This window comes from Bacillus sp. 03113 (assembly GCF_006546985.1).
GTDB lineage: Bacteria > Bacillota > Bacilli > Bacillales > Cytobacillaceae > VATK01.
Genome location: NZ_VATK01000022.1, coordinates 1 through 57,671, shown reverse-complemented (window position 1 = coordinate 57,671; position 57,671 = coordinate 1). Strand labels below are relative to the sequence as shown.

Sequence of the window (57,671 nt, the reverse complement as noted above, 5' to 3'; positions counted from 1 at the left end):
GGGTGCCAATACTAAAACCACTTAGAATCGCATTCAATCCTTCCTCACTGTTTCCATCGCTGTCATAATTTTTTCCACATGTTTCCATAACTCGAAGCAATGTTTTTTCTGTATGATGCTGAGGAGGCTTCGTCACATGAGAGGTTATTTCATGTTTTACTATGTGTACACCCTCATTCACTTGAACAAGTGGTAAAATGGTATCTTTCGATTGGATACTCTCTACCTTTTTCCACCCTTCCACAAGTTGTACTTTTCCTTTGGATATAAATATTCCCTTAATATCTATGCCACTTATTTTTGTTTCAAGTCTTGTTTCTTCATACTCTGCAATTGGCATAAATTGCATAATGAATCGATTTTTTATAGCCATATATACTTTCTCTTCATCAGGAGTCAGTTTCTTTGGCTTTAAATATGTAGGAATAATCGCACTATGACTTTCTATCTTGGAGTTATCGAATATCCTTTTTGACTTAACAAATTTAATTTCATCTTTATACGGCAGATCATCCGTTAGTTTTTCTAATACCTTTGCCGTTTTACCGACGAGACTTTCTTCTAGGGCTACACTCGCCGTACGAGGATATGTGATAAATTTTTTCTCATATAGTGATTGAGCAACCTTTAATACTTTATCGGAAGTCCATCCCTTATATTTATTGGTAATATATCCTTGTAAATTGGATAGGTTAAATAAATAAGGAGGATATTCTTTTTTCTTTTGTACTTGCTTATCACTTACAATCGCATCTTTATTGAATAAGGCCTGTTGGATCTCTTCTAACGATTCTTTCGTTTTAAACTTTTCTTCTTTCCCTTCAAAATAAGTCCCATCATATAGCTGTTCATCTTTCGTTTTAAAGGTTGCTTGGAGCTTGTAATAATTTTCTGGAACAAAGTTTTCAATCTCTCTATCCCGATCATAAATAATTTTTAACGTTGGGAGTAAGACTCTGCCAACATTTAATGCCTTACCTTTTCCTTTTTGATATTTTAAGGTAGCCACAGATGTTAAGTTTATTCCGATCACCCAATCTGCCCATTGACGGCTGACTCCTGCATCCTGTAAAGGCTTTAGCTCTGAATTTAACTTTATGTTTTCTAATCCTTTTAACACCTCAACTGGAGTCCATTCGTTTAATAATAATCGGTAAACATTTTTATCGTTTTTGAGGTTATAGATGATACTGTCTCCTATAATTTGCCCTTCACGATCATAGTCACAAGCCGAAATAATCGCCTCAATGTCCCTTCTTCTCATTAAGCTTTGGATAATTTTCAGCTGTTTTTGAGCACCTTTATCTGGCTTGTCCTTATTCCTTGGGTCACCTTTTACCTTGTATTTAAAAACAGGAGGAATAAAAGGAAAGTTCTCCATTTTCCAAGTAGACATTTTGTCATCGTAATCCTTTGCATCGTAGAGTTGAAGCAAATGACCAAACGCCCAAGTTACTATATAGCCATTTCCTTCAAAATAACCGTCCTGCTTATTTTTTATTTTTAGTGCATCTGCGATATTTTTTGATACAGATGGTTTTTCTGCTAGTATTAATCGGACTCCCATTTTTGAGTCTATCTCCTTTATTCCATAATATTATTGATTTAAGTCTTGTTCATTTTTTACACTGTGTTAAATAATTCTGTTGATTTTTGACTCATTTTTCATGAAATGCAGAGAAAAAGATCGATTGCCTCCTGCGTTTCATGAAAACCACTATTATCAACCATATTCTTTAACAAAGCCTTCTTATAAAAAGTCTAACATATAGTTGTACTAATGAAGCAAGGTTGTTGAAAAAGGAATTTTTACAATAGTCATAGAAACCTAATAAGAAATTAGAAATATTTTTGGATGAAAACTTAATATAAATTGGATTAAAATGGGGTGAGGGAAACAAATGGACTTAATGAAAGCATCTTTGAGCTTTGGGAAATTCAATTGTTTAAATGAATGTAAATTAACAATTAAAGCTGAAACTTTAAAAAATGTTGATGAAGCAACACTCCATCCCGTAAAAAGATCATTTGTAAATTGTAGTGATTTTCAAGGAGATAACATATGCACAATCATCGCCACCAGGCTTCGGGCAGCCGGTTGTGTTTTCGCTGAAGATGAGACCAGATTGCTCATCTCCGCGGCAAGGACGCCGGCCATCCTTGACGATATGGTAAATCGGCGAGCAGCCGGTTTGCCTATCGAACACGTCATCGGCTGGGCGGAGTTCTGCGGTCTCCGGATAGCGGTAGACCCGGGAGTCTTCGTACCCCGCCGCCGCACCGAATTTCTCGTCCACAAGGCAACTCACATGACACGTCCAGGAGCCGTCGTGGTTGACCTGTGCTGTGGCTCGGGCGCTGTGGGCGCCGTAGTGGCCGCTTCCATAAAAGGGATCGAGTTGTACGCCACAGATATTGATCCCGCCGCGGTGAAGTGTGCTCGTCGCAACGTCAATGCCGCCGGTGGTCACGTATACGAAGGTGACCTCTTCGAGCCGCTACCCGCAACACTGCAAGGCCGTGTCGACGTTCTGGTAGCCAACGCACCCTATGTACCTACCGGAGCGATCGGGCGGCTACCTCCGGAGGCCCGCATTCATGAAGCACGAGTGGCACTCGATGGGGGTGTGGACGGACTTGATGTCCAGAGACGAGTGGCGACCGCGGCACCACTCTGGCTGGCACCGGGCGGTCACCTGCTTGTCGAAACAAGTAAGCGGCAGGCCCCACATACCGTTGAAATCTTTGCTTGCAATGGTCTTATACCGCAGGTGGCCTGTTCCGACGAGCTAGACGCCACCGTCGTTATTGGAACAAGACCCGCCCTCCCAAGTGGGTCGAACGTCTGCCCTGTCCACAAATAAAAGTAATACCTGCTAGACCGGGTGCTAATACAAAAACTCGACCCTATAAATCCAAAAATTCGCGTGTTTTCAATTCCTTTTATATTAATTGTCCTTTTATAAATTCATCAACATTTAACGAATTTATCCAGAACCGAATAAATGATATTCGTTCCTTATTCTATCAACATCAGTCGTATTAATACTATTAGCCGATTCAAGCTGCTAAGGATTCAGTTTAAAGGGCTATCTCTTTTATTAAACGATATTTCCCTTTCTCGACTTTTTATTTTAAAAAGGTTTATATAAATATAGTTATTCACTTTCCTAAACAAAGGATAAAAAAAACTTTTTCACCATTAGATTTTTTTGAACCTTATTATCCATATAAAATAATTAACTTCATTGAATTAATTACCTTACATTTAAAATTCTTTAAAGAAAATTGCTTAATTTTATTTTTTTAACATACAAACTTATAGTTATATAAATGTGTATAAGCATAAAAAATGAATTACCATATGAAATCATATAAAACCAAAGAAGAAAAGGAGCAATTACTTAACAAAACTGGATTTCATACCGTAAAATTTTATGAGCATTCAGATAAAAAATATAAAGTAAAGTCACTTCCACCTTATGAAGGCTAATGGGGACTTTAAAATGGTTATGTTAAAGGGCTATTGTTGATATTGAATAAAAATTTGGAAACTTCCAAACCAAAGAAGTTTCCATTCCTTATTCAATAAATCTTTATTTTCAACTTATTTGCTAGTTTCATTACTATTAACTGAGGAATTAAGTTTAAAAAACTAACTAATATTAATAATTGAAATGGTGTTAGTGTTTAAAATATCCTTCCCAACGTTCATTACCTGTCATCTTACTAATGAAACAAATTGAAATAATTACAGATGCTATATTCCCTATGATAAGAGCAAATGTGCTGTTAAAGAATTCACCTAAGAAAGCTAGAATTGATGTTAGTATTATCATCATTAAATATCCAATCATTGAACCGTTTTCGAAGTCTTTGTACATAGAGAAATATACAAATGGAAAACAGTATAAACAAATTAAATTATTAGAATATTAAATCCAATTTTATTCACCATTTCACCCTACTATTTGTCATTTAAAAATTATAATGATATTTTAAAATCCCAAGACAATGATAAGTTGCGTTTATTGAGAACAAGTAACTTTTTACAAACATCTTTCTCAATTGTCTCACTGTCACTTTGATTTTTGACAGAATCTAAGAAATAATCCAACCCAAATTATGATCAAGATATTTTGTTAGCACACCCTTTAATTATTGTTGTACCACCCTTTCAGATTCAGAAATAAATTCACTTACTATTAACTCTATTTAAATTATGTATTCTCTTTAACTATAAATACAACTTTCGTGATTTTCTTTTCTAAGTCTATTGCTCTCGTTTACATTTCATAACTTTTCTAATTGAACTCTTATTTTATAAAGACAATCAGAATCGGCAGCACAATAAAGGAAGCCAGTGTGGTCCAAAGAACGGATTTCGATACAAATTTTGAGGATGCATTGAATCGTTCTGCTAATATAGCAGCATTTACTGCAACTGGCATACATGCCAAAATAAAGAGAACAGAATATAATATCCCTTCTATATTTAAAACAAATAAACAAAATAATGCGACGAGTGGTGATAAAAATAATCTTATAAATAGACCAGCCCAAAAAGCCGACTTCACATTCTGCTCTAATATTTGCTTTTTTACATTCATCATTTGTGCTCCTAAAATAGTTAATACAATTGGAGAATACGCTTCTGCGATCATTGAAACCCCTTTTACGATCCCTAAAGGTAAGGGAATATGTAAAAAGCGAATTAGAATAGCAAACAATGCGGCATAAATGGCCGGGAGTGAAAAGACGGATTTAATCGCATTTTTTACAGAGAATTGAGAACGAGCTGCAAAATAGACACCTAATGTATTTACAATAATCATTTGGATCACTACATAAACAGATGCTTTATCCAAACCAAGATGTCCTAAAACAAGTAAAATAAGCGGCAGTCCATAGTTCACACTGTTTGTAAAAAGCGAAACTAACGTAAGACCTGCATTTTCAGAAGAAGGCAATTTAAGTATTTTCCCAATAATATTTGCAGTAGCCCATAATAACAATAGATTAAGAATAGAGAATGCAAGTGTCAAATATATATCATCAAAAGAAACTTTAGCTGTTCGCAATGTATTAAATATAATAGCTGGAGTTAAAAAGTATAAATATAAAGTCAACAAAGGTTTTATTTCTAGCTTCTTAAATCGAGCAAGCAGTGCCCCAGCAATAACTGGAATGGAAAGAGGCACCATTGCGTGAAATAGAATAGAGAAAACGGTTTGCATCACATGTAACATTCCTTTCTAAAAACTTATTCTTTTCTATAGCATAACGGATTTTCAATACTTTTTGTTCAAAATAATTAATTGAGGGGGCTAAGAATGAACACAAAAATGGCCCGGATAAAATCCGGGCTCAATAGTTATGAGTATAGAATAATAGCTAGATAATTATTAATTAAAATGATAAATACTCCAAATATCAGGTGATTCGGAACCAATATGCCAAGCAGCAGCTCCACCTAAATGATTCTGTTTTACGATATTAAGTCGTAGCTCTAATGACTTCTTGTCTTCAATCCAGATTTGATGTTTTTCTTCATTCGCAGTGAATTCAACATAATATTGAGATGCTTTTTCATCCCATACTTTTTGTAATCCATTTGCATTAATGATTTGGTTAACTTCCGCCATTGTACGGTCAATGCTTTTTACTTTATTAGTAGTTAAATTGGTAACCCATTCTCTTGTAAAAAATGGGACACCAAGAATGATTTTATGAGATGGTACATCATTCATCAACAGTTGAATTCCTTCTTCAACCCAAGGCAAGGTAGCTACTGAACCCGGTTGGGTTCCTCCTGCCCAATATTCATCATAACCCATCATAATAATGTAATCAGCTACCTTTCCGAGTTCCCTGCGGTCTAAACTCCCTGACCAGAAAGGATCGTTGTTCGTACGGGTAACAAATACAGAAACTAAGATTCCAGAGGGTTTAAGCGCAGCTTTCAGCTCACCTATGAAAATGACAAAATCTTGTTTGTTTTTTATAACTATGTTTTCAAAATCTACATTTATTCCATCACTATCGCTTTGGATTAAGGAATCACGTAGTGTCGTAACAAGCTTTTGGCGCTTTTGAGGATTGCTTATGATTGAATCAGTTAAAACAGGATCAAATCTATTCCCTAGTAAAGGCCAAACTTGTTTACCTGATGCATGCGCAGCCTGAACGTATTTACTATCGGTTGAAACAGTGACTACATTTTCTGAACTACTTAACGAGAACCAACGTGGTGATACAACATTTAGGTTTTTTTTATTTTGCAATTGTTGGATGTAGCTTTCTGTCGTTCCATTATAATTCCATCCCATCACGATACGGTTTTTCGTTGTCGCTTGAACAGGAGACTTTTTAATCCATCCTTTTTTGCCTCCAAGCAATTGAACCTGGTAATAATAATCAGGAATATTCATTTTTTGTCCAATATAAAGTTTAGTAGTTCTTAAATTGTTTACTTTTGTTAACTCATTTATCGTTACTCCGAATTTTTGAGAGACTTTCCATAACGTATCTCCTGAACCACTGTATAACTTATATATTTCTGTGGGATTTTTAATTTTTGCCCAATGGTAAGATTCGTCTTTGTTAATTTATTTACTTTTTGAAGTTCACTTACGGTTGTTCCATATTGATTTGCAATAATCCATAACGTATTGCCTGCTATAACAGTGTGAGTGATCGAACTTGCGGAATCCCCTACGACTGAAGTGATGATTGGATATTCCCCACCTTTTTTGAGTAAAGTTACAATCTGTGAACTTAGACTTGGTAAACTGTAAACATTAACATTATCTATTTTAACAGTGCCAATTGTTAGTGAATTGGTTATTGCCTCTCCCTTACTGGGAATAATGCTTAAAAATAGTAAAATAATAAAAAAGATAAATTGCTTTCTCATTTTTCCACTTTTCCCCTATATGTATAAAATTCATACTCGTTAATATTACTATCATTAAATACTAGTTTTATAGTGGAACATAGTGGGAATTAATTAGTTTGGCATACAAAAAGAGCAGCAGATGACTAGTAGTCACCCGCTGCTCTTTTGTGATGAATCAATAAAAAAGTGCATTTTTTAGACTAAGGAATTTTATTGGAATGTTAACTTTCTATTCAATTATTTCGAAACTCTTTGGACTATTTCTTTCTCTTTTCCAACCCCTTTTACAACTCCTTCTTCTCGTTCAAATCCATTCTCTGTATACGAGTGGCTGATTTTTCCAGTCAGATCTCGATTATTTAATAATGAATCAACAAAAGCAGTTGAATCTTCAGGATTCATTTCTTTGTACCAATTTCCAGATGGATAAGCGATAACGACGCACTTATCCTGGCATCTTCCATTACACCTAGTTCTTGTCGTATGGATGACATCGTCTAAATCTCGATCAGAAATTTCTTTTCTTATCGCAACAGTTAATTCTTCAGCACCACATTTATTACAGCTGCTGCCGTTGCAAATAAGCACATGATGTTTTGTTCTGCTTAAATCCCAAGTAGCCATTTTTTCATCTCCTCTTAAAAGGTTTTTAGCTTATTTTCTTCTAATTTCATTAGTTCCTTCTCTAACCAAGATCGATCTAGATTCTCTCCAATAAAGACGAGATTATTTTTAAAATGAACTGGTTCATATGTAAACAAAGGAACACCATACGCATATTGAACCATCATCGTCTGATTGGGACTCTCTTTAAATCGTAAGTACCCTTTTATCCGCAAAATGGAATTAGGCATATTAGCTAAAAAAGCTGCAAACCCTTCCTTCTCAACAGGGTTTTCAAACGTGTGCACATAAGATTTCAAATGCAGGTGGTCAAAAGCGTGTAATGGCTCTAATTTGTTTCTTTTTGAACTTTGCAACTTGACCTTTAGCTGAAATGCATCAAGTGATACGTCTGAAAATGTTGATTCAATCATTTTTCCATTCGGATTTAATGCTTTAACTTCATTGCATATATTTAGAAGGCTTTCAGCTGTAACTAAATCAATTTTATTAATAATGACCGTATCAGCATGTTTAACTTGCTCAGATAACAATTTTCGATGACGGAGGGATAGCCTCTCTTTTTGCTCCCAGCGATCAGCATCAAGGAGTGTAACAATGGATGGCAAGCTGATTTTTTCAGCAAACCGTGGTGAAAGGCATACGTCTAAAACCTCTAAAGGATGGGCGGCACCTGTTGTTTCTATAAAGATGGCATCGAAATGGTCAAACTCAAGAAGTTCCTGTAGATGGACTTCCAATTGTCCCGAAATACTGCAGCAAATACACCCGTTTAATAGCTCTTTCAGCGGGATATCGTCTTGTATAGCCATTGAATCGATGGACAAACGGCCTAATTCATTCATAATGACAGCTACTTTTCGATTGCTGGCCAATTCTTGTTCAAGTATTTTTTTTAACAGAGTCGTTTTCCCCGCGCCAAGAAATCCAGATAAAATGTATACTTCAGGCATTTTTCTCCTCACTTTATCCATTTGTTTCAAATCGGAATTATTACGATTTAACTTTTTTTAGTATAGCACATTTATCTGAAAAATAAACGCGCTTTTATATAAAAATATAAATTTAATGGTAGGTTTCAATTGTATGAAGAAAAATAGAGAGGTTTTAGACGATGATCATCGATTATATCCGCAATCTGTTTTACAATCATGTTGCGAACCTCATCCGTTTGGACTAATGCTGGTTTCAATAAGATACCCAAAACTGTACCGCTATGAGCGGCGACAAGCCCTCCTTCGTATTTCATAGCTAATCTTTTAAACTTACTGAAATACGGTTTAAGCAATCTTTTTTGGTTTATTTGCGCACTTAATGTTGCCGCTTTGCATATGAAAGATAAATTCTGAGATTTCATCCCCCGTCTTACTAAATGAAAAGCTTCTGCAAAAGCTGCTTGCTCCAAAGATGTGTAACTTTTCGGCAATCGATTAAATTCAATCGTATTAATGGTTCCACCTAAATCAATGCCTATTAACACAAAAGGCGGTAAAGAACCGAAGCGATCAATCAGCTGCCCACTCATATAATCGTACGCCACTGCCCCTTCATACATCACGCCATCAGTTGGCTCAATTTCACAGGCAATTTGAGAGATCATTTCTTCAGTCAAGAGCAAGGAATGGCTGTCTGCAGCCGCTCTTATAGCAGCTACGATATCTGCAGAACTGCTCGCCATCCCCTTGCCAAGTGGAATATTAGAACGAAACTGTAAATGTCCCCCACCTTTTACATCATACCGTTGAAACAATTTCTCACATGCTGTTATTGCCTTACTCTTTGAAACAGGCCCCGTAAATAAACCATTTGAGTCATTTGGAATAAAAATCGCTTCGCTTATGAGCTTTGGAATAGGGAGCGTTACTAAGAATGGACGCTCACCTAGAACCCCTTGAATCAGCTCTCCAAAGGTACCGTTGCAGCTTCCTTTTCCCACCCGCATTTTTATGATTCTCTTTACAGCCAAACCGTTTTTTCTTCAAATGGTGTCCTAGCAGGAGCTTTCATCTTTTTTAACGCTTGTTCATCTGGGTATCCAATAAAGATGGTTCCAACTATTTTCTTATTTTCAGGCGCACCAATAAACTGCTGCAAACGATCATCATGAACAAGACCGACTCCTCGAGTTCGCCAAACGAATCCAAGTCCAAGCTCCTTTGAAGCCAACCACATCGAATGAATCGCACAGCATACCGCATATTCATTGTCTTGAGATGCTTCATCGTCACCTGGAACAATGTCAGCTGTAACAACGATATGAACAGGTGTATTCTTTAATACTTTCAGCGAACTTTCCACTAAATTCGGCTTCGTTGGAAATCGCTCCTGCAAAAATTTCTCTGCTAATTCCTCATAGCGTTTTTTAGCCTCGTCCTTGATCACATAAAAACTCCAAGGCTCTCTCATTCGATCGTTTGGCGCCCATGTCGCTACTTCGAGCAATTGCCTAATTTTTTCGTCCTCTACATCACGTTCGCTATAGTCTCGTATCGCTCTCCGACTTTTTAATTCAGTTATGATTGACATTTTTCTTCCACCTTACATTCTAATTCCTCAAACCACTTTATTTTTTCACGGATTTGGATGACATCACCCACAAGAATAATGGCTGGATGCTTGATTTGTGCACGTTCTACCTCATTTTCAATCGTTGTTAATATCCCAGTAACTGTCCTTTGTTTTTCCGTTGTCCCCCATTGAATAACGGCAACTGGAGTATCTGGACGTTTTCCATGTTCCATTAATTTTTTGCAAATATTAGGTAAGTTTCCTACTCCCATGTAAAAAGCGATGGTATCAATTCCTTGCGCAAGTGCCGACCAATTTAAATGATCTGCCTGTTTATCAGCACGCCCATGACCAGTCACAATCGCAAAGGAAGAGGCATAATCCCGGTGTGTTACCGGAATTCCTGCGTAGGCAGGTGCAGCAATACCGGAAGTAATTCCTGGAATAATTTCATATTTTATATCATTTGCTGCCAGCACTTCTGCTTCTTCGCCAACACGGCCAAATACACAAGGATCGCCTCCTTTTAAACGGGTCACGATCTTCCCTTCCATTGCTTTATTGACTAGAAGCTCATGAATTTGCTCTTGAATCAATTCGTGTTTTCCAGGAAGCTTTCCGCAAAAAATAAGTTCAGCGTCTTTTTTGGCATATTGCAGCAGCTGTTCATTTACTAAACGGTCATACAGAATAACATCCGCTTTTTGGATACATTCTGCTCCATATACTGTTATTAGTTTCGGATCACCTGGTCCTGCTCCGACAAGATAAACTTTTCCTTTTGTCATAATCAGCCCTCTAATTCCATTTTCTCACTCTTTTATTCTTTTCCCTACTTCAGGTTGTGTTCTTAGCATTTGATCAGAAAAATATCAGATAGATGCCTTCGTCTCCTTGCACTTTTCGATCCAATTCTCAACCATCTCTGGACTCGAACCAAAATGGAAATGTGTATAACCTGCAACTAAGTTCCCATTTATGTATCCCTCTTTTTTTGTCCCGCGCATCCCTTTTGTTTGGTAGGCGGGCCGTGTTACAACATGAGGGTGGAAGGTCGAATAATGAAATTCATGTCCTTTTGCTAGAACATTCCCTTTGAATAGAAAATTACCTTCTTCGCCTGTCACCTCGCGATAACCTAATGCCGCTAGTTTAGACTGCATTCGAACGAGTCCAGGGATAATCCCTACCATCTCGAAGCTTTCATGATTGGTCGTTTCTATCGCTTCTGTTAAAAACATAAAGCCGCCGCATTCCGCCAAGGTAGGCAGCCCGTTTTCGATGGCTGTTTTAATCGATTCCTTGACTTCCTTTTGATTAGCTAGTTCCTTTGCAAATTCTTCAGGAAACCCCCCTCCAATATATAAACCATCCACATTTTCAGGAAGAAGGTCTCCATTTAAAGGGGAAAACTCTACGATTTCCGCTCCATAAGCTTGAAGCAGCTCAAGATTTTCTTCATAATAAAAATTAAAAGCAGCATCCTTTGCAACAGCAATTCGAACTTGTTTCTTTACTTCTCTATGAAACTGAGACTCTTCTACTTCAAGATAAGGAGCTTGTGCCAAATCGTATAACGTTTCGATATCGATTGTATTTAAGACTAGATCTCCTAATGCATCAAAAAAAGAATCAAGTTCTCCTCGTTCAACAGATGGAACTAATCCTAAATGCCGTTCAGGAATAGCGATATCAGCATTCCTTTTTAAATAGCCGATCACAGGGATTCCACACTCTTGCTCGATGGCAGTCTTTACTAGCTTGAAATGACCTTCACTGCCTACACGGTTTGCGATAACAGCCACAATATTAGGTCCCTTATAAAAAGATTGGAACCCTTTGACAATAGCAGCTGCACTTCGAGCCATGCTGGCGCAATTTACAACGAGTACAACTGGACTTTTCGTAATAATACTTAATTCTGCTGTTGTCCCATCATTATTTGTAGGGTTTTTTCCATCAAAAAATCCCATAACCCCTTCGATAATGGAGATATCCGCTCCTTTACTCCCACGTACAACAATCTCATTTACCATGTCATGATTAAGCATCCAACTATCAATGTTTCTTGAAATTCTGCCGGTTACTGCTGTATGGTAAGTTGGATCGATATAATCAGGACCACATTTAAAGCCTTGAACGTGATAGCCTTTTTTTTTCAATGCAGACATAATTCCGATGGTTAGTGTCGTTTTTCCAACGCCACTCCCAGTTCCTGCAATGACGAGTCTGCGATTAGACATTATTTTCTCCTACCTTTACATCAATCAATATGGAATAATTGCTACTGAGATGGTGACATTTCCTGACTTTTTCTTAACAAGTTCTAATTTTTTCGCCCAGCTGTATAATAGGGAAGCCGGTTCACTTACGCCATAAGCACCCGTATATTTATAGACTGTATCCGAAGGCTTCTCAATATTAACCGCATTTAATTGATCAGGAGAGTAATAGACAAACTCCCACCCGTATTGATTTGCAACTTCAATCAGACCAATCTCATCCTTCTTCAAATCGATCGTACATAGTGCTTTTACACTTTTTATTGAAAAATTCAGCTCTTCTAGCGTTTGATAAATAACAGATTCAATTTCTTCCTTCGATGTCCCGCGATTACAGCCTATTCCAAGTGCAATCACCTTCGGACGATACAAGACCCCGTTTTCTAAAATTTGGTTCTCTTCTGTTGTTAACTTTCGATGAGTGACGACAAGTGCAGCTGCGGGTTTTTCCTCTATCGCTTCTGAAATCGATGAATAGACCTTAATATTTTCTGGAAGAGGACGATCATAATGCCACCATTCTTTTTCCCCAGACTCTTGAATAACCGCAATTTTTTCTTCGTTCACAACTGCGGCACTGACAGGCGTTAATTTCTCAGCAGATTCCCAAACCCAGCCAAACCTTTTACCAAACAAATCAACAGGAATTGTTTTCTGAACATCAGAAGCGGTTGTAATAACGGGACGTGCATGTAAAGCGGCTGCTACTTCTCTTGTTAACTCATTTGCCCCGCCAATATGCCCTGATAAAACACTAATGACATGCTCTGCCTTATCATCAATAACCACGACAGCAGGATCCACTTTCTTATCTTTTAAAAGCGGAGCTATCATCCGTACTACAGCCCCGAGAGAAATGATGATGATAATCCCATCGTACGCTTCAAACAAAGAAGGCAAAAGTAAGCGCACACTGCCTGTAAACATCTGAATGCCGAGAGTATCTTCATCCCCTTTTTCGAATTTGCTCATATAATATACATCCGAATTTTGAAACGAGTGCCCAAGCTTTCTTGCAATGTCTACACCGTGCTTTGTGATGGCGACAACTGCATAATTTCCTCGCTGCTTCACGACAGGCTTTTGTCCTTCCTGCAACGTTAAAGTCACTTGTCCACCACCCCCCTGCGGAATCCATGAGTAAACGCTTTATCATAGAGCTTTGAACGATAATTTTTATCATGAATATTCGCATCAAGCGCCCATCCAGCCAAAATCATCGCTTGTTTACGAATACCATTTGTCCGCATTGCATCATCTAAATTCTCAACAGTCGTACGAACAATCTTTTGATCTGGCCAAGTTGCTTTATAAACAACAACAACAGGCGTGTCTTTGCTCCAACCAGCATCTAATAATTCTTTTATTACTTTTTTCGTTAAGGTAGCGCTTAAAAAGAGTGCAATCGTACAATGATGCTTTGCTAAATCTCGCAGTTTTTCAAATTCAGGTACAGGTGTTCTTCCTTCTGCTCGGGTTAAAATAACTGTTTGTGTTAAATCGGGAATCGTTAATTCAGCTTCTGCGACTGCAGCTGCAGCAAATACCGAACTTACTCCTGGAATGATTTCAATACCTATTCCCTTCTTTTTCAATAAGACAATTTGCTCCATAATGGCTCCATACACCGCTGGATCTCCTGTATGGACACGAACCACCTTCTTCCCTTGATGAATTCGATCTGCCATGATGTCGACCATCTCTTCTAAATGCATGCCCGCTGTTTTTAAAATTTCTGCATTCGGCTTTGAAAGGGAAATTAGTTCTTCGCTTACAAGAGAATCAGCATAAAGAACAACATCTGCTTCTTGAATAAGCTTCAACCCTTTAACCGTAATTAAATCTGGATCTCCAGGACCAGCACCTACTATATATAGCTTCATTTTCTCACCACCATTAAGGTTAAATATTCAAGATCGGCTCCATCAAGCTCTTCTGCACTCCATACAATTTCCTCGTCCGATGTCACCTTTGTAACAACCGAAGCTTTATGTAATAAATCCAATTCACGTAAAATTTGCAGCATTAAATCAATGACTTTAGCTACTTTAATAAAAATGATACAATCATTTTCTTCAATCACTTTTTTCATCGTTTCATAGTCGTCTCTTGCTGGAATAATGGCCACGTGATCATCTCCATCTGCAAGAGGAATTCCTAGCCGAGCAGCCGCACCGTTCATCGATGAAATTCCTGGGACAACTTCAATCTTCACTTCAGGATAACGCTCCTTCATAAGCTGCATCATATGAATAAAGGTACTGTAAAGAAGAGGATCTCCTTCTGTTACAAAAGCAACATCCTTGCCTTCCTGTATTTTCTCCCATACAAGCTCAACCGTTTCACTCCATTTGTTATTTAAAACTTCCTGGTCCTTGGTCATTGGGAAAACAAGCCCTAACATCTCTTTTTCATTTGGCTGAAAATACACCTCAATAATTTTTTGAGCATAGCTTTTACTGCCTCTTTGCTTTTTCGGATAGGCAATCACTTGCGATTCTTTTAATTTGCGATAGGCCTTTACAGTAATCAGCTCTGGATCTCCTGGTCCTACCCCTAGACCGTATAATGTACCTAACATTCCTATTCTTCCTCTCTCTCTGCTGCAATAATATAAATAGGGTTTAATGAATCAAAACGTGTTAGTTTTAAAATCGGCTTGCTTCGAGAAATCTGTGCAAGTGTAATTTCTGTTTTAAATCTCCTCTGCTTAAAAGAGTTTAAAGCTTCCGCTAAATTTTCAATGGTTACAGCATTTAAAACAATTCTTCCCTTATCTTTTAAACGGCGGCAGCAAATATCTAAAATATCGTCCATACCACCAGCTGTACCTCCAATGAATATAGCATCTGGATCAGGAAACTCATCTAATCGTTCCGGTGCTTTGCCGTGAACAACCGTTGCATCAACCCGAAACTTAGCTAAGTTTTGCATACAGTTTTCAAGATCCGCCTCGTTTTTTTCAATCGCAAATACTTTGCCTTCACGAGCAATTTTTCCTGCCTCAATTGCTACAGAACCCGTACAGGTGCCAATATCCCACACCGTACTGTCTTCCTTTAAACGCAGCGCACTAATGCTTAACGTTCTTACTTCCTTCTTCGTAATTAACCCTTTTTCCGGTTTTCTTTGTACAAATTCTTCATCATTAATTCCCGTTGACCAAGACGGACCTTTTGCTATTCTTTTTAAAATGACAACATTTAAAGGTGAAAATTCGATATCAGCCATTTCAGTAAGATTGAACCATCTGCATCTTTCCATTTCGCCGCCTAAATTTTCACCCACAAATGCTTCATACTCCGTCATCCCAAAGGACAATAAATACTTAGCTATTTTATTAGGAGTATTTTCAGCATCTGTTAGAATGGCAACTTTTGCTTTTCCATCAATTCGCTGGGCCAATCCCTTCATGCTTCTTCCATGAACACTGGCAAAATAGGCATCTTGCCATCGTTCGCCCATTTTGGCAAAGGCAAGCTGAACTGAACTTAAATATGGGTATATGTCCATTTTAATTTTGCTAGATAAATAGCTTCCAATTCCATAAAACAATGGATCTCCTGATGCCAAAATAACGACCTTTTTCGTTTCTGTTTGTAAACGTTCAACAAGGGATGAGAGTCCACCTTCAATCACCACTTTTTCCCCTGAATAATTTGGGAAAAAAGAGAGTTGGCGTTTTCCTCCGATTAATAGATCGCTTTCATCAATCCATTTCTCATACATAGGCAATAAACTTACCTTGCCGTCATCCCCAATTCCAATCATTTTAATAGAACTCATCGTTTCGCACCGCCTTTCCTAAGCATTCGCCTTTCAATGTATATAAAGAAGTGTCTATTTCCATACCGCCATTCACATCTCTTAAAGCATTTATACAACAATAATCACAAAGCTTTTCAAAAAAGGATAAATGACCTTCTTCCCGCATCATATCCCCAACTTGAGATGCTGTATTCGCCATGCTTATCTCTTCTGCCAGTTCCTTTTGTGCACCTGATTCTTTCGCGATTTGAGCAAGAAAATCAAAATCAACTGGGGCACTTTTGGAATGAACCATCATCACTCCTTGTGCAACCTTTGAAAATTTCCCCATCATCCCTACCATTGAGACTCTTTTTGCTCCTTGCTTTTTACACTGTTTCAATGTAAAGCCAACAAAATCACCCATCTCAATAAAGGCTTCTTCGGGTAGCTCAGGGAACTGCTTCATCGCATACTTTTCGCTCCGCCCTCCAGTCGTAATGACAATATGATCACATTGACTTGCTCTAGCGACACTAATGGCTTGTACAATACTCGCTTTATAAGCTGCAGTAGAAAAAGGAACAACAATTCCCCGAGTGCCTAATATCGAAATACCTCCAAGGATCCCTAAACGGCCATTTAAAGTCTTTTTGGCAATCTCTTCACCTTTTGGGACGGAGATGACAACACATATTCCTTTTTTAACTCCGAACTCTTTTAACACTTCTTCTGCTGTCTCAATAATCATCTTACGGGGTACAGGATTAATTGCTGCTTCTCCCACAGCTACAGGCAAGCCGGGTTTCGTTACTCGCCCGACCCCTTCTCCACCATCTAATATAATCCCTGGTTGATCGGCCCAGCTTACCGTTGCAATAATGAGTGCTTCATGTGTCGCATCGGGATCATCTCCACCATCCTTTACAATTGAAGCAACTCCTCTTTCAGAGTAAATTTGACAACTCTCCAGTTGGAAGGTAGCAAACCTTCCAACTGGTAAGTAAATGGTTGCCTCTGTTTGTTCTTCTCCTGTAATCAGTGCGGTTAAGGCTGCCTTTGTCGCAGCCGTTGCACACGCACCTGTCGTATAACCTTCTCTTAACGGCTTCCCTTCTTTTGTAACCTTTTCCATGGCTTACACCTGATCTGCAAGAATGGAGATTGCATTTAATGCTGCAACTGTAACCGTACTACCGCCTTTCCTGCCGATATTCGTAATAAATGGAATATCAAGCTTAGCTAATTCTTCCTTCGATTCTGCTGCCGAAACAAATCCAACAGGAAGTCCGATTACAAGGCCAGGTTTCGCCTCGCCTTCTTTAATGAGTCGGATCAATTCTAATAGGGCAGTCGGTGCATTTCCAATAGCATAAATACCACCATCCGCTTCTTTTATTGCTTTTCTCATCGAAATAATCGCTCGGGTTGTATTTAATCGTTTTGCCACTTTCATAACGTCTGGATCGGAAATATACACCTTCACCTCTCCACCATATTTTTCCAATCTTGTTTTATTAACTCCAACCTGAACCATTTGAACATCCGCAACTACTTTTTTGCCGCTTCTAATCGCTTGAATTCCAGCTTGAATGGCATCTTGGTGGAAGACTAAGCTTTGCCCTAATTCAAAATCAGCCGATGCGTGAATGACCCTTTGAACAACAGGATACTGCTCTTCTGTAAAGAGATGTTCTCCAATCTCCTCATCAATCATTTGAAAACTTTTACTCTCAATTTGTTCTGGTTGAACTGTAATTGGCTTAAATTCTGTACGAAAATCCATCTTATATTACCTCCTTATTTTGATTGTTTAAAGACAAGACATAACTTCATGTATCGCATCTATCGTTGATGGAAAATCAGAGTACACGTACCCGTAATTAATATCCGGCCGGCTAATTAGAATGATTTCGATCCCAAGTTCTTTAGCCGCCTCAACCTTTTCATCAACAGATCCGACTTTTCCGCTTTCTTTCGTAATCATGACAGTAACTCCATACTGCTTATATAGTGCTTGATCAAACTCTCTTGTAAATGGTCCTTGAATAGCGACAATATTTTTTTGTGGAAAGTCAAGCTGCTCACACTTTTCCATATTATCCCTACGTGGAAGCATACGGGCGATCAACCGAATATCTGGATGTCCTAAAAGTTTTTTAGTAAAAACTTGAAGCGTTTTACTTCCTGTTGTAAGCATAATGACGCCTTTTTTCATTGCAGCCATTTCCGCGGCTTCCTCATAGCTGTTCACAATCGTCAATTTATCATATTGATACGTTTGGGACTCTCGCTCATAACGAATATAAGGTATGTTTGCTAATTTTGCGGCATTGATGGCATTTTTTGACGCTTCTTCTGCAAAAGGATGACTCGCATCGACAACAGCTTTCATGCCATTCTCTTGAATTAAACTCACCATCTCAATATCTGTTAATCTGCCAATCTGTACTTCAATCCCCGCTTGCCTCATTTCAAGTGCCGCATTTTCTGTCACAACTGTTGTTAATATCGGGTAGCCTGCATTCTTGATTTCAAGAGCTAGCGAACGTGCATCACTTGTTCCAGCTAACATTAAAATCATTTTACTTTCACTGCCTTTTGTTCCACATTGTCATCGTTATGATCATGGTGACCATGCACATGATGTTCGTGGTCAGGATCATGGTGATGATGGTGGTGATCATGATCGTCGTGGTGATGGTCATGTTCGTGATCGTGGTGATGGTGATGGTGAATATGCTCCATTGCACCAATTCGATATAGACATGTATCACAATTCATGTGTACTTCACCTTGGAGTGCTTCTTCAACACGGTCCTTTATAATTGTTTGTAATCCAGGATGGAAGCCAAAATACTCTGCTAATTGAAATTCAACTTGAGGATGCTGCTCTTTGAATTGAGTCATCATCTTCTCTAAACGTTTAATTAAAATACCAGTGAACAAAAAATACGGTAAAATAATCACTTTTTTTGCCCCGAGTTTAATACAGCGGCTTATCCCTTCATCTACGAGCGGTGCAGTCACACCCATAAAAGCAGGCTCTACTAATTCATACTTTGTTTTCTCCCAAAGTAATCTTGAAATCTTATAGACATCACTATTTGCATCTGGATCACTTCCACCACGGCCTAATAGCACGATAGCTGTGTCTGAAGAAGGGTTATCCAAATTCTCGCCAATCTCTACTAATCTTGTTTTTAAAATTTCAAACGTTTCTTTATGAATGCCAATAGGTTTACCATATGTAAATCGAATAGTAGGATGTTTTTTCTTTGCCTCATCAATAGCCGCCGGTATATGAATTTTTGAATGTCCCGCTGGCAGAAGCATAATTGGGATGACTACAATATCACCCGCACCCTGGTCGACACAACGATCAATTCCCTGTCCTACTGTTGGTTTTTCAAACTCTAAAAAACAAGTTTCAACTAACAATGATTCATTTAAGCTTGGTTTCAACTTATTAACGAAATGACGAACTTGCTCATTTCCTTCTGGATCTCTACTTCCATGTCCTACTAGTAAAATAGCTTTCACTAACATTTCCCCCTTTGTTTTTCTCACATTATTCCCATTTGTCTACATTTTCGTATCTTAATCCCCACACGGAGCTGCTTCGATTTTCAAATTTGGTGTCACATCCTGATACTCAAATCCGTGCACACGTTTTACCCTTTTGAAAAATTTGTGGAACCGTTCATTTGGATATCCTTTATCTTTATACTCTTGCACTATTTGTTCAACAATGTTGACAATCTCATCCGCAGCAATGCCTTCTGCCACAATTTGACCAGAATGTGCATTTCTTCCTACCGTTTTGGCTCCTAAAAACAAATCAAAAGCTCCTTTGCGGTAAACGATCCCAATATCTTCTCTTACAGCACCATAACAAGCCATTCCACAGCCATTAAAACCAACCTTTAGCTCTTTAGGAAGCTCTATTCCCCCCAATTTCTTTTGCAGTTCTTCCGCAAAAGGTATCGAATCCTTTTTCTCTCCATAGCAAAAATCGCAAGCTTTCAACGTTAAGACATCTCCTACTGGGGAAAGCAAAAAGCCAACAGCGTTTAATTTTTCTGTTATTTCATTATGGTTAGAGGTTGGTACTTGCAGCTTAATAAGATGGTCTTGCGTATATTCCATACTTCCTTCTTCGCCTACTATTTCTGCAAGTGTTATCATTTGCTTAGGTGTGAAATTTTTGTTGACGACACCCGGACTGACTGCAAACTCAAAAATCGTTTGAATTGGCTGCTGAATGAATGCATCCCTCTTAGGATTATTTCTTTCGCCAAGTATTGAGTGCAATGCTTGATCCGCAACTTCTCTTGAAGAGAATTCTGCTGCTTTCACCTCTGTTGCAGCTAATGGCTCTGTTTGATGATTTTCCTGTTCAAGTGCCCACGGTTCCGCTTCTTTTCGCAAGCGTTGATGTGGTTTTAAAGGCTGTTCAGTTTGGCTTAATGTATATTTCCTTGTATATCCGCGCGGTGTAATCATTAAATCATCGTAAAAAAACGTCGAGGAGTTTCCGATAATAACGGTCGTTAGCATCCCTATATCATGGTTAAGCATGTCCTTTAGATTCGTCATGATAACATCTTGACGATCTCTATATGCGCTTTTAACCAATCCTACCGGAGTTTCAGGTGAACGATATTTTAATAGAATGTTTTGTGCTTCTACAATTTGCCTTGTTCTTCTTCCGCTTTTTGGATTGTATAAAGCAATCACAAAATCAGCCTGAGCAGCGGCATCAATTCTTTTTTCAATTAGTTTCCAAGGTGTTAAATGATCGCTTAAGCTAATGGTGCAAGCATCATGCATAACAGGGGCTCCTAATAAAGAGGCACAGGAATTAATAGCAGAAATTCCCGGGATCACCTCAACTTCTACTCCTGTTTCTTTCTTCCACCCTTTCTCAATTAACACTTCATAGACGAGACCGGCCATTCCATAGACCCCTGCATCACCACTGGAAATGACTGCAACTTTCAAACCTAGCTCTGCTTGTCTTACTGCTTCCTGCGCACGACTTACTTCTTCTGTCATACCCGTGCTAATAATCTTTTGATCAGTTAGAAGCACTGTAATTAAATCGACATATGTTTTATAGCCAATAATGATATCACTCTCTTGGATCGCAGCTCTTGCCCGCTCTGTAATATGATCAGAGCTTCCTGGACCAAAACCTATAACAAGTAACTTTCCATTCATATCATGCTCCTCCTTTCAAAAACCCAACATGCATAAAACAAAATACCTTTGCACACTAAAATAATCATATTTTTAACAATAAAAAATCCGCCCAATTCAAATTGAGCGGATGAAACGAAAGCATCATTCACAAAGAATGGATATACCATTCCTGTTGCTGTCGTATCACCTTCTCACCTCCCGAAGAAACTGAAACTTTATAAATTAAGACAGGTCTCCTGACTTGTGCTTCCTCCTACTTTGAGCCCTTCCCATATTGACACATCCAATACTTAGTGCGTCTTTTACAGTGGTTTACTCATTTCGTCCACACTTACAGTTGCGGGGACAGTTCTGGATTTCCACCAGATTCCCTATTAAGCCTCATGGCATCTTAACTTACTATTAACTATATAAAGAGCATATTTAATTTATAAACATATTATTAGATAGTAATTATATACGAACATATATTACTTTTCAATTTAATCTAGTATAATTCAAACTTCGTAAACTGAATTTAATATATTCTTAACAATTAGATAATTCCTTAAAAAATATTATTCAACTTTTAGTAAACTAGGCAGAAGCTAAGTTGGACATCACATAACTTTAATGCAAATTTTTCTTTAAAAAAACGGATGCCGGCATCTAAATTTAACGATGCTTTCATCCGTTTTTATATTAATTGGCTGATGAACTATTTTTGTAATATTAGCGTACTGTACGCGGGCAATACGATAGTATCCTTCACATCCTCATTTTCATAAGATGAATAATAAATATTGTTCATTTTTTCAACATTCTTAACTGTTATTTCCTTTTTACTTACATTGTGAATAACCAATACTTCTTCTTTTTCAGTCGTTCTTTTAAAAGCAATTAATCCTGCTTGATTATAGGAAACAGCTTCAATATCCCCTTGTTTTAGAGGCTTACTGTCTTTTCTTGCATGAATTAAATTTTTATAATGATAAAATAAAGAAGCATTGTTTTTCATTTGAACAGATAATGATTTATCCGCTCTATTTACGTTATATTTTGCATCGATCCATTTCGTCTGGGATGGATCCTCATTCATATCCCAAATAAACGGTTCTCTAATATATTCATCAGGCTTTATTCCTTCAAGACCAATTTCTTCTCCATAATACAGGAATGGAGTTCCAGGTAATGTCATTAATAAGGACGCAGCCATTTTAGCTTTATCTATATCTCCGTTCACTTCACTCATAATTCGATTTGTATCATGATTGGATAAAAAAGTAGAATCAATATAGCTTTTATTATTATTTTGATAAAACTCTCGAATGCCAATAAGTCGATTTACAATACCGGCATCTTGCTCAAATTTTACCGTTTTAATGATTTTTTCGCTTAATTCAAAATTAAATCCTGAGTTTAACCCTTTTAAATATGGGCCAATTACCCCTGGGCTGGCCCATATTTCTCCAACCAAAAACACATTTTGGTTTACTTTTTTCATTTCAGCATGAAACTCTTTCCAAAAATCCGCATTTTTCCCATGGTTGTTTGAGGCTTGATACGAGGAGTAAATGAATTTGGCAGCATCTAACCGAAACCCATCTACCCCTGCTTTTTCTAACCAAAACTTTCCTACCCTAATCATCTCAGAACGGACTTCAGGGTTATCATAATTTAGATCTGGCATGGCCTCTGAAAATACCCCTTCATAAATGTTTTCATCATTGCCGTGCCAAATTTGTTGTCCGTAATCACCTAATTGACCTAAGTTTGTCTCTTGATTCGCCCAAACATAGTAATTCCGGTAAATAGGATCTCCCGCTAACGCTTTTTGGAACCAAGGGTGTTCTCTTGAAGTATGGTTTAATACCAAGTCGATGATGACATGGATGTTTCGCTTATGAGCTTCATTGACTAATTTTTTTACATTTTCAAATGTACCAAAATCGGAATTTACTTTTTCATAGTCAATTACATCATATCCGTGATAGCTCGGAGATGTCATTATAGGCGTTAGCCAAATACCTTCAACACCTAAATCTTTTAAATAATCTAATTTACTTATCACTCCATTTAGATCACCTATACGATCACCGTTACTATCCGCAAAGGATCTTACAAAAATTTCATAATAAATATTAGGATGTTCTGTATGCTTTGTTGGCGAAGCCGTTTTTTCAGAGGATCGTGAATCCTCATGGTTGTTTTGTTTCTGACAACCTATTAATAGGATCGCAATAAGCATTAAGACAACCCATTTCTTTTGTATTAATTTCAAACCCGTTCCCTCTTTCCATCTACTTGTAGGCACTGTAAAAAGAGTATTCTAATGTGACCTTTTAACATTTGGAAGCATGATATGAGGTATATCTTTCATGGTTAACGAAGGCGATATACGCGGGCTTCATAAGGGCGAAGGACTATCTCATTTACCTGACTTCTTGGATCTACTTCGTAGTTACTAATAAGTAATTCTTGATTAGTAAACTTGATGTCACTTGGTAGCTTAAAAACAGGATTTTCACTAGTAAAATTACATACTATGACTAGTTTTTCTTCATTCAATGTCCTAGTAAACGCATAAATCTGCTCATTTCCTTCCATTAATATGTCAAACGTCCCATACACTATGATGTCATTTTTTTTTCGAAGCTGAATTAATTTTTTATAGTAATGAAAAATAGAGTTTGGATCCTTTTTTACATTTTCTGCGTTAATCTCCCGATAATTTGGATTTACCTTAATCCAAGGAACCCCAGTTGTAAAACCAGCATTTGGCTCATTCGTCCATTGGACAGGCGTTCTCGCATTATCGCGGCTTCTTTCGTGTATGCCCTTCATCATTTGTTCATGGGTAAGCTTACCTGTTTTCACATAATCCTGATAAGCATTAAGGGTTTCAATGTCTTGATAATCTTCAACATTTTCAAACTTTACATTTGTCATCCCGATTTCTTCCCCTTGATAAATGTAAGGAGTACCTTGATGCAAATGTAAGCAAGTAGCCAACATTTTTGCAGAAACAGTACGAAATTCAAGATCATCACAACCAAAACGAGATACTGCACGTGGCTGGTCGTGATTGCTCCAATATAAACTGTTCCATCCGTCCTCTTTTAGCCCATATTGCCAGCGGCTAAATATTTCTTTCAGCTCGGTTAATTTCCATTCCACAGGTGTCCACTTCCAATATGGTCCATCTCCAACAGAAACATGCTCAAAATGAAACACCATTTGCAGTTCATTTCGATCTTTGCCAGTGTATAGCTTCGCATCTTCAATTGTTGCACCTGGCATTTCACCTACTGTGATCGTATCATAGTTTGATAGCACTTTTTTATTCATTTCTTGTAAGTAATCATGAATTTTTGGCCCATTTAGAAAATATTGCCACCCATCACCAAACTCATATCCTTCTTTCATCTGTCCATCTGGCAAACCATCAACCTTTGAGATAAAGTTAATGACATCCATTCGAAAGCCATCCACACCCTTTTCCAGCCAAAAGTTCATTAGATCATATACCTCTTGGCGGAGCTTTGGATTCTCCCAATTTAAGTCAGGCTGTTTTTTAGAAAAAAGGTGAAGATAATACTCATTTGTATTCTCCTCATATTCCCAAACTGATCCGCCAAAACAAGCTCCCCAGTTATTTGGAAGACTGCCATCATTCTTGGCAGGACGCCATATATAATAATCACGATAAGGATTATCTTTTGATTTTTTCGCTTCAATAAACCACGGGTGTTCATCTGAAGAATGATTGACGACTAGATCCAACATGATTTTGATCCCTCGATTATGGGCTTCCGATAGCAACAGATCAAAATCCTTCATGGTACCAAATTCGTTCATAATATCTCGATAGTTGCTTATATCATAACCGTTATCATCATTTGGTGATTGATAAATAGGACTAAGCCACAAAACATCAATTCCAAGCTCTTTTAAGTGATCGAGTTTAGAAATAATGCCTTGTATATCGCCAATGCCATCACCATTGCTATCCATAAAGCTTCTTGGATAAATTTGATAAACAACAGCTTCCTTCCACCAATTTTTTTCCATATAATCCTCTCCTATCTATTTCATCTCCTTTATTAGCTGTTTTCTATTGGCTTACTAACTCATTACAGTTATAAAGTGATGTATCAACAAAGATTGCATTTTCTATTCATGTATGAAAAATGATTATTATCCTTTGTCAGCCCCAGCCGTAATCCCTTCAATTAAGTATCTTTGCATAAAAATAAACAATAATGTGACTGGTACAGCGATCATGACACAACCTGCAGCAAAAACGGTAAACTCAGGTGCTGTATTTTCTCCCAGCATATCAAACAAGCCAACGGCAAGTGTCTTTTTCTCAGGGCTGCGTAAAACGAGTTTTGCGAAAATAAAGTCTGTGAAAGCTGCGTTAAATGCCATTAATGATGTATAAACAATTAATGGTTTAGAAAGCGGCAAAATAATTTTTAGAAAAATGAGCATATGACCTGCTCCATCAATTCTCGCAGCTTCAATAATTCCTTTTGGCATTGTATCAAAAAAGTTTTTTGCAAATAAGAACCCTAATGGTGCCCCAGCAACATACACTATAATAATAGCGAAATGTGTATTAAGCAGATTCATTTGGGTGAGTAATATATAAATGGCAATCATACTCATAAAACCTGGGAATAAACCTAATACAAGCAAACTATTCATTATATTCTTTCTTCCTGTAAATCTAAAGGTAGAAAAGATATAACCCGTAATAAGCGTGGAAATGGTCCCACAAATCATGCTGATAACCGCAATTTTTATCGTGTTAAAATACCATTGAGCAAACGGAAAGGCAGTGAAGAGCCTTAAATAATGATCAAAGGTAATTTTTGTCGGAATTAGTGTTTCACTATATAACGATGTACCAGGACGAAGAGAAGCTAGGATCACCCATATGGCCGGATAGAGACAAAAAATAGCAATGATGATTAAGGCAAGATAACTTAAAGTCAACTGGACTCTTTTTTTCGTTTTAAGCATTAGTGTGTATCCTCCTCTCTAAACGCTTTCGTACGACGCAGATTGATTATGGCAAAAACCGATAAAATGACAAAAATAAAGACCCCTATAACTGATGCGAAATTATATTGCCCTTGTATCAAGGAAAGCTTAAATAGCCATGTGATCAATATATCTGTATGACCAGCAAATCTGTAATCTGCATTTGTCGGCATACCATTTGTGATTAAATAAATGATATTGAAGTTATTAATATTAGCGACAAACTGCATTAGAAGGATCGGCGCCATCGTTATCATGACTGACGGATACGTAATTAAACGCAGTTTTTGAAAACCATTTGCACCATCAATTTCTGCAGCTTCATACATATCTTTCGAAATCGTTGACAATATACCAATAATCATTAGCATTGTTACAGGAAAACCGAACCAGAAATTGATTAATATAATGGTGAATTTCGCCCACTCTGGATCTGATAACCACGGAATTTGTGAAAATCCCATTAACTTAAGATATTGGTTTATTGGTCCAAATTGACCATTGAATATGTTTCGAAGAATCAAAGCCGATACAAACATCGGAATAGCAAAAGGAATAATAAAGAGCGTACGCCATACTTTTTTAAATTTGATTTCTTTCTGTTGAACTAATAAGGCAACAGCAAATCCACCTATGAAACAAGTAATTGTAGCGAAAAAAGCCCAAACAAATGTCCAAATCGTTACACCATAGAAGGTTGTGCTCCATGATTTAATTTTAAATATATCTAGAAACGTTTTAAATCCATGCCAATCAACAAGATGAGCAGGCGGCATATTTTCTCTAGTGTAATTCGTAAATGCAATTAAGATCATAAAAATAATTGGCAAGATCGTAAAGAAAAATACGCCTAGCAAAGGAAACGAAATTACAATTTGTGGAAATCGATAATCCAGTACATATTTAATTGTTTGCTTGAAGGTATTTGGCTTCCGTCTTTCTTCACGTAGCTTCCCAACTAAATATGCATCCTTTATATTTAGAACATACACTCCTGTAACTAATAACAGGATGAATAAGGTAATTAATCCTTCTACCAATAAAAATATGGAGTGATCTCCCATTACATTTTGATAAATTCTTCCGACTTTTTCGAGTCTCGTTTCTTTTTCTCCTAAAGTGACTAATCCCCATAATGCATGTGGCAGTCGAGAAATGATTGTGTACAGTCCAAAAGCGTGGATGCCTAACAATATGATCGCTTTAATATATTGTTTATTATAAAGCTGACCTAAACCCATGCTCAGGATTGATAAAATCATAGCTTTTTTACGATGATGTTGTATTTCTGTAGGATGCATCTTTTCATCATGCATACTCATGAACGAACATCTCCCTTCAAACGAATTTTGAAAAGCGGAAGCGCCTTGATTACCTTGAAGAAAAATGTTCGCTTGGCTCAAAAAAAATGCTTTTTACATTTAGAGACAAAGTGTTATTTTTCGCAAGGGCTAAGGTGCTAAAGCTATACACATGCCTACCTTCCAAAAACTTATCTATCTTTTATAAGAAAACCACCTGGCATTTGATACCAGGTGGCCATCAATTAGAAACTCCCTTTTAATTGTTACTTACTACCTGTTTCAATGCTTTCTTTCATTTTTTCCTCAGCTTTTTCTAATGTCTTTTTAATGTCTGCTCCATTCCAAACCAGCTCTAAAGTAGGAGTCACATTGCCCCAGAAGTATTCCATCTCAGGGATATTTGGCATAGGAACTGTGTTAGCCGCTTGTTTAATAGAACCTTGAAGAATTGGTTTATCTTTATACTTATCTAACTCATCTGAAACCCCTTTATATACAGGGATATCCCCAACTAAATATGCTCGTTTCATTTGCATATCTTTAGAAGCCATAAAGTGTGCAAATAGCTTAGAAGCATTTGGATATTTTGTATACGCACTTACATAGAAGCTGCTAATTCCAGAGAAAGCAAGTGGATTTTTGTCTCCAGGCATTTTAGGTAATGGAACTACATCAAGTTTAAATGGCACATCTTTGTAGGAAGCAGCATTAAAAGTACCATCAATATTTAAACCAACTTTTCCTTCCTGGAATAGACCTGTTTTCACATCACGTGTAATATCTGTATTTTTGATTGGCAAAATTTCTTTTAATGAACGGAAAAACTCCATTCCTTTGATTGAACCCTCATTGCTAATTCCAAGATCATTCTTATCAGTGCCGTTCTTGCCAAAAATATAACCGCCATAGCCATTTAAAAAGGACTGTACAAAATACGGGCTATTCGTTTCCATCATAAAGCCATATTTATTGTTTGGAATATCGTTAATCTTTTTAGAAATTTCTTTTACTTCATCCCATGTTTCAAGTTTAGCATCTCCTACAAGATCTCTGTTGACATACATCGCGTATGTAAACATGTAATTCGGATAGCCATATACAATGTTTTCAAAGCTTACCGCATCGATAGCTGACGGGATTGTATTCTCTTTTGTTTCTTCTTCGAAATAGTCATTTGGTAAAATAAGACCTGATTTTGCCGCATCTCCCACTCTGTCATGTCCGAAAACAATTAAATCTGCTCCAAGTCCTGCTGGTCCATCCGTTTTAAGTCGATCTAATGTCTCTGTATAAAAAACATCCTCAAGTTCCACATCAATATTATATTGTTTCTCAAAATCAGCAATTGCTTCATCCATGAATTGGTCTTTCACTGTCCAAACCTTTAGCTTTGCTCCCTTTTCTGGCTTTAGCTCATCAGAAGCACTGTCAGCTGCTCCATTATCTGCAGGTTTTTGTTCATTTTTTGATTGTCCACTACACGCTGTAAGTAATAACATCATTAATGCAAGCAATACGACTGCGATTTGTTTCATTTTCATTTTACTTCTACCCCTTCATAAATGAATTAATAAAATTTTCATGCAAAAGCTTTAAAGATCTTAAAATTCTATTTGTTTGCTTCTCAGCTCACTTTCACCCCCTATTTGCAAATTCTGTATGATAAAAAAATTCTTAAATAATCAGAAAGAGCTGCGTGATTTCAAAAATTCATTAACGCTCTGCTTACATTCCAAGAATTTTTCACTACCCAAAAGGGGTTATTAATTGAGCCATTTAACGAATAGCTTTTTCAGTTGATTTATCGAAGAAATGGCATTTATTCATATCAATCGCTAAGGTAATTTGATCACCAAAGCTGTATTTTATTCTACTTTTTACTTTTGCAATTAGATTGATGGAATTAATCTTGGCATAAAGGTATAATTCAGATCCCATGTTTTCTACTACATCTATTTCAGCTTTTATCTCTGGAAATGTATCCATGCCAGATGAAGCTTCATAAATATCTTCTGGACGAATTCCAAAACTGATTTCTTTCCCAATGTATCCTTCAGAGCGAAGTGCACTTGCTTTTTCCTCAGAAATTTGAAGACTAACACCTGTTCCTTTAAAGAATAAATTTGTACCTTCTTCTATAATCTCTCCATCTATAAAATTCATAGAAGGAGACCCAATAAATCCAGCAACATATTTATTGACTGGAAATTCATATATGTCTGTTGGAGTTGCAACCTGTTGAATCTCTCCGTCATACATGACAACAATGCGATCTCCCATTGTCATAGCCTCTGTCTGATCATGGGTTACATATACGAAGGTTGTTTCTAAGCGCTTGTGTAATTTGCTAATCTCAGAACGCATTTGAACGCGTAGCTTTGCATCCAGGTTGGATAAAGGCTCATCCATTAAAAATACTTGTGGGTGACGAACAATTGCACGACCTAAAGCAACACGTTGGCGCTGCCCTCCAGAAAGTGCTTTTGGTTTTCTCTTTAACAGAGGCTCTAAATTTAATATTTTCGCAGCTTCCATTACTTGTTTTTCAATTTCTTTCTTAGGTACTTTCCTTAATTTCAAGCTGAAAGCCATATTGTCAAATACCGTCATATGTGGATAAAGCGCATAGCTTTGAAAGACCATTGCAATATCACGATCTTTAGGAGCAACATCATTAACAAGGCGATCACCTATATAAAATTCACCTTCCGATATGTCTTCTAACCCAGCGATCATTCTTAGAGTTGTAGATTTTCCACAGCCAGATGGACCAACCAGTACTAAAAATTCCTTATCCTTAACCTCCAAGTGGAAATCTTTTACTGTATATGGGTTGTTATCATACCTTTTCTTTACGTGTTTAAAACTTAAACCTGCCATTTGGATTTCTCCTTTCTCCTATTTAGATCTATTGATGTATAATCCTTTAAACTAATGTTATTTTCCGTTAAAAGGCCATACTTCATTCAATGAATAATAAGTCTTTAGCTTAAGGTAGTTAACTTATATACTCTTGCTTCATAAGGCTGAAGCAGAATTACTGAAATTTCATCAGGCTCTATTTCTTTATAATTACTAATAAGTCTTTCTTTCTTGTCATATATAATTGTGCTTGGCAAGTAGAAAGTTGGCGTTTCTTTAGAAAAGTTACAAATTACTAATAATGTTTCATTACCTAATGTTCGAATATAAGAGAAAATTTGTTCATGATCATCTAAAATAAGCTGATAGTCTCCGTAAACAACAATATCGTGTTCCTTACGCAGCTGAATAAGCTTTCTATAGTAATGGAAAATGGAATTAGGATCTTCTAAGCACTGTGCGGCATTAATCTCTTCGTAATTTGGATTTACATTGATCCAAGGATTTCCGGAAGTAAATCCTGCATTTTCGGAATCATCCCATTGAAAAGGAGTTCTTGCATTATCTCTTCCTTTAACGTAGATAGATTCCATGATGATGTCATGTGGAACTCCCTCACTTCTTTTTTCCTTATACATATTGAGCGTCTCAATATCCTTATACTCTTCAATTGTCGGAAAATGAACATTCGTCATCCCAATCTCTTCACCTTGATAAATATAAGGCGTCCCCTGCATCATATGACAAACAGTTGCAAGCATTTTTGCAGACTGGGTTCTGTATTTTTTATCATCGCCAAATCTAGATACTTGACGAGGAACATCATGATTACTAAAATACAAGGAATTCCATCCTTTACCATTTAATTCAATTTGCCATTTTGACAAATTTGATTTAATAAAGGAAAGAGGCAATCGATGAGTTTCCCATTTTCCGCCAAGCTCAGAACTAAAGCCTAAATGCTCAAATTGAAAAATCATATTTAGTTCCTTACGGTCTTCACCTGTATACAAAAGGGCATCCTCCGTTGTAACCCCAGGCATTTCTCCAACTGTCATAATGTCGTACTTCGAAAGAACTTCCTTTTGCATTTCTTGTAAAAACTCATGAATTCTTGGTCCATTTAAAAAACCTTGGCCACCAGTAGCATATTTTGTTCCATTCGGATTTGGTGAATCAGGTAAACCTGGTACTTTAGAAAGTAAATTGATGACATCCATTCGAAAACCATCAACTCCTTTATCTAGCCACCATTTCATCATGCTATAGATTTCCTGACGCACTTCAACATTTTCCCAATTTAAATCTGGTTGTTTCTTCGAGAAACAGTGCAAATAAAATTCTTCCGTTTTCTCATCGAATTCCCATGCCGAACCACTAAAGAAAGATGCCCAGTTATTTGGTTCCTTCCCATCTTTAGCTTGTCTCCAAATATAATAATCCCTTTTTGGATGATTTTTGGATGAACGAGATTCTATAAACCATTTATGTTCATCCGAGGTATGATTCACTACTAAATCCATCATGAGCTTCATTCCACGTTCATGTAAGCCTTGTAAAAGCAATTCCCAATCCTGCATTGTTCCAAATTCATTCATAATATCCTGGTAATCACTTATGTCATAGCCATTATCATCATTTGGTGATTTATAAACAGGTGATAACCAAATCACATCGATGCCTAGTTCTTTTAAATAATCTAATTTTGAAATAATCCCTTGCAAATCACCAATGCCATCTCCGTTGCTATCCATAAAGCTACGTGGATAAATTTGGTAAACCACACTTTCTTTCCACCATTTCCTCACTTCTGCATTCATCCTCCATTTTTTATGTACATGTATTTTCTTTTATTTTTTAACCTTTTGAAAAAGCAAAATAAAAAAGGAAAACCTTTTCCTATTAGACTAAATTATTTTATCCAGTGATTGTTTTATTCTATTCGGAAGGAAAACCTTTTCCTGTAATTAAAAAATAAACTTTATAATAGATTCATTAAAGGTTCTATTTAAAATAGGAATTTTCTTAAGATGTGACAAACAAGAAAACCTTTTCCCAAAACATTATAATATATTAATTGATAAAATAAATGTTTTTTTGATAAAATTCCAGAAAAAATATTTTAGAAATTTCTGATATTAAATTAGAAAAAGCATTTATTGTCGAAAACTTATTTGATATGCTATTGAAACTCATTTTATGAATAAATTACTTAACTGTCTACTAAGTTGTTAGATTATTTAACATCATTTCTATGTTTTTTAACCTTTCAATCACAAAAAATGAGAAATTTGACTGATCATCAGATCGAATTATAACTCTTCAATAAAGGTAACGTTGTTAAGATTTTTTATTAGCCAGAGTTGTTTCCCCACCGCCCCTAAAATGTTTCATTTCTTTTTTTAGCCTAAAAAATGAACAATACCTATGTATTTATTTTTTTCATTCTCATATCTTTTATAAAAGGGGGACAAGCACCATGAATGCAGGATTATTATTAAGTGCTTTTTGTACAGTCATTGGCTCTATTCCAGCACTTTTCTTGCAAAATTTATCTCATAAAGTAAAGGATAACCTACTTGCTTATAGTGCTGGCATAATGGTTGCAGCGTCTACCTACGGTTTAATACCATCCACCATCAAATTATCGAATTGGTGGGTGCTAACGATTGGGATGTTACTTGGAGTTAGTATGTTAACATTTTTAGAGAGTATTCTTCCACATCATGAAGCAGATCATAAAATTCCATCCATACATCAAACAAATCCACAACTTCTGCTCATAGCGATGGCCATACATAATGTGCCTGAGGGATTATCGATTGGGATAAGCTACGCCAGTCAATATAAAGGATTAGGTCAGCTTGTATCATTTGCGATCGGACTCCAGAATATTCCTGAAGGATTTTTAATTTCATTATTTCTTATTGCTACAAAGATTTCTAGAATGAAAACCATTATGATTACATTGTTCACAGGAATGATTGAGTTATTTGCATCTTATGTAGGATTAACATTCTCTGAAGGGATTGAGTTCATTATCCCTTATGGTTTAGCATTTGCTGCAGGTGCCATGCTTTTTGTCGTTTATAAAGAAATCATTCCTGAAAGTCACGGGGACGGAAATGAGAGGACAGCAACGTTCTCTTTTATTATAGGATTATTAACAATGGTAGCCCTTACAGAATGGATTAGATAAGGTGAAACTTCCATCAGTGTGAGTTTTCCGACGTACAGGAAGTAATAGTGCAGACAATGCGACAGGACATCGCGCTTATGTCTGCGTTTATCCCCCACTAATGGAAGTTTCATTTTATTATTTAGATTTAAACATGCGTCAAAACAAAGTAATGACCATTTTTAAACCTGTTAAGATGAGTCCAATGACAAAGCCACACACAGCACCATTTACTCGAATCCATTGCAAATCTTTTCCAATGTTATTTTCCATCATATCAATTAACGTTTTATCATCAAGCTTATTTAAATTTTCTTGTACAAGGTCACCGATTTTCGAATGATTTTTCTCAATAATAATGGCAAGCCCATTTTGAATCCAACCTTCAACGAGTGTATTTTTCTCCGGCTCATCTTTAAATTGGCTGATAAACTTTGATATGTATGGGAGAAGATGTTCGTCCATAAAACTTGTATTTTGAACTTTTTCTACTAAATTTCTTTTTAGTTTTTCTAACATCCTTTCTAACGTATCTTCTGAATCCCAATCATTAATTAGCTTATTCTTCCACTGATCAATTTCTTCAATCAGATTTTGGTTATTTTTCATTTTTCTCAGCTCTGTTCGAACGTGAAAAAGCAAGCTTTGTCGATAACTATTATCTTTTTTGCTTAATGCCTTTATCCCATTCAAAATAAGGTTTTGTATTATACTTCCTAATTTTTCTTCATTCATAAGACTTTGAAAAGATTTCAAAGCAAACTGTAAAAATCCATCTAATTCAATCCCATTTAATGCTTTCATGGCCCAACTTCCAAGCTGGCTGCTTCGATTCTCCTCTATTGCCCATTTCTCAACTTTCCCCAACAGAAAATCTAATGCTTTTTCATCATATTCACGAATGACAACCTGATCGACAATCTTTTGAAGAACCGCCTTTGTTTCGATTGACAGGAGGAATGATTTAAGTTCCTTTCCTATAAAAGGTATAGCCTTTTCAAAGTTTATGCGATTCACATTTTTCTCGATCAACATCGTTATCAATCTTTTGACTGAATCAGAATGCAGCTCTTTTTCAATCATTGAAACGATTTTATTCGTTACATTAATATGCACCATTTTTTCGCGTAGACTTTCTTTTGTGAGCCAATCATTTTGTAGAGTAGTGACAAGAGATTCCGTCATTTTTTTTCTTTTTTTCGGTAATAATGCGGTATGGGGTATTGGCAACCCTAAAGGATGACGAAATAAGGCTGTTACGGCAAACCAGTCAGCTAAACCACCAACGAGTCCTGCCTCAAAGCCACCTTGTATTAAATAACCATAAGATGTATCTTGTATTGGGATCGTGCCTAAAAAACCCGCACCCATAATTCCTAGTGATATACTTGCATAATGTTTAGATTTCTTTGATTGGATCTTATTTTTTTGCTCCATTTTATTCCCTCATTCATAATCATCTTCATCCATTTTACTATAACTATATAATAATGTGAAACCTTCATCTAATGTGATTCTCTTCTCGATCATTGAAGAGAAATCATTGGTATGACAATAAGACAAGCTCTTTCTAAAAAATACATTAAAAATTCAAAATATTTCATTGTGTTTTGTAAAAAAGAGGGTTGATTCCTTGACTGAATTCATTCATTATTGTATATTATAGTCATCATTGAACAGAATATATTTTCGCTAATACATACTACTAGCTCTGCTATGTTTTGTTTTATGAGAATATTTATTTTTTTAGACACAAGAAGTGTCTTGAAAGTCTTAGGAGGAAAAGTTAACATGCAAAACGGTAAAGTAAAATGGTTTAATAACGAAAAAGGTTTTGGATTTATCGAAGTTGAAGGTGGAGACGACGTATTCGTTCACTTCACTGCGATCCAAGGAGATGGTTTTAAATCTTTAGAAGAAGGTCAAGAAGTTTCTTTTGAAATCGTTGAAGGAAACCGTGGACCACAAGCTGCTAACGTAGTAAAACTTTAATCTCACTATTTCTATATAAATGCTTTGGCTGGCGAAATTCGCCAGTCTTTATTTTTTTTGAAAACTTCTCAATAAATGTCTAAACAACCTGTGGAGGACACCGCTTTTCTTTACGATAGCTTCTCTCCACAGTTTTTTATTTTTTCTCCAACTGTACACTTCGAAATACAGAAACGATGGGCATAACGCCTTCCTTTTTCTTCTTTATGAAATTTAAACAAGAAACAGTCCTTGCAATAATTTTCAATTAATTCTTCTACTTCATTAAGTATTTTTTTCCGATTCAAAAGAACTCCTCCTTTCATTTGTATATGTTTAAATAATTTGCATTTTACTATGAACTATTTTACCTTCTAACGCTTGTGTCGCTAGTTTATCTGCTTCCTTATTCTCTTTCCTTGTAATAGGTGTATAGGTTGGTTTTATTTTTAATTGATCGATTTTCGCTTCTATCTTATCAAGCCAATAATTTAAATCATCCTCATAACAAGGCCATTCCCCTTCTAATTGTTTCAACACAACTTGAGAATCTCCTTTAAATTCACAAGACATATGATGAACTTCTTGCTCCTCTAATAAGGAAACAGCAAAGTACATAGCTGCGTATTCAGCCTCATTATTGGTATCCATTTCATCAAATAGCTCGTTAGCTCTGATTCGAAACTTCTTTTTACCTTGTTTATAATATAATACGACTCCTAAACCTGCTTGTTTCTTTTCTTTATAATAGCCACCATCAAAAAAGACGACAATATCATGAGGTTCTTCTTCTATTTCAGCCCATAATTTTTTAAGTTCTTTTGTATTCCAAGTTGAGCCTTCTTCATCATAGTAGGTTATTTCTGTTCCTTTCCCACTTTTCTCAAGCTCTTCACCTGATTGAATCGCAAGCTCTGCATCGATCCAATCTGAGGTAAAAAAAACACCTTGCCCTCCTTTAAGTTTATATTTCCACTCCAATTTATATTTCATATCCTTCACCTTTCTAAGATTGTTTCTTCTACTACTTATTATTTATGAAAAGAAATTCAGGATGAGACATTAAAAAGCGATTTTTTTTAAACACGTATCGGTTTACTGTATTTATAAAAATGTACAGCCGCTTCAACGTACAAGGAGTGGCCGAGGAGTCTTTTATGGTCTAGTCTTGCGCTTTCGTATTATCCCCTTAACTTTAATTTCTATTTTACCATGACTTGGATGTTAACAGTCTGAAGTGAACGGTTTTATTTTTCCATTTTTGATTTTTCCACTAATATAGGCAGCTAGTATCTTTTTTCTGCATCAAGTTGAGTAATTTCATGATGATTTATCGTACAATCTATTTATGATAAACTAACTCTTAGCTTATTGATCCTAAATTATGGAGGATATGATTTTGATTGAAGTGTACATAGATGGTGCAAGTGCAGGTGATCCTGGGCCAAGCGGTGCAGGCATTTTTATAAAAGGACATGGCAAAGCAGAGAAATACTCGATTCCGCTTGGAATAATGAGCAATCATGAGGCTGAATTTCATGCATTAATTAAAGGGTTAGAGATTTGCATTCAATCTGACTACCAAATCGTTTCATTTCGGACGGATTCAGAACTAGTAAATCGATCGTATGAAAAAGAATTTGTAAAAAATAAAAAATATGCCCCCTTGCTTGAACAAGCACTTGTTCTAAGCAGACAGCTAACGTTATTTTTTATTAAGTGGATCCCAAGTGATGAAAATAAATCAGCTGACCAACTAGCACGACTGGCAATCAAAAAAAATAAGTAATTGAAAAAATGTAAATAAAGGAGAACAAATGTAAATTGAAAAAAACATTCTTAGCCGATCTTTCCCTTCTACTTGTTGCCCTTTGCTGGGGGGCGACCTTTGTTATGGTCCAAAAAGCCGTATCGATCCTAGATCCGATCACCTTTAATGCCATTAGGTTTACCTTGGCCTTTGCCTTTTTAATTCTATGGCTTTTTCTGTTTGAAAGGAAGTTACTGCGGACACTTAATTGGAAGCTCTGTCTTTCAGGGATGATGATGGGTTTGTGGCTCTTTATTGGCTATGCCTTCCAAACAATTGGTCTGCTTTATACCACCTCAGCCAATGCAGGTTTTATAACAGGATTAAGTGTTGTACTAGTGCCTTTATTTGCTGCACTATTCCTTAAGCATAAACCAAGTATCAATTCCATCATTGGTGTTTTTATTGCAACATTTGGTTTGCATTTCTTAACAATGAAAAATAGCACACAATTAAATACGGGCGATGGGTTGGTATTTTTTTGTGCCATTAGTTTTGCAATTCAAATAATTTTGACAAGCAAATATAGCAAGCACTATTCAACATTGCTGTTAACAATTATTCAAATCGGAACTGCCGCACTATTTTCCTCATTTTATGCTTTATTATTTGAAGATTGGCATCAAATATTCCGAAAAAATGTCATTTTTGATAAGTCTGTCATCGTAGCATTATTCATTACTGCTATATTCGCTACGGCGCTTGCATTTATAGCACAAACAAATTTCCAAAAATTCACGACTCCAACAAGAGTTGCACTTATTTTTTCAATGGAGCCTGTATTTGCTGCGATAACCGCTTATTTTTGGAATGATGAACAATTATCCTCCAGTGCATTCATTGGCTGTCTATTTATTTTTACTGGAATGATCTTTTCAGAATTACCTATTAAAAAAACCTTTCTTTCAGTAAAGAAAGGAAAGGCCGTTTAAAAGAAAAGCGTGGCTGCTAATAGAAAGGATTAATAGTCACGCTATATGCTATTTAAATTAATAAAAGCTGCTTTTCTTTTACGTATTGGATTGCATCGTATCGTGTCTCTATTTTGTTTGCTACGAATCTTTCGAGTAAAGATACATAAAAGCTTCCATCAAAATGCAGCTGTGCTTTTAAGGTTAGTTCAATCGCTGTATTTGTTATTTCATCTGAAGCATTAGTATAGTGTTTTCCAAAATAGATAAAACCAACAGCGTCTTCGGGAAACTGAAATCCTTTGCTTTGTAAGTGAAGCAAGTATTCCTCCACAGTTTTCACAGACATAATCATTCCTCTCTAAACAACTTCCCAAAACATCTTACTAGTTTCATTTTTAGGCTAATTCTTCTTGTATGTTTAAAAAGCGATGAAGTCCCTTTAATTCTACATCTCTAATTTTCATGATGGCTTTTTCTCGATTAATATTAAATATTGCTTCTTCCAGAACGCAATCTACTGGTACATCACATTTAATTTCTGCAAGTGTTCTGCACAAGTGAAGCATTTCAAGATCTTGCTCAATCTTTGTTCGCTGCCCTTTTGTTAATTGATCTAAATTAGAAACAACACCATCGATATGCTCAAATTGCTGAATGAGCTTAATAGCCGTTTTTTCTCCGATCCCCTTCACACCTGGATAATTATCACTCGGATCCCCCATTAATGCTTTGATGTCAATCAATTGCTTCGGTCTAATCCCTTTTTCCTCGAATAAGGTATCCTTTGTATGAATTAGGTAGTTCCCAAAACCTTTTTTTAATAGGACAACTGAGATTCGATCATCTAGCAGCTGCAGAATATCTTGATCGCCTGTCAGAATCAGGATATCCATTTCTTTACCCTTTTTTGCAGCAATCGTCCCGATACAGTCATCTGCCTCATAGCCTTCTAACCCTATATTCGGAACATCAAAAGCTTGCACCATCTCCTTCACAAGGTCAAATTGAGGCATCAATTCGACAGGTGCTTCAGATCGATTTGCTTTATAGTCAGAAAATAGCTCAGTTCGAAAGGTTTTACTCCCCATATCCCAACAAACAGCAACGTGAGACGGCTTAAAGGATTGAATCGCTGTAAAAAAATGCTTCACAAACCCGTAAACTGCATTAGTAGGAGTGCCCTTAGAATTATACATAAATTGCCCTGTAACCGCCGTGGCAAAAAAAGCTCGAAATAATAGAGCCATCCCATCAACAAGCAGCAAGGATTCTTTTTTCACTGTATTCAAAATATTTCCCCCTAAAAAAACTTGTACATGGATTATTATAGCACGGAAAAACACAATTTTTTTATATACCTTTAAATGTGTAGTGATGATTTATTTAAAAAGAAAAAAGGATGACTCATCATTTTATATATGATGGATCATCCCTCACGAATGAAACACTCTATCAATATCTATGATTCTTCTCCTTTCACTACTGGGTTATCATCATAAGAAACCCAATCGCTATAGCTCCCTGCATAGAGCTTTACGTTTTGATAACCAGCCATTTTTAAAGCTATGTAATTAGGGGAGGCTGTTACGCCTGACCCGCAATAAACAATGATAGGCTCCTCTTGATTTAGCTCAGCAAATCTTTTTTTCTGCTCTTCTTTATTTTTAAATGAACCTTGTTCCAATCCATCTGACCACACTTTATTGATTGCACCTGGAATATGTCCGGGTCTTTTATCGATTGGCTCAATTTCTCCTAAATAGCGTCTTTCATCTCTTGAATCAATTAATATAGGCGATTTTTTCTTTTGATCGACAGCTTCCTTCACTTCCTCATAAGAAGCAAGCATCTCTTTCCGAATATTTAGATCAAATTTTGCTAATTCAACTTCAGGTACTTCCTTCGTCGTTGAGTAGCCAGCTTCTACCCACCCTTTAAAACCTTCATTTAATACGTACACCTCATCATGACCTATGTAAGTCATCATCCACCAAAATCTAGATGCATACTGCCCTTCCCCATCATCATAGGCGATAACAATTTTAGTATTGTCGATTCCTGCTTTTTCTACTTCCATTTGAAATTGGTCTATTTCAGGCAACGGGTGCCTTCCCCCGTGCTTTGAAACAGGAGCGGATAATTTCTTTTCTAAATCAAAGTAGTATGCACCAGGGAGATGGCTTTTTAGATAAAGCTTTTCTCCTTCATCTGGATTTCCTAATTGAAAGCGGCAATCCACAATTTTAACCTTCTCATTATTTAATTGTTCAGCGAGCCATTGCTTTTCCACAACAAAATTCACTTTAACCGACTCCCATCATTTAGATTCAATAATTTCTTTTCTGTTTCCTTAAGCTGATCAATTGGAAAATGTTCGCTTAAAGATGACATAATGCCTGCGTAATAAAGATCAGATTGATCAATCATATCAGCCACCATGTTCGTCCAGTTTTGTTCAAGGATGCTTTTATAGTGATTTTCGAGACGATCTCCTTGTATTTGTAAATAGTCATCAGCTGGCTCTTTCATCACTGCTTCAATCTCTTCACTCAATAGGTTTCTGCCGTCCCCTTCAAAAAAGAATTTCGGATTTTTAAAATACGCTAAAGCTTTTTGGAAAAGACTCGTTTCAATGTTTTCAAATGCTGCTTTAAATGTAATACTATCGCTTTTTTGTCTCTCATATTCGCTAAAGGAAAGTTCATGATTAATCTTTATTAGAGATTGAATCATCTGATTCTGATATTCAGATAGCATCTGATAAATAAATGCTTCTAACCTAAGTGTCGTTGCACGTAATTCCTGTGCAAAATCAAATCCAAAGGAAGAAAGAAATTCCTTTAATGCATATTGTAAAGAAGATTTTATCGTTCGATTGTCTCCTTTTATCACAGCAGGATTAAAGGCTTCACGAATAAAATCCTGGTAACGAAAAAACACTCTTTGCTTTAAATAATACAAAAGCTCATCTGTTTCCTGCTGCAATCTCTCGAAAAGAAATTCTGGTTGTTCTCCTTTAATCATAGCAGATACTTTTATCTTTTCATCTGTAATCGCCTGTTTTCTTATCTCTTTTTCTTCTTTTCCTAATTCATAGCTTCGGATCAAATGTTTTAACTGCTGGATCGCCCTATCCCATTCATTTTCTGCACGTGCTATGCTTAACATCATAAGATCTTTTTCTAAAAAGGAATAAAAATCATTTTCAAAAGCATGGATTCGAGAATCATTTATTCTTGATCCTTCAAGCTTTTCTATTAATGCTATTAAACTAGAAACCCCGTACAAATGCGGGCTGCGAATTCCAAATGTGATTAATTGCTTTTTCACATAGTTCATTACTGCCTGCAGATCCTCTTCTCGTTCTGCTAAATCAATTGCATTGACAAGAAAGAACATTTTATCAAGTTCAAATGCATCCTTTACACGTCCAAGTTGAATTAAAAATTCTCGATCTGCTTTTGAAAATGCATGGTGGTAGTAGGTGATAAACAAGATTGCATCCGAATTTTTTATATAATCAAATGAAACAGCCGTATGCCGTGCATTAATGGAATCTGCTCCTGGTGTATCCACTAGCGTAATACCCTTTCTTGTGAAAGAACAATCATAATACACCTCGATCAGTTCAACGAAACATGATTTTTCTTCCTGTACAACATAAAATTGAAATTCTTTTAAATCAACTTCAATCATATTTCCTAACTGATTTTCGTAGCTTTCATACCCATTAGAAAAAGCTTGAAGGAAGTTGTAATGAACGTTTTTGCTTCCACTCCTCTCATTTTTTCTATTATTTATCACTTTTTTAATAAAATCTTGTGCTTCCGATAAATTTTTTGCTTTTAATTGAAAGGTTTGAAGAGACAAGTTTATATCCTGCAGCATACTTTCCGTTGATTTTAGCTTTACTAACACCGTTCCATGAGGATGTGCTTGATCAATCGGCATGATTTTATTTATTGATGCTGTCGTTGGATTTGGCGAAACAGGCAATAGCTTTGTGCCTAATAAGGCATTGGCAAACGATGATTTCCCAGCACTAAAGGCTCCGAATAATGCAACGGTAAACTGTTTATTTTCTACCCTTTTTGCTTTATCCAATAATCGATCAGCTATTTTATGAAACCCTGGTAGATTCTTAAGTTCTTGGGCAGTGATATATAACCGATTGATGATGGAAGAATGCTTAACTGAATTTTTTTCTATGATTGCCTTATGAGTAACAGCGGCAAACTCTTCTTGCTTTTCTTTTGGTTTTAATAAAACGGGTGCTTCCTTCACAATTTCTATATCTTCGAACGATTCTGATAATAGTTGCTCTGTCTTCACAATATCTAACTCATGATAAGGATTCGATAAGATATCATTGACGAGCGCATTCATTTTTTCCACTTCAGCTGCCATTATCTCTAGCTCTTCAGAGGCATTTATATAGTCTTGTAAATTCTTTTGATTGACTTTCGATTGTTTAGAAAGCTTTTCATTATTTTCTTGCAATCGTTTAATATAACGCTCGAAAATATCACCTAAAGCTTTTCTAGCAATCTTCTTCAATAATTCTGCTATTTCATTTGTATATAATAAAACATAATCACCAGAAAGTCCGGCTGCTTTATTAACGGACTGAACGAGCAGTTCCTCTGTAAAAGGAACCTGATAATGTTGAACCATTTTTAATAAAGATGGATCATCGACGTTATTTTCCTTGATGCCTTTATAGAAAAGCTCTTTTATATGCCAATCTATTTGTGATTTTACTTGTTCAGACAAAGACTGATAAAAACGATTGAGCCGTGAATGTCTCTCTATTTGAGCTTTCTTTTTCGAAAAAAGGAATCCAATTTTATAATCTGGTTGACAGGACTGTAAATAGCTTTCAGCTAGTTCGCGAATTTGATATGGCATGAGATACGCATTTTTAAGAATAGAATCCACATTATTACGGATGCTCAATTCATTTTCACGTACGAACTTTTGCAAACGCTGAAGTTTATTTACCTCTTCTTCATATTTTAATCGAAGTTGACTCTTTTCCTGTTCTGACAACTCATTTAATAGAAGGCTAGAATGATAACTTCTTCTTTCGTCACGTTCTTTTAAAAACATCAAATGATCGTCAGCTATTTTTCTTAATGAATTAGCAATAGAATGCCTCATCTGTTCATGTCCATACAATATTCTATGTTGAATAAAGTGCTGAAGCTTTATCAGTTCATTAAGGGGATGCTTCTCATCTTTTAATGAGGTAAAGAAAAAATAAATAGGATGCACTCCCCAAGAAGCAAAGGATTCTGCAACCGTACTTGTAAAGGTTTGAAAATCAATTTCTTCATTGCGATGCTTATCAATTTGATTAATGATCAGTACTATTTCCTTCCCTGCTAAAGCTAATTCCTTTGTAAATAAAAAATTAACTTCTGATTGGACATGATTATAGTCCATAACATAAAGAACTAGGTCCGCAATATGGAGGGAAGATTCTGTCGCTATGCGATGGGCATCATCTGTTGAGTCTATACCTGGTGTATCCATAAATACAACATTCTCTGGGAGCTTGCAGGAAGAGCAAATTAGTTCAACAACTTCAATTTCATCCCCATTCATGCAAAAAGATCGGATCATTTCAATATCATAGGGAGCTGGGTAAAGCTTTGGGTTTTCCTTTTTATAATAGACTTTAGCTCCATCTTTTCCATTTTTTATTTTAACTAGATTTGCACTTGTCGGGATCGGGCTTGAAGGGACCAACTCTTCTCCTAATAAAAAATTAATCATACTTGATTTGCCAGCAGAGAAATGACCGCAAAATGCAATGTTATATTCTTCTTTTTTCAATTTTAACGCAACCTGCTTCACTTTTTCTGCATTCTCGTTATCTTGATTTTCTAAAAATAAACGATAAAGCAGACCCATTCCATGGAAATAAGTGTTTTTATCTTCTCTCGGAACAATTTGTACCATGAAATAAAAAACCCCTTATAATTTAAGTTATTTTTATTGTAAACGATTTAATATTGTATTCCCAATTATTAGACTAAGAATTGTTGAGTTGAAAATGATTGGAATACAGAAATCGTTCACTTTCGATTAAGAAACAAGTTATAATGGTTCGTAAGAGGTGTTGATATGCTATACATAATAAAAGTAATTTACGGATTTTTGATGCCGCCTGGTATCTTTATTATTTTATTTCTATTCATGAGCATTTTTTTTTACAGACATAAAAAAAGACTTGCTAGTTGGTTGCTATTTATTACTGTCTCTTTGTATCTATTATCTATTCCAGTTACTGGTGATCTGTTGATTCACTCGTTGGAATCAGACTACGATCCCCCAAGCTCTTTAGATGGAGATGTCATTATTATGCTTGGTGCAGGAGCTACTCGCGGGACCGCTGACATTGACGGAAATGGGCAGCTTTCAGGAGATGCTGCAAACAGACTGTTAACAGTTGCAAGACTATATAAAAAAACCGAGCTACCTATTATTGTTTCTGGTGGAAGTGTTTTTAAAGATTCTGGAAATGAAGCTGAGATTGCAAAACGCCAGCTTATAGGTTTAGGAATTCCAGAAAATAAGATTTACATTGAAAATAAAAGCTTAAATACAACACAAAACGCAAAATTTACAAAAGTAATATTGAAAGCTAATCATTTTCAAAAGCCTATATTAGTAACCTCTGCCTATCATATGAAACGATCGATGCAAAATTTCTCGAAAATCGGGGTAAACCCTACACCCTTTCCAACAGATTATAAAACAAGTGCAGAGCTTCGAGTTTATGTAAGTAAATTTGTTCCTTCTGATTTTGGACATGTAAGAATCGCCCTAAAAGAATATTTAGGACAGCTTGCCATTTCGATTAAAAATTAAAGTATTCATATGTTCAATTATTTACATTTTATTAACATTATTAGGGAAATTTATTCAAATTTGTGTAGTAAAATAAAAAGCAGGTCAGATAGCGTGTGTGGCTATCATGGTATTAGGCGTAGGCGGGGCCAATACTACTATATTTTTTTGAAGGTTTTTTTCATCAATTACTTATGGATATACACGTTTGTACCAACTGGAACCATGGATGATAGTTCTTTAACATCCCGATTCTGCATACGGATACAACCTTTTGAAACCCTTTTTCCGATCGAAGAAGGGTTGTTTGTCCCGTGTATACCATAATGCGGCTTTGATAAACCCATCCACAATTGTCCAAAAGGACCACCAGGATTATATTGTTTATTAATAATCTTATAATTTCCACTAGGCGTCGGAGTCAAGATTTTCCCAACAGAAATCGGATAGGTCTTCAGTATTTTATTTCCGTCAAACAACCTCAATTTTAGTGTTGAAACATTCACATCAATCCACTTTGCCATATCAATCAACTCCAAATAATGATGTTTCATTATATGGAAGATCGGTCAAATTGATTTTCTTTTTATATCGATTATGATTGTTTAGATACGTTCTGTAACACATATTTCATTAAGATCGAACATCCTACAATTGCAGCTAAGATAAACATTGCTACCATGTCAAACACCATCCTTATGTAGTAGTGAGAATAACTTTCAACCTCAATTAGAATTCTATCATCAACGATAATCATTTTCAATACTCTAATTGAATTTTCACAATTTTGTAACAAGAAAAGCGGCCGATTAAGGGTGCCACGTCCTGTGGCAACATCGGCATCGGCACTCGTACATCCTGTACTTCGCAGCTAGACATCAAAAAAACGCCCTCTTCAAAGAAGGACGCCTTCTGTAAATCTTATTTTATTTTTTCTTTAGTAACGTTTTTCTGAAAACTTACTTTTCCATCCGCTAATGATTCAATGATCGCTAGAGATTCAACGTGATAGCCCTCGTTCCGCAGCTGCTGTCCGCCTTCCTGAAACGCTTTTTCAATCACTATCCCGATTCCAGCAATTTGTGCGTTTGCCTGTTTTACAATATCAATTAACCCTAAAGCAGCTTGTCCGTTTGCTAAAAAATCGTCTATGATCAACACATGGTCATCCTCTTGTAAATATTTATTAGAGACAGAGATTTCATTTGATTCCTGTTTTGTAAAAGAATAAACAGATGATGTAATCAAATCATTCACAAGAGTCAGTGATTTTCTTTTTCGGGCAAAAATAACAGGAAGATTTAATTGCAAGCCAGTCATGACAGCTGGAGCTATCCCTGAAGATTCCATCGTCAAAATTTTTGTTATAGGCTTATTGGAAAAACGCTTCGCAAATTCCTTCCCTATTTCTAACATAAGTTGCGGATCGATTTGATGGTTTAAAAACGAATCAACCTTTAGTACAGATTCCGAAAGTACTTTACCTTCTTGAATAATCTTTTCCTGAAGTAATTCCATTTTCCCCTCCTGATTTTCCTTTATTCAAACGAGCAATCAATGACTTAACATTCTTTTTCTAGCTTATAGATCTGACTATATTTTTCAGTCAAATAATCAATTAAATATTGAGCATTTAGCCCTTCTCCAGTCACATCATGCAGGATTTCAAGAGGCTTTTTCATTTTGCCAAATTGGTGAACCTTTTCATTAAACCAATTTTTTATTGGAAGAAGATCACCGTTCTCTAGCAAGGATTCGAAATTTGGAACTTCTTTTACTAATACATTTTTGAATTGAGCAGCATACATATAACCTAAAGCATAAGAAGGAAAATACCCAAAGCTCCCACCTGCCCAATGCACATCTTGAAGCAGTCCTTGCGCATCGTTCTCAGGACGAACCCCTAAGTATTCTTCATACTTGTCATTCCAAATTTGCGGAAGATCCTTTACTTCAATTTCATCATTAAATAATCCTTTTTCAATTTCATAACGAATAATAATGTGCAATGGATATGTTAACTCATCTGCTTCAATTCGGATAAGAGATGGCTTAGATTCATTAATTGCGCGGTAATAATCGTTTAATTCAACTGACTCGAATTGTCCATTTGTGTATTGCTTTAATAATGAATAATTATTTTTCCAAAAGGAATAGTTTCTGCCGATAAAATTTTCATAAAATAAGGATTGTGACTCATGTATCCCCATAGAAGTTCCAGTACATAAAGGTGTTCCGATTAAGTCCTTTGATATATTTTGTTCGTATAGCGCATGTCCACCTTCATGGATCGTGCCAAATACCGCTGATCGGAAATCATTTTCATCATACTTCGTTGTCACGCGAACATCACCTGGATTGATTCCAATGGCGAAAGGATGGACCGTCTCATCAAGACGCCCTGCTTTAAAGTTATAACCAATTTGCTGCAATATTTCTAAACTAAAGTCTCGCTGTTTTTCTTTAGGGAAATATTCAAATAAAAATTCAGTTTGAGGTTTATTTTCAGAAGCATTAATATTTTTTACAAGAGGAACGATTTGCTCCCGTAATTCATAAAATACTTGATCTAATACTTCAACTGTGACTCCCGGCTCGTACATATCAAGTAGAGAATTATATTTATTTCCTTCGTATCCCCAGTATTGAATAAATCGCTTATTCATTTCAACTAGTTTTTCTAAATACGGCTTGAACATTGAAAAATCTGATTTAGCTTTTGCTTCTTCCCAAATGCTCTCGGCCTTTGATTGTAAAATGACGTACTCTTTATATTCTTCCGCTGGTATTTTTTTGTTCCGCTCATATTCTTTTTTGCACTCTTCAACTGTTTTCTTTGTTATGTCTGATACATCTAATTTTGATAATTCATCTATGTATGAAGCCATTTCCTCTGAAGTTGACATGTTAAATACCTCAGCACTTAAAATTCCAATCACTTCAGAGCGTTGTTCTACTCCATTTTTAGGTGCACCGGTTCGCAAATCCCAAAAAATTACTGACAAAGCTTCATCATAGGCCTTCATTTTTTTCACATATTCAAGAAATGACTTTTCAATTTCTTTCATCGCGACTCCCCCTATTATTTATATTTATTACAATTATTTTACCATATATTTCATCGTGATTAGAAGTAAGCCTTTCGACGATATATCGAATATCATTTCTGTTTATAGAAAAAGAATTAGCGTTTTAATTGCAGCTAATTCTTTTTCTATAATTATAGTTGAATAGGAAGTACAGATTTCACTGCTTCTACGATTTTTTGGTCTTCATTCTCTGACATTAATAGATGAACAGTTCCTTGATCTTCCTTACTTCTTATTAATCTGCCAATACCTTGACGCAAGCGTAGAAGCATATAAGGCATATCTACCTCAAGGAATGGATTGTCGGCCGCCTCTCTTTTAGCCTTAAAGACCGGGTCATTTGGTGGAAATGGCAACGAGTAAATAAAGACATTTTCAAGTGATCTTCCAGGAATATCTAGACCTTCCCATAAACTAGTCGCACATAAAACTGAGTTCTCTGTATTTTGAAAAAGAGAAACAAGAGAGCTTATTTCGGCATCCCCTTCAAAATAGATTGAGCAGTGAGTTTGACCATTCGCAAATTGTTTAAAAGCTTGTAATTCTTCGTTTGTATTAAATAAAACTAAAGACCCGCCTTCTAATTGTTGAATGTTTTTCCAAATATATTCACATATCTCTGAAGAATTCTCCCTTTGGAAAGTAGGCATTTTTATCTCCATTTTTCCTTCGTATTCAAAAGGAGATGCCACTGAGAATGAAAGAAAATGTTCCGCCCCTAAGCTTTTGGAAATATAGTCAAATGATTTATTTTCTGATAAAGTAGCAGAGGAAAAAATAAATGGCTTTGGCTGTGAAAACACTTCCTCCTTCATAATTTCCTGAACAAGCCTTGGCATAATAACAATCGTTTTTTCGTCTTCTATTTGTTCAAACCAAGTAATTCCATTCAATTCTTTTAGAAAAAGAGATAATGAGTACGATATTTGTTCTAGGTATTCTTCAACGACCTTTAAATCATATTCATTCATTACATACATTTCACTCTCAAACACTAATTCTTCTTCTAATTGTCCAATGAAAGATAACAATTGTTTTCCTGCTCTTATTACATCGCTTGTTTTTATTATTTCCTGTTTTTCTGACCCGGCTGTATGAATAGCTGCCTTTTCTACACTCGAAAAAAATCTTTCATTTAGAAGTATGATTTCATCGATAATATGTAAGGTTTTTTCCCTCACATCGTTTTCCATTAACCTAGATAAAAGCTTATCTAGCATTTGATCATTAAGTCTATAAGTCAACGCTTTTTGGCAAGCAAATTCTAATAAGTGACCTTCATCGAAAACAATACACGAGCTTTCAGGTAAAAAAGGCAGCTGTCCTTCTCGTTTTCTCGACTCCTTCGTCCAAATATGCTCCATATAAAAATCATGCGAACAGATAATTAAATCTGCTGATCCTCTATAGTAATCACGGTGTAAAGTTTGTCCACATCGATGCCTTTTTTCACATGTAAAGCAATCCTGTAATGAATCCCAAGAAATATGTTTCCACTGTTCATCCGTTAATTCAGGATAATCCTTACGATCTCCATACCGTGTAAAAGTTTGCATAGATGCACCACTATGAACAAAATCCGGCATACGATCATAAACGACTTCATACTCCTCATCACTAGAAACGATTGAATCAAGTTTATTTAAGCAAAGGTATTGATCTCTAGATTTAGCAAGACGAACATCAATTTGTAAATTTAATGCTTGTTCCAGCTTTGCGATATCACCTTCTTTTTTCACAAGCTGCTCGATTAACGTTTCATCTGCACATGCAATAATTGCTGGCTTATTCATATAACGAGCATAGCAAATTGCATAAAGCAAATAGACGAAAGTTTTCCCTGTACCAACACCCGCCTCAGCAAAGATGATTTTTTTATCCTTAAAGGCTTGTTCTAGTTGATAAGCCATAAATATTTGTTCATCTCTAATTTCATATCCAGCTTCTGGGAGAAGATCGTAAAACACATCTCCAATCCAATCTCCTAGCTTTTCATAAAAGGATTCTGTTTTTGATACTTGAAATGGTAAACGGTTCTGCATGAAATTCCTCCAGCTTTGTCATTCATTTTCTACAAGATAACTGTATTATTATATCAACATTTAAAAATATAGCACAGAATAAAAATAGAGTCTGAACAAAATTCAGACTCATAATTAGACCGCTCATACTTAGTTTCATTTCAATCCTTGTATTTTTCTCCCTACCTATAGCACATTAATATTCACTCATGTGTGAAAAAGAAAATGACAATGCCTGCTGAAGCTCTATTTGAGCTTTTTCAAGCTTCAATTTCGCTTCTTCTGATAGGTTTTCATTCTCTAATGCTTTAATCGTATCATTTAATGATTGTGATATTTTATAAAAATCAAGATTAGGTTGTATCATTGCCATTCCTCCTACCAAAATAGATGTTATTATTCTATTCAGTAAAAAGAATGGTTATACAATGGTAAACAAAAATTTTTTAACAATTTTTAGGCTTTCTTTTGCCCCAATATTGATAATAATCTGTTTTTATAAACCCATTAAATAGCTTTCTCTTTTTTGTAGCTTGTTTTCCATAAAAAGCTTCAAATTCTTCATCAGAGGTCATCATATAAATGGACCACGTGTCAAGATCTTTAAAAGCATGTCCCATTTCTTGATACATTTTTTGAACTGCTGGTTTGTCGCCAAGACGTTCACCATACGGAGGGTTTCCAATAATAACTCCATATTGCTTTTGAGTGGTAAAATCTCGAACTTGCATTTGCTTAAAGGTAATCAAATCCCCTAATCCTGCTTCAAATGCATTTTCCTGTGCCATATTTACCATTCGATGATCAATATCTGAACCGAAAATGTCTAACGGCTGATCATAATTGGCTTTATCTTCTGCTTCTGTTCTAGCTTCATCCCAAATTTTTTCTGAGATAAATCCCCATTGCTCCGATAAAAACTCACGGTTAAAACCTGGAGCAATATTTTGGCCAATTAAAGCAGCTTCGATTGGAATCGTTCCTGATCCACAGAATGGATCAACAAAGGGGCGATCTGGTGTCCAATTAGTCAATAAGACTAATGCAGCTGCCAAAGTTTCTTTTAAAGGCGCTTCCCCTTGCTCGACACGATATCCGCGCTTATGTAATCCACTTCCGCTTGTATCCAAAGTTATTAAAGCAGTATCTTTATGCAGCGCTACTTCAATTTTATATAATGGTCCATTTTCTTCGAACCAACCCGTTTTTTTATAGTGTTTTCTTAATCGTTCCACGATTGCTTTTTTCACAATCGCTTGACAATCAGGAACACTAAACAGCTTTGATTTCACAGATTTACCAGTTACAGGAAACTCCGCATCTTCAGGTAAAAAATCTTCCCAAGGAAGAGCTTTTGTTTTTTCAAATAATTCATCAAAAGTCGTTGCCTTAAATTCTCCAATGGCAATCTTGATTCGATCCGCCGTTCGAAGCCACAAGTTACATCTTGCGATGGCTAATTCATCGCCTTTAAACGTTATTTTTCCATTGTCCACTGTGCACTCATAGCCTAGATCGCGAACCTCCTTTGCTACAAGCGCTTCAAGCCCCATTGCAGAAGTCGCAATTAATTGATAAGTTTTCATTTTGTCACCCTTATTCATTTGAATTCACTAAACTTTAAGTTGGAAAAGTGATAGCTAGTAACTACAATAAGTTTGATATGAAAAAAAGCTCTCCAAAGGAAGCGGAGAGCTTTACTTTTACATTCATACATCCACTAACAACGTTCTGTAAGCCATGTTCTGTTCCAAGGTACTCGAACGGCTTTCTGCCTCGTACCAAGGTGGTAATCATCTATCTACAGATGAAATTCATCTGTCCTTCTCTTCGTTCAATTCCTCCGAGAAAGTGCCCCTACCATTATTTGGGTTTCTCGCTCGCGGGGTTTACCTCGTTCCACCCTTTCCATTTCTAGAAAGGCTACGTCACTGTGGCACTTTTAAAGGTAATTTTACCATATCTTAAAAAGACTTAGGTAATTTCCCTGCCGTCAGTTCAGCTCACTGGCTAAACTGCCCTAGCTTATTTTTTCACTAGGCACGAACACTACAAGCATCTCAGCCTGTGCGAGCATGGACTTTCCTCTGTAAAAAGAAAACTTTTTACAGCGATTACCCGAACGATATTAATGACTGCATAAAACAGTATAGAGAATTCTGCTTCAAATAGCAATGGTTATTAACAGAAATATAAACAAATAATGTCAATGGTAACGATTCCATCTTTAACCATTTCATAAAGAAAGCTATCACTCATGAACATTAATCATACAGCTTGCTGCCAAAAACATGCTTCTCCAAATTAGAAAGCCTTTTTAATATATCAAAATTGGTCGTTCCAGCTGATTGCGGTGCTGGGCGTCTTGCAGCATCATCCAGCTGTTTTTTTAATCTCATATTTTCTTGATACAGTTCCTCAATTTCTTGATGCATGGTTTCATAATCCTTAATGATCAAATCTAGAAATTTGTCTACATCTTCCGGTTTATACCCACGCATTCCCGATTTAAATTCTTTTTCAAGAATATCCTTAGCCGTTAACTTTATTTTATCTGATAACATCATAATCACCTCGGTCAATCCCAAATACATATATTCATTTTTTCAAAAAACGTACCTTTTGTCAATTTTTCTTTTGATATCCTTTGTTAATCATCTTGCCGATTCTGAAATTGCTCCTCCTCAAATAACGATTCAAGGTCTGAAAAAGTAATGAAATGGAGTGAATAGCTATATTTTTCTTGATAAGTTCTAACAGCTTCATACAAATATTTTGGGCTTCCTTCACGATCTGAATCATAAAAAAGAATCATCGCATCACTTTTTTCAATTAAAAACTGATTTTTCAAACGAAACTGCCATGGGCTTTCATAATTTTTCCTTGAAACTGAATCCACAAAATCTGCTTGTGATATCACAAATTCGTACCATTCTTTATTTTGATCATTCCAAGTCTGTTCTTGGTTATAAAATGGAGTAATGACTGCAAGCTGTAATTGCTCATAACCCTCGATTTGCATATCAAAAACAACCTCAGCAGCCCATAATTCTGTTCCAAGTTGACCACTAATGATCACCCATTCTAATCCCTCGTTCATCAATGTTTCAAGATTTCTTCGAATGGCTTTTTTAATAAAAGAAATGGCAATATCATCTTTCTTAAATACCCCTACTTCAAATGGCTTATAGCCTGAAATGACCACTTTTTTTATCACAAACGTAAACTTTCCTTTATGTAAAATAGATTGAAATGCTGCTTTGTATTTATTATCATATCATTTTTTGTTATTTTTTCCAGTACCCAACCGTTTTTTATCCTTAAAAAAACAAGGGCTTGCTCTAGCCCTTGTTTTACGTTCATTTTCTTATAGAAATGTATAAAACTGATCCTTAAATGAACTAAATAGCACAACCGTTAGACAAATGACCATAAAAAACAAGAACAAAATTGCTTTATACATGTACCCCGCTCCATATTTTTAAATTCCGTATCTTAATTCATACAAGTATCTATTTTACAGGGTTATACAAAGACAAACAACAATAGTTTTGATTTTTTCACAGTATTGTAAAAATATTTTCCGAATATTTTTCTCCGACATTAATGAGCAGTAAATCTCTACTAATGGAAAGTTTTACTTTTTCTTGCTTACGATTTTTCAATTTTTTTATTGAGCCGATTGAATCGTTTTAACAATTCATCAAACCCCTTGTCACTTGATTGATTCAAGCGATGAAAATCGATTGCTTTTTCAGTGTACTCTATGGCCTTTAAAAGCTTTTTTTTACGATGCTCATATATTTTCGCAAGCTCGATACATGCTTCCGTTTGAATGGAAGCCCAGCCTTGTTCTACAACCTGTAACCACATTTCTTCTGCACAGTCCCATTGTTTATTTTTTTTATATTGAAACGCAAGGGCATGCTTGCTTTCCGCTGCAGCTTCTGTCTGATCATCTACAACTTTCAAAAAAGCTTCTTTCGCTGATTCAGAATTACCGATTTTCGAAAACCATTTGCCAACTTCAAGTGTTTCTTTTGCCGTTTGGCCCTTATCCAACCCTAATAGCTGTAGTGAAAGATGAGTGTACAAAGTAATTAATGATAAAATATCGAATTCATTATGCTTTAAAACCCCAATCATTCCTTCTGGATTTCGATTTTCAACAAAATCAAAATAAATCATTGGTGCTAGAAAACCTGGAATATCCTCAATTCGATCGATCTCTAAAATTTCCTTTTCCACGATCGAGAGCTTTAACCGTTCTAATCGATGCTTCCACATTCTCCTTGCTGCGTGATAAAGATCAAAATGACCAAAGGAGGGTAAAGCAGGAACACGATCTCTAATAAGCGTATGTCTTGTTTTCACTTGCGGCCAATCAAAAGCCTTTCCATTATACGTGACAAGCTTCAAGTCTTTGAGATTTTCCAAAAAACTTTGATATAAAGGTACTTCTGATCCAGGCTGAGGAAGTATATGCTGCTTCACGATAACATTCGTTTCGGATACTTTTGCATGACCTAAAATAAAAATGGTATTACCAGTTCCTCCACCAAGACCTGTTGTTTCGGTATCAAAGAATAGCAGCTCGTTTGCCGCATACCCTTTTGCGGATAATGGATGGTCAATAGACACCTCATTCCACCGCTGGATCACTTTAAGAAATTCCTTTAATGCATATTTTCCGTGGATATATTTAAGAGGATACTTCGTTTCCCTTACAAGACAAAAATCATTATCAAAATAATAAGGCTTAACATTCTCTTTTCCCCAGATTTCTTGATAAGGAAGGTCTTGTAGTACAACAGCAGACTGCACTTTTTTTGGTTTTGTATCCTGTTCATTTGTCTTATGTGGTTTTAAACGTTGAAGCTTTTTTTTAATGGACATGAGCTTACCCCCCTTGCTCAATGAAGTAAAATGTGGGAGAGCATTTTCACCGTATCGTTTTTCACAAAATCCGATAAAAAATCTGCCCCAATACAAGATGGACATCCATTTTGACAATGACAATTTTCAACCAGAGATTTAGCCTCCAATAGAACACCTTCTATCCCCTCAAAAAGCTTTTCACTGAGCCCAATCCCACCAGGGTAGCGATCATAAAAAAACAAGGTCGGCTTTTCGTTATGAATAGCCTTTACCTGTGGGACTACATGAAGGTCTTGCGGATCGCACATGACAAATAACGGAGCTATGTGCTTTAAAGCATGGCTCATTCCAAGCAGACATTCCTCTAATCTCTTTTCAGTAAAGCTTAGGTGACCGTCAAAAGAAATCCATGCTGCATTCGTATGAAGCTCCATTTCAGGTAAATGAATAGGACCAGAGCCAATATTTTCATGTGTTTCAAACTTTATTTTTTTAAAAATGGTTGCCATCGCTGTGACACTTACATCTCCAAATCCAATTTCAATACCTTGTTTTTGCCGCATCTTATCTGCTTCGATGACTTTTAGCTCGACAGCAAGGTTTGCGTCCGTAAAATAATCAACGCTTACTTCTTTTACATAAGCTTTTTTCCCATCCCAATCCAATTGATCTACTTGATATTGATTACCTTGATGAAGATAAATCGCGTCTTCATGCAGCAAAGTCATGGCAGAAAACTGGTCCATTTCCCCTATCACTCTTGAATGAGCCACATTAGATTGATCAATGATTACAACGTTTGCTTGCGAGGCTGATCGCAGACTAATGTTATGTGCAGGAAAGGCATCATTCATCCAGTACCATTTATCACCATTTTTATATAAAAGCCTTTCTTCACTTAAATATTCCAGCAATTCCTCTGTTTCAGCAAGACCAAACGTTTCTCCTTTCGTAAAAGGAAGTTCAAAAGAAGCACATTTCAAATGATCCATAAGAATAATTAAATTATTTGGATTTATCCTAGCCGTTTCTGGATTTCGATTGAAAAAGTAATCAGGGTGCTGAATGACATATTGATCAAGTGGATTGGAGCTTGCCACAAGGATCACTAATGATTCATGCTGACGTCTCCCTGCTCGTCCCGCTTGCTGCCAGGAACTCGCTATCGTACCTGGATAACCAGCCATTATACAAACCTCAAGCTGCCCAATATCGACTCCAAGCTCCAATGCATTTGTACTAACCACTCCATATATGGTGCCATTACGAAGACCCTTTTCAATCTCTCTCCTTTCAGATGGCAAATATCCGCCCCGATACCCTCTTATCGCTTTTGGGCCGAGCTTATGAATGACCAATTCTTGTAGATAAGATAAAAGGATTTCAACTCGAACACGGCTTCTAGCAAAAACAATCGTCTGTATTTTATTTTTTAACAATTCACTAGCAAGCTTTCTCGCTTCTAAAGTTGCACTTTTTCTTACATTTAATGGTTTATTGATAATGGCTGGGTTATAAAATAAAAAGTGCTTTCTTCCGCTCGGGGCACCATTTTTTACAATAAGCTTCATTTTTTGCTCGGTTAATTGTTCAGAAAGCTCTAAAGGATTGGCTATAGTAGCCGATGTACAAATAAAGATGGGATTGCTTCCATAATAATGACAAATTCTTCGTAGACGACGGAGCACATTTGCAACATGACTTCCAAATATCCCTCGATAAATATGCAGCTCATCTATGACAACATATTTTAGATTTTCAAATAATGATACCCATTTCGTATGATGCGGGAGTATAGCAGAATGGAGCATATCCGGATTCGTGATCACAATATGCCCTGCTTTTCGGACTTTTTGTCTTATATTGGATGGGGTATCACCATCATACGTATAGCTATTGATTTTAACCTCAGCTTCTTCAATCAACTCATTCAATTCACTTTTTTGATCCTGTGCCAAAGCCTTTGTAGGAAAAAGATAAAGAGCTCTCGCCTTTTCGTCCTCTATAATAGTTTGGATAACAGGCAAATTGTAACACAATGTTTTTCCTGATGCTGTTGGAGTAACAGCTACTATGCTATGTCCTTTTCTAACTATATCATAGGCTGTTTGTTGATGAGTATAAAGGGTTCCGATGCCTCTTTTTTGTAAAGCACGAACAATGTTTGGATGAATATCAAAAGGAATATCCACTGTTTCCGCTTTTTTTTCTTCAATGGTATGCCAATGGACAATGTTTTCCTTAAAATCAGGAACGGAATTCAGCTCCATTAAAATGTCTTGTAAGTTTTTCCGTATCTTCATACATTCTCACTTCTTTTCTTTTATTAAGGCTCTGTTAAATTTCAGTACTGATTTATAATCGTCAGGAAATTCACTCGCTTTCCGCGGACGAACTGGCAAGCCTCCTCGCTTGTCCCTCGAGGCCACTGAAAAACTTTCGTTTTTTTTTGTTTATATTTGAATGTAGACATATAAAAGGCAACTTGTCTCCAAAA

Annotated in this window: 51 protein-coding genes, 1 other RNA gene and 1 riboswitch (1 of these 53 running past the window's edge); of the genes, 7 read left to right on the top strand and 45 right to left on the bottom strand. The window is 36.2% G+C overall.

Annotated features, from left to right (window positions below; genetic code table 11):
* Positions 1-1,567 carry the 5' portion of a type IA DNA topoisomerase gene (locus tag FDO66_RS18100; protein ID WP_141434065.1) on the bottom strand. It extends 596 nt beyond the left edge of the window, so 1,567 of the gene's 2,163 nt are visible here — the first part of the coding sequence; it begins with the start codon at positions 1,565-1,567; its stop codon lies beyond the left edge, outside the window.
* A 334-nt stretch (positions 1,568-1,901) separates the two neighbouring features.
* Between FDO66_RS18100 and FDO66_RS18095 the strand changes: the two genes are divergently transcribed.
* Both FDO66_RS18095 and FDO66_RS20985 read left to right on the top strand, forming a co-directional pair.
* On the top strand, positions 1,902-2,864 hold the full coding sequence (locus FDO66_RS18095; RefSeq protein WP_141434064.1) for a putative protein N(5)-glutamine methyltransferase: 963 nt from the start codon (positions 1,902-1,904) through the stop codon (positions 2,862-2,864).
* A gap of 907 nt (positions 2,865-3,771) precedes the next feature.
* Positions 3,772-3,939 carry a hypothetical protein gene (locus FDO66_RS20985; protein ID WP_181444647.1) on the top strand — a complete coding sequence of 56 codons (168 nt, stop codon included), beginning with the start codon at positions 3,772-3,774 and terminating at the stop codon, positions 3,937-3,939.
* A gap of 377 nt (positions 3,940-4,316) precedes the next feature.
* On the opposite strand, the gene FDO66_RS18085 is transcribed toward FDO66_RS20985, so the two are convergent.
* The 25 genes from FDO66_RS18085 to FDO66_RS17970 form a co-directional block, all read right to left on the bottom strand.
* A complete protein-coding gene (locus FDO66_RS18085) occupies positions 4,317-5,240 on the bottom strand; it encodes an AEC family transporter (protein WP_141434063.1) in 924 nt (307 codons plus the stop codon).
* A 165-nt stretch (positions 5,241-5,405) separates the two neighbouring features.
* Entirely contained in the window at positions 5,406-6,431 is a 1,026-nt protein-coding gene (locus FDO66_RS18080) for a glycosyl hydrolase family 18 protein (protein WP_258535783.1), read from the bottom strand.
* Between the two features lie 62 nt (positions 6,432-6,493).
* On the bottom strand, positions 6,494-6,916 hold the full coding sequence (locus FDO66_RS21350) for a LysM peptidoglycan-binding domain-containing protein (protein ID WP_258535782.1): 423 nt from the start codon (positions 6,914-6,916) through the stop codon (positions 6,494-6,496).
* A gap of 219 nt (positions 6,917-7,135) precedes the next feature.
* Entirely contained in the window at positions 7,136-7,522 is a 387-nt protein-coding gene (locus FDO66_RS18075; RefSeq protein WP_141434062.1) for a (2Fe-2S) ferredoxin domain-containing protein, read from the bottom strand.
* A gap of 14 nt (positions 7,523-7,536) precedes the next feature.
* On the bottom strand, positions 7,537-8,475 hold the full coding sequence (locus FDO66_RS18070) for a CobW family GTP-binding protein (protein ID WP_258535781.1): 939 nt from the start codon (positions 8,473-8,475) through the stop codon (positions 7,537-7,539).
* Positions 8,476-8,600: 125 nt separating this feature from the next.
* Positions 8,601-9,464, bottom strand: a complete 864-nt coding sequence (locus tag FDO66_RS18065) for a GHMP family kinase ATP-binding protein (RefSeq protein WP_141434060.1) — start codon at positions 9,462-9,464, stop codon at positions 8,601-8,603.
* A gap of 14 nt (positions 9,465-9,478) precedes the next feature.
* On the bottom strand, positions 9,479-10,048 hold the full coding sequence (locus FDO66_RS18060; RefSeq protein WP_141434059.1) for a nitroreductase family protein: 570 nt from the start codon (positions 10,046-10,048) through the stop codon (positions 9,479-9,481).
* Complete coding sequence (gene cobA, locus FDO66_RS18055) at positions 10,036-10,818, bottom strand: uroporphyrinogen-III C-methyltransferase (RefSeq protein WP_141434058.1); 783 nt, start codon at positions 10,816-10,818, stop codon at positions 10,036-10,038. The genes FDO66_RS18060 and cobA overlap by 13 nt, the downstream gene beginning before the upstream one ends.
* Positions 10,819-10,902: 84 nt before the next feature.
* Positions 10,903-12,273: a cobyrinic acid a,c-diamide synthase CobB gene (locus FDO66_RS18050; protein WP_141434057.1), complete on the bottom strand. Its 1,371-nt coding sequence runs from the start codon at positions 12,271-12,273 to the stop codon at positions 10,903-10,905.
* Between the two features lie 24 nt (positions 12,274-12,297).
* Positions 12,298-13,422 (bottom strand): cobalt-precorrin 5A hydrolase, encoded by a 1,125-nt coding sequence (locus FDO66_RS18045; protein WP_181444646.1) that lies wholly within the window; start codon positions 13,420-13,422, stop codon positions 12,298-12,300.
* Positions 13,419-14,195 (bottom strand): precorrin-4 C(11)-methyltransferase, encoded by a 777-nt coding sequence (gene cobM, locus FDO66_RS18040; protein ID WP_141434056.1) that lies wholly within the window; start codon positions 14,193-14,195, stop codon positions 13,419-13,421. The genes FDO66_RS18045 and cobM overlap by 4 nt, the downstream gene beginning before the upstream one ends.
* Positions 14,192-14,893 carry a precorrin-2 C(20)-methyltransferase gene (gene cobI / locus FDO66_RS18035; RefSeq protein WP_141434055.1) on the bottom strand — a complete coding sequence of 234 codons (702 nt, stop codon included), beginning with the start codon at positions 14,891-14,893 and terminating at the stop codon, positions 14,192-14,194. Before cobI ends, cobM begins: the two co-directional genes overlap by 4 nt.
* Before the next feature lie 2 nt (positions 14,894-14,895).
* On the bottom strand, positions 14,896-16,098 hold the full coding sequence (gene cbiE, locus FDO66_RS18030) for a precorrin-6y C5,15-methyltransferase (decarboxylating) subunit CbiE (RefSeq protein WP_141434054.1): 1,203 nt from the start codon (positions 16,096-16,098) through the stop codon (positions 14,896-14,898).
* Positions 16,085-17,194 (bottom strand): cobalt-precorrin-5B (C(1))-methyltransferase, encoded by a 1,110-nt coding sequence (locus FDO66_RS18025; protein ID WP_141434053.1) that lies wholly within the window; start codon positions 17,192-17,194, stop codon positions 16,085-16,087. The genes cbiE and FDO66_RS18025 overlap by 14 nt, the downstream gene beginning before the upstream one ends.
* A 3-nt stretch (positions 17,195-17,197) precedes the next feature.
* Positions 17,198-17,845, bottom strand: coding sequence for a precorrin-8X methylmutase (locus FDO66_RS18020; protein ID WP_141434052.1), 648 nt, complete (start codon positions 17,843-17,845; stop codon positions 17,198-17,200).
* 27 nt (positions 17,846-17,872) lie between these two features.
* Positions 17,873-18,643 carry a precorrin-6A reductase gene (gene cobK / locus FDO66_RS18015; protein ID WP_141434051.1) on the bottom strand — a complete coding sequence of 257 codons (771 nt, stop codon included), beginning with the start codon at positions 18,641-18,643 and terminating at the stop codon, positions 17,873-17,875.
* Positions 18,640-19,602: a sirohydrochlorin chelatase gene (locus FDO66_RS18010; RefSeq protein ID WP_181444645.1), complete on the bottom strand. Its 963-nt coding sequence runs from the start codon at positions 19,600-19,602 to the stop codon at positions 18,640-18,642. Before FDO66_RS18010 ends, cobK begins: the two co-directional genes overlap by 4 nt.
* 57 nt (positions 19,603-19,659) lie before the next feature.
* Complete coding sequence (gene cobJ / locus FDO66_RS18005; protein WP_141434049.1) at positions 19,660-21,282, bottom strand: precorrin-3B C(17)-methyltransferase; 1,623 nt, start codon at positions 21,280-21,282, stop codon at positions 19,660-19,662.
* Between the two features lie 191 nt (positions 21,283-21,473).
* A riboswitch (cobalamin riboswitch) is annotated at positions 21,474-21,673 on the bottom strand.
* 288 nt (positions 21,674-21,961) lie between these two features.
* Complete coding sequence (locus FDO66_RS18000) at positions 21,962-23,524, bottom strand: alpha-amylase family glycosyl hydrolase (RefSeq protein WP_141434048.1); 1,563 nt, start codon at positions 23,522-23,524, stop codon at positions 21,962-21,964.
* Between the two features lie 101 nt (positions 23,525-23,625).
* Positions 23,626-25,314 (bottom strand): glycoside hydrolase family 13 protein, encoded by a 1,689-nt coding sequence (locus FDO66_RS17995; RefSeq protein WP_141434047.1) that lies wholly within the window; start codon positions 25,312-25,314, stop codon positions 23,626-23,628.
* A gap of 126 nt (positions 25,315-25,440) precedes the next feature.
* Positions 25,441-26,271 (bottom strand): sugar ABC transporter permease, encoded by an 831-nt coding sequence (locus tag FDO66_RS17990; protein WP_141434046.1) that lies wholly within the window; start codon positions 26,269-26,271, stop codon positions 25,441-25,443.
* On the bottom strand, positions 26,271-27,614 hold the full coding sequence (locus FDO66_RS17985; RefSeq protein WP_258535780.1) for a sugar ABC transporter permease: 1,344 nt from the start codon (positions 27,612-27,614) through the stop codon (positions 26,271-26,273). Before FDO66_RS17985 ends, FDO66_RS17990 begins: the two co-directional genes overlap by 1 nt.
* A 245-nt stretch (positions 27,615-27,859) precedes the next feature.
* Positions 27,860-29,137 carry a sugar ABC transporter substrate-binding protein gene (locus FDO66_RS17980; protein ID WP_141434045.1) on the bottom strand — a complete coding sequence of 426 codons (1,278 nt, stop codon included), beginning with the start codon at positions 29,135-29,137 and terminating at the stop codon, positions 27,860-27,862.
* A gap of 235 nt (positions 29,138-29,372) precedes the next feature.
* Positions 29,373-30,476, bottom strand: coding sequence for an ABC transporter ATP-binding protein (locus FDO66_RS17975; protein WP_141434044.1), 1,104 nt, complete (start codon positions 30,474-30,476; stop codon positions 29,373-29,375).
* 104 nt (positions 30,477-30,580) lie between these two features.
* The gene (locus FDO66_RS17970) at positions 30,581-32,278 is read right to left on the bottom strand and encodes a glycoside hydrolase family 13 protein (protein WP_141434043.1); all 1,698 of its coding nucleotides are present in this window, start codon (positions 32,276-32,278) and stop codon (positions 30,581-30,583) included.
* A 659-nt stretch (positions 32,279-32,937) separates the two neighbouring features.
* Between FDO66_RS17970 and FDO66_RS17965 the strand changes: the two genes are divergently transcribed.
* A complete protein-coding gene (locus FDO66_RS17965; protein ID WP_141434042.1) occupies positions 32,938-33,657 on the top strand; it encodes a ZIP family metal transporter in 720 nt (239 codons plus the stop codon).
* 138 nt (positions 33,658-33,795) lie between these two features.
* Here FDO66_RS17965 and FDO66_RS17960 read toward each other — a convergent pair whose 3' ends face one another.
* Positions 33,796-35,073: a DUF445 domain-containing protein gene (locus tag FDO66_RS17960; protein ID WP_141434041.1), complete on the bottom strand. Its 1,278-nt coding sequence runs from the start codon at positions 35,071-35,073 to the stop codon at positions 33,796-33,798.
* A 354-nt stretch (positions 35,074-35,427) separates the two neighbouring features.
* Between FDO66_RS17960 and cspD the strand changes: the two genes are divergently transcribed.
* Positions 35,428-35,628, top strand: coding sequence for a cold-shock protein CspD (gene cspD / locus FDO66_RS17955; RefSeq protein ID WP_009791749.1), 201 nt, complete (start codon positions 35,428-35,430; stop codon positions 35,626-35,628).
* A 110-nt stretch (positions 35,629-35,738) separates the two neighbouring features.
* On the opposite strand, the gene FDO66_RS17950 is transcribed toward cspD, so the two are convergent.
* Both FDO66_RS17950 and FDO66_RS17945 read right to left on the bottom strand, forming a co-directional pair.
* The gene (locus FDO66_RS17950) at positions 35,739-35,915 is read right to left on the bottom strand and encodes a zinc-finger domain-containing protein (protein ID WP_141434040.1); all 177 of its coding nucleotides are present in this window, start codon (positions 35,913-35,915) and stop codon (positions 35,739-35,741) included.
* A gap of 28 nt (positions 35,916-35,943) precedes the next feature.
* Positions 35,944-36,600, bottom strand: coding sequence for a reverse transcriptase-like protein (locus FDO66_RS17945; protein ID WP_141434039.1), 657 nt, complete (start codon positions 36,598-36,600; stop codon positions 35,944-35,946).
* 406 nt (positions 36,601-37,006) lie between these two features.
* Between FDO66_RS17945 and FDO66_RS17940 the strand changes: the two genes are divergently transcribed.
* The gene (locus FDO66_RS17940; RefSeq protein WP_141434038.1) at positions 37,007-37,396 is read left to right on the top strand and encodes a reverse transcriptase-like protein; all 390 of its coding nucleotides are present in this window, start codon (positions 37,007-37,009) and stop codon (positions 37,394-37,396) included.
* A gap of 35 nt (positions 37,397-37,431) precedes the next feature.
* Positions 37,432-38,349: a DMT family transporter gene (locus FDO66_RS17935; protein WP_141434037.1), complete on the top strand. Its 918-nt coding sequence runs from the start codon at positions 37,432-37,434 to the stop codon at positions 38,347-38,349.
* A 52-nt stretch (positions 38,350-38,401) separates the two neighbouring features.
* Here FDO66_RS17935 and FDO66_RS17930 read toward each other — a convergent pair whose 3' ends face one another.
* From FDO66_RS17930 to FDO66_RS17915, 4 genes are all read right to left on the bottom strand, one after another.
* Positions 38,402-38,683, bottom strand: coding sequence for a DUF6123 family protein (locus FDO66_RS17930; RefSeq protein WP_395939810.1), 282 nt, complete (start codon positions 38,681-38,683; stop codon positions 38,402-38,404).
* 43 nt (positions 38,684-38,726) lie between these two features.
* The gene (locus tag FDO66_RS17925; RefSeq protein ID WP_395939809.1) at positions 38,727-39,620 is read right to left on the bottom strand and encodes a 5'-3' exonuclease; all 894 of its coding nucleotides are present in this window, start codon (positions 39,618-39,620) and stop codon (positions 38,727-38,729) included.
* A 170-nt stretch (positions 39,621-39,790) separates the two neighbouring features.
* Positions 39,791-40,633, bottom strand: a complete 843-nt coding sequence (locus FDO66_RS17920; protein WP_141434036.1) for a sulfurtransferase — start codon at positions 40,631-40,633, stop codon at positions 39,791-39,793.
* On the bottom strand, positions 40,630-44,295 hold the full coding sequence (locus tag FDO66_RS17915) for a dynamin family protein (RefSeq protein WP_141434035.1): 3,666 nt from the start codon (positions 44,293-44,295) through the stop codon (positions 40,630-40,632). The genes FDO66_RS17920 and FDO66_RS17915 overlap by 4 nt, the downstream gene beginning before the upstream one ends.
* Before the next feature lie 165 nt (positions 44,296-44,460).
* Here FDO66_RS17915 and FDO66_RS17910 point away from each other — a divergent pair, with 165 nt between their 5' ends.
* Positions 44,461-45,207, top strand: a complete 747-nt coding sequence (locus tag FDO66_RS17910; protein ID WP_141434034.1) for a YdcF family protein — start codon at positions 44,461-44,463, stop codon at positions 45,205-45,207.
* Between the two features lie 167 nt (positions 45,208-45,374).
* Here the strand turns inward: FDO66_RS17910 and FDO66_RS17905 are convergent, their stop codons facing one another.
* From FDO66_RS17905 to FDO66_RS17860, 12 genes are all read right to left on the bottom strand, one after another.
* Positions 45,375-45,710: a L,D-transpeptidase gene (locus FDO66_RS17905; RefSeq protein ID WP_141434033.1), complete on the bottom strand. Its 336-nt coding sequence runs from the start codon at positions 45,708-45,710 to the stop codon at positions 45,375-45,377.
* 71 nt (positions 45,711-45,781) lie between these two features.
* Positions 45,782-45,943: a hypothetical protein gene (locus FDO66_RS20980; RefSeq protein WP_181444644.1), complete on the bottom strand. Its 162-nt coding sequence runs from the start codon at positions 45,941-45,943 to the stop codon at positions 45,782-45,784.
* Positions 45,944-46,107: 164 nt separating this feature from the next.
* A complete protein-coding gene (locus FDO66_RS17900) occupies positions 46,108-46,704 on the bottom strand; it encodes a xanthine phosphoribosyltransferase (protein WP_141434032.1) in 597 nt (198 codons plus the stop codon).
* A gap of 44 nt (positions 46,705-46,748) precedes the next feature.
* A complete protein-coding gene (locus tag FDO66_RS17895) occupies positions 46,749-48,254 on the bottom strand; it encodes a carboxypeptidase M32 (protein ID WP_141434031.1) in 1,506 nt (501 codons plus the stop codon).
* 152 nt (positions 48,255-48,406) lie between these two features.
* Complete coding sequence (locus FDO66_RS17890) at positions 48,407-50,317, bottom strand: ATP-dependent DNA helicase (protein ID WP_141434030.1); 1,911 nt, start codon at positions 50,315-50,317, stop codon at positions 48,407-48,409.
* Positions 50,318-50,492: 175 nt separating this feature from the next.
* Positions 50,493-50,663, bottom strand: coding sequence for a hypothetical protein (locus tag FDO66_RS20975; RefSeq protein ID WP_181444643.1), 171 nt, complete (start codon positions 50,661-50,663; stop codon positions 50,493-50,495).
* 79 nt (positions 50,664-50,742) lie between these two features.
* Entirely contained in the window at positions 50,743-51,882 is a 1,140-nt protein-coding gene (locus tag FDO66_RS17885) for a THUMP domain-containing class I SAM-dependent RNA methyltransferase (protein WP_141434029.1), read from the bottom strand.
* A 143-nt stretch (positions 51,883-52,025) separates the two neighbouring features.
* Positions 52,026-52,422: RNase P RNA component class B (gene rnpB / locus FDO66_RS17880), an RNA gene on the bottom strand.
* Positions 52,423-52,560: 138 nt separating this feature from the next.
* A complete protein-coding gene (gene gpsB / locus FDO66_RS17875) occupies positions 52,561-52,860 on the bottom strand; it encodes a cell division regulator GpsB (RefSeq protein ID WP_141434028.1) in 300 nt (99 codons plus the stop codon).
* A gap of 86 nt (positions 52,861-52,946) precedes the next feature.
* Complete coding sequence (locus FDO66_RS17870; RefSeq protein WP_181444650.1) at positions 52,947-53,510, bottom strand: SLOG family protein; 564 nt, start codon at positions 53,508-53,510, stop codon at positions 52,947-52,949.
* Between the two features lie 437 nt (positions 53,511-53,947).
* Positions 53,948-55,192 carry a ribonuclease H-like domain-containing protein gene (locus tag FDO66_RS17865; RefSeq protein ID WP_141434026.1) on the bottom strand — a complete coding sequence of 415 codons (1,245 nt, stop codon included), beginning with the start codon at positions 55,190-55,192 and terminating at the stop codon, positions 53,948-53,950.
* Between the two features lie 17 nt (positions 55,193-55,209).
* Positions 55,210-57,477 carry a DEAD/DEAH box helicase gene (locus FDO66_RS17860; RefSeq protein ID WP_141434025.1) on the bottom strand — a complete coding sequence of 756 codons (2,268 nt, stop codon included), beginning with the start codon at positions 57,475-57,477 and terminating at the stop codon, positions 55,210-55,212.
* Between the last annotated feature and the right edge of the window lie 194 nt (positions 57,478-57,671).

Bases quoted from the DNA above. Each gene is read 5' to 3' on its own strand.
- FDO66_RS17930 (WP_395939810.1), bottom strand. From the start codon at position 38,683: ATGATTATGTCTGTGAAAACTGTGGAGGAATACTTGCTTCACTTACAA.
- FDO66_RS17960 (WP_141434041.1), bottom strand. From the start codon at position 35,073: ATGGAGCAAAAAAATAAGATCCAATCAAAGAAATCTAAACATTATGCA.
- FDO66_RS17945 (WP_141434039.1), bottom strand. From the start codon at position 36,600: ATGAAATATAAATTGGAGTGGAAATATAAACTTAAAGGAGGGCAAGGT.
- FDO66_RS21350 (WP_258535782.1), bottom strand. From the start codon at position 6,916: ATGAGAAAGCAATTTATCTTTTTTATTATTTTACTATTTTTAAGCATT.
- cobK (WP_141434051.1), bottom strand. From the start codon at position 18,643: ATGATTTTAATGTTAGCTGGAACAAGTGATGCACGTTCGCTAGCTCTT.
- FDO66_RS17965 (WP_141434042.1), top strand. From the start codon at position 32,938: ATGAATGCAGGATTATTATTAAGTGCTTTTTGTACAGTCATTGGCTCT.
- FDO66_RS20980 (WP_181444644.1), bottom strand. From the start codon at position 45,943: ATGATTATCGTTGATGATAGAATTCTAATTGAGGTTGAAAGTTATTCT.
- FDO66_RS18070 (WP_258535781.1), bottom strand. From the start codon at position 8,475: ATGCCTGAAGTATACATTTTATCTGGATTTCTTGGCGCGGGGAAAACG.
- cspD (WP_009791749.1), top strand. From the start codon at position 35,428: ATGCAAAACGGTAAAGTAAAATGGTTTAATAACGAAAAAGGTTTTGGA.
- FDO66_RS17895 (WP_141434031.1), bottom strand. From the start codon at position 48,254: ATGAAAGAAATTGAAAAGTCATTTCTTGAATATGTGAAAAAAATGAAG.
- cobM (WP_141434056.1), bottom strand. From the start codon at position 14,195: ATGAAGCTATATATAGTAGGTGCTGGTCCTGGAGATCCAGATTTAATT.
- FDO66_RS20985 (WP_181444647.1), top strand. From the start codon at position 3,772: ATGATAAGAGCAAATGTGCTGTTAAAGAATTCACCTAAGAAAGCTAGA.
- FDO66_RS18065 (WP_141434060.1), bottom strand. From the start codon at position 9,464: ATGCGGGTGGGAAAAGGAAGCTGCAACGGTACCTTTGGAGAGCTGATT.
- FDO66_RS18075 (WP_141434062.1), bottom strand. From the start codon at position 7,522: ATGGCTACTTGGGATTTAAGCAGAACAAAACATCATGTGCTTATTTGC.
- cobI (WP_141434055.1), bottom strand. From the start codon at position 14,893: ATGTTAGGTACATTATACGGTCTAGGGGTAGGACCAGGAGATCCAGAG.
- FDO66_RS17910 (WP_141434034.1), top strand. From the start codon at position 44,461: ATGCTATACATAATAAAAGTAATTTACGGATTTTTGATGCCGCCTGGT.
- FDO66_RS17860 (WP_141434025.1), bottom strand. From the start codon at position 57,477: ATGAAGATACGGAAAAACTTACAAGACATTTTAATGGAGCTGAATTCC.
- FDO66_RS17990 (WP_141434046.1), bottom strand. From the start codon at position 26,271: ATGCTTAAAACGAAAAAAAGAGTCCAGTTGACTTTAAGTTATCTTGCC.
- FDO66_RS17970 (WP_141434043.1), bottom strand. From the start codon at position 32,278: ATGAATGCAGAAGTGAGGAAATGGTGGAAAGAAAGTGTGGTTTACCAA.
- FDO66_RS18080 (WP_258535783.1), bottom strand. From the start codon at position 6,431: ATGAATATTCCTGATTATTATTACCAGGTTCAATTGCTTGGAGGCAAA.
- FDO66_RS17980 (WP_141434045.1), bottom strand. From the start codon at position 29,137: ATGAAAATGAAACAAATCGCAGTCGTATTGCTTGCATTAATGATGTTA.
- FDO66_RS18095 (WP_141434064.1), top strand. From the start codon at position 1,902: ATGGACTTAATGAAAGCATCTTTGAGCTTTGGGAAATTCAATTGTTTA.
- FDO66_RS17915 (WP_141434035.1), bottom strand. From the start codon at position 44,295: ATGGTACAAATTGTTCCGAGAGAAGATAAAAACACTTATTTCCATGGA.
- FDO66_RS18050 (WP_141434057.1), bottom strand. From the start codon at position 12,273: ATGTCTAATCGCAGACTCGTCATTGCAGGAACTGGGAGTGGCGTTGGA.
- cobA (WP_141434058.1), bottom strand. From the start codon at position 10,818: ATGACAAAAGGAAAAGTTTATCTTGTCGGAGCAGGACCAGGTGATCCG.
- FDO66_RS17995 (WP_141434047.1), bottom strand. From the start codon at position 25,314: ATGGAAAAAAATTGGTGGAAGGAAGCTGTTGTTTATCAAATTTATCCA.
- FDO66_RS17890 (WP_141434030.1), bottom strand. From the start codon at position 50,317: ATGCAGAACCGTTTACCATTTCAAGTATCAAAAACAGAATCCTTTTAT.
- FDO66_RS20975 (WP_181444643.1), bottom strand. From the start codon at position 50,663: ATGATACAACCTAATCTTGATTTTTATAAAATATCACAATCATTAAAT.
- gpsB (WP_141434028.1), bottom strand. From the start codon at position 52,860: ATGTTATCAGATAAAATAAAGTTAACGGCTAAGGATATTCTTGAAAAA.
- FDO66_RS17900 (WP_141434032.1), bottom strand. From the start codon at position 46,704: ATGGAATTACTTCAGGAAAAGATTATTCAAGAAGGTAAAGTACTTTCG.
- FDO66_RS17905 (WP_141434033.1), bottom strand. From the start codon at position 45,710: ATGGCAAAGTGGATTGATGTGAATGTTTCAACACTAAAATTGAGGTTG.
- FDO66_RS17885 (WP_141434029.1), bottom strand. From the start codon at position 51,882: ATGAAAACTTATCAATTAATTGCGACTTCTGCAATGGGGCTTGAAGCG.
- FDO66_RS17865 (WP_141434026.1), bottom strand. From the start codon at position 55,192: ATGTCCATTAAAAAAAAGCTTCAACGTTTAAAACCACATAAGACAAAT.
- FDO66_RS18020 (WP_141434052.1), bottom strand. From the start codon at position 17,845: ATGGATTTTCGTACAGAATTTAAGCCAATTACAGTTCAACCAGAACAA.
- FDO66_RS18025 (WP_141434053.1), bottom strand. From the start codon at position 17,194: ATGGAAAAGGTTACAAAAGAAGGGAAGCCGTTAAGAGAAGGTTATACG.
- FDO66_RS18060 (WP_141434059.1), bottom strand. From the start codon at position 10,048: ATGTCAATCATAACTGAATTAAAAAGTCGGAGAGCGATACGAGACTAT.
- FDO66_RS17985 (WP_258535780.1), bottom strand. From the start codon at position 27,614: ATGAGTATGCATGATGAAAAGATGCATCCTACAGAAATACAACATCAT.
- cobJ (WP_141434049.1), bottom strand. From the start codon at position 21,282: ATGAATGGAAAGTTACTTGTTATAGGTTTTGGTCCAGGAAGCTCTGAT.
- cbiE (WP_141434054.1), bottom strand. From the start codon at position 16,098: ATGAGTTCTATTAAAATGATTGGAATTGGGGATGACGGCAAGGTAAGT.
- FDO66_RS17975 (WP_141434044.1), bottom strand. From the start codon at position 30,476: ATGGCAGGTTTAAGTTTTAAACACGTAAAGAAAAGGTATGATAACAAC.